General features: G+C 44.5%; 37 protein-coding genes and 1 pseudogene (1 of these 38 running past the window's edge). 14 read left to right on the top strand and 24 right to left on the bottom strand.

Features of this window, described 5'->3' with window-relative positions:
* The 3 genes and pseudogenes from GYX26_RS11460 to GYX26_RS09055 all read right to left on the bottom strand — a co-directional run.
* Positions 1 to 420 (bottom strand): annotated as a pseudogene (locus tag GYX26_RS11460) (hypothetical protein); the annotation flags it as partial.
* Positions 421 to 889: 469 nt separating this feature from the next.
* Entirely contained in the window at positions 890 to 1,354 is a 465-nt protein-coding gene (locus tag GYX26_RS09060; RefSeq protein WP_174828971.1) for a DUF3418 domain-containing protein, read from the bottom strand.
* The gene (locus GYX26_RS09055) at positions 1,321 to 1,569 is read right to left on the bottom strand and encodes a DUF3418 domain-containing protein (RefSeq protein WP_174828970.1); all 249 of its coding nucleotides are present in this window, start codon (positions 1,567 to 1,569) and stop codon (positions 1,321 to 1,323) included. Before GYX26_RS09055 ends, GYX26_RS09060 begins: the two co-directional genes overlap by 34 nt.
* Positions 1,570 to 2,488: 919 nt before the next feature.
* Here GYX26_RS09055 and GYX26_RS09050 point away from each other — a divergent pair.
* Together GYX26_RS09050 and GYX26_RS09045 are read left to right on the top strand one after the other, a co-directional pair.
* On the top strand, positions 2,489 to 3,190 hold the full coding sequence (locus GYX26_RS09050) for a phosphoadenosine phosphosulfate reductase (protein ID WP_100090541.1): 702 nt from the start codon (positions 2,489 to 2,491) through the stop codon (positions 3,188 to 3,190).
* Positions 3,177 to 3,602 (top strand): hypothetical protein, encoded by a 426-nt coding sequence (locus GYX26_RS09045; RefSeq protein WP_174828969.1) that lies wholly within the window; start codon positions 3,177 to 3,179, stop codon positions 3,600 to 3,602. The genes GYX26_RS09050 and GYX26_RS09045 overlap by 14 nt, the downstream gene beginning before the upstream one ends.
* A gap of 77 nt (positions 3,603 to 3,679) precedes the next feature.
* Here GYX26_RS09045 and hrpA read toward each other — a convergent pair whose 3' ends face one another.
* The 9 genes from hrpA to GYX26_RS09000 all read right to left on the bottom strand — a co-directional run bounded on the left by hrpA (position 3,680) and on the right by GYX26_RS09000 (position 16,440).
* Entirely contained in the window at positions 3,680 to 7,702 is a 4,023-nt protein-coding gene (gene hrpA / locus GYX26_RS09040; RefSeq protein ID WP_174828968.1) for an ATP-dependent RNA helicase HrpA, read from the bottom strand.
* 292 nt (positions 7,703 to 7,994) lie between these two features.
* Complete coding sequence (locus tag GYX26_RS09035) at positions 7,995 to 8,234, bottom strand: hypothetical protein (protein ID WP_174828967.1); 240 nt, start codon at positions 8,232 to 8,234, stop codon at positions 7,995 to 7,997.
* An 11-nt stretch (positions 8,235 to 8,245) separates the two neighbouring features.
* Positions 8,246 to 9,004 carry an ABC transporter ATP-binding protein gene (locus GYX26_RS09030; protein ID WP_174828966.1) on the bottom strand — a complete coding sequence of 253 codons (759 nt, stop codon included), beginning with the start codon at positions 9,002 to 9,004 and terminating at the stop codon, positions 8,246 to 8,248.
* Between the two features lie 67 nt (positions 9,005 to 9,071).
* Positions 9,072 to 10,046 (bottom strand): iron chelate uptake ABC transporter family permease subunit, encoded by a 975-nt coding sequence (locus GYX26_RS09025; RefSeq protein WP_238791264.1) that lies wholly within the window; start codon positions 10,044 to 10,046, stop codon positions 9,072 to 9,074.
* Entirely contained in the window at positions 10,036 to 11,004 is a 969-nt protein-coding gene (locus GYX26_RS09020) for an ABC transporter permease (RefSeq protein WP_100090546.1), read from the bottom strand. Before GYX26_RS09020 ends, GYX26_RS09025 begins: the two co-directional genes overlap by 11 nt.
* Before the next feature lie 97 nt (positions 11,005 to 11,101).
* A complete protein-coding gene (locus GYX26_RS09015) occupies positions 11,102 to 12,064 on the bottom strand; it encodes a siderophore ABC transporter substrate-binding protein (RefSeq protein ID WP_202984301.1) in 963 nt (320 codons plus the stop codon).
* Between the two features lie 81 nt (positions 12,065 to 12,145).
* Positions 12,146 to 12,952: a siderophore-interacting protein gene (locus GYX26_RS09010; protein ID WP_174828965.1), complete on the bottom strand. Its 807-nt coding sequence runs from the start codon at positions 12,950 to 12,952 to the stop codon at positions 12,146 to 12,148.
* A gap of 2 nt (positions 12,953 to 12,954) precedes the next feature.
* Complete coding sequence (locus GYX26_RS09005; protein ID WP_174828964.1) at positions 12,955 to 13,896, bottom strand: alpha/beta hydrolase; 942 nt, start codon at positions 13,894 to 13,896, stop codon at positions 12,955 to 12,957.
* Positions 13,897 to 14,214: 318 nt separating this feature from the next.
* Positions 14,215 to 16,440, bottom strand: a complete 2,226-nt coding sequence (locus tag GYX26_RS09000; protein WP_174828963.1) for a FepA family TonB-dependent siderophore receptor — start codon at positions 16,438 to 16,440, stop codon at positions 14,215 to 14,217.
* A 375-nt stretch (positions 16,441 to 16,815) separates the two neighbouring features.
* Between GYX26_RS09000 and GYX26_RS08995 the strand changes: the two genes are divergently transcribed.
* The 4 genes from GYX26_RS08995 (at position 16,816) to GYX26_RS08980 (ending at position 20,691) form a co-directional block, all read left to right on the top strand.
* Complete coding sequence (locus GYX26_RS08995) at positions 16,816 to 17,622, top strand: hypothetical protein (protein WP_174828962.1); 807 nt, start codon at positions 16,816 to 16,818, stop codon at positions 17,620 to 17,622.
* A 369-nt stretch (positions 17,623 to 17,991) separates the two neighbouring features.
* Positions 17,992 to 18,438, top strand: a complete 447-nt coding sequence (locus GYX26_RS08990; RefSeq protein WP_194240720.1) for a pilin — start codon at positions 17,992 to 17,994, stop codon at positions 18,436 to 18,438.
* Between the two features lie 178 nt (positions 18,439 to 18,616).
* The gene (locus GYX26_RS08985; RefSeq protein WP_174828961.1) at positions 18,617 to 19,066 is read left to right on the top strand and encodes a pilin; all 450 of its coding nucleotides are present in this window, start codon (positions 18,617 to 18,619) and stop codon (positions 19,064 to 19,066) included.
* A 197-nt stretch (positions 19,067 to 19,263) separates the two neighbouring features.
* A complete protein-coding gene (locus tag GYX26_RS08980) occupies positions 19,264 to 20,691 on the top strand; it encodes a sulfatase-like hydrolase/transferase (RefSeq protein WP_174828960.1) in 1,428 nt (475 codons plus the stop codon).
* Positions 20,692 to 21,047: 356 nt separating this feature from the next.
* Here the strand turns inward: GYX26_RS08980 and waaA are convergent, their stop codons facing one another.
* The 3 genes from waaA to GYX26_RS08965 all read right to left on the bottom strand — a co-directional run bounded on the left by waaA (position 21,048) and on the right by GYX26_RS08965 (position 26,506).
* Positions 21,048 to 22,343 (bottom strand): lipid IV(A) 3-deoxy-D-manno-octulosonic acid transferase, encoded by a 1,296-nt coding sequence (waaA, locus tag GYX26_RS08975; protein ID WP_174828959.1) that lies wholly within the window; start codon positions 22,341 to 22,343, stop codon positions 21,048 to 21,050.
* 149 nt (positions 22,344 to 22,492) lie between these two features.
* Entirely contained in the window at positions 22,493 to 25,972 is a 3,480-nt protein-coding gene (gene smc / locus GYX26_RS08970; protein ID WP_174828976.1) for a chromosome segregation protein SMC, read from the bottom strand.
* 126 nt (positions 25,973 to 26,098) lie between these two features.
* Entirely contained in the window at positions 26,099 to 26,506 is a 408-nt protein-coding gene (locus tag GYX26_RS08965) for a MerR family DNA-binding protein (protein WP_174828958.1), read from the bottom strand.
* 114 nt (positions 26,507 to 26,620) lie between these two features.
* Between GYX26_RS08965 and GYX26_RS08960 the strand changes: the two genes are divergently transcribed.
* From GYX26_RS08960 to GYX26_RS08950, 3 genes are all read left to right on the top strand, one after another.
* Complete coding sequence (locus GYX26_RS08960) at positions 26,621 to 26,827, top strand: heavy-metal-associated domain-containing protein (RefSeq protein ID WP_174828957.1); 207 nt, start codon at positions 26,621 to 26,623, stop codon at positions 26,825 to 26,827.
* Positions 26,828 to 26,865: 38 nt separating this feature from the next.
* Positions 26,866 to 29,082: a cation-translocating P-type ATPase gene (locus GYX26_RS08955; RefSeq protein ID WP_174828956.1), complete on the top strand. Its 2,217-nt coding sequence runs from the start codon at positions 26,866 to 26,868 to the stop codon at positions 29,080 to 29,082.
* A 297-nt stretch (positions 29,083 to 29,379) separates the two neighbouring features.
* A complete protein-coding gene (locus GYX26_RS08950) occupies positions 29,380 to 30,306 on the top strand; it encodes a hypothetical protein (RefSeq protein WP_174828955.1) in 927 nt (308 codons plus the stop codon).
* Between the two features lie 247 nt (positions 30,307 to 30,553).
* Here GYX26_RS08950 and GYX26_RS08945 read toward each other — a convergent pair whose 3' ends face one another.
* Complete coding sequence (locus GYX26_RS08945; protein WP_174828954.1) at positions 30,554 to 30,730, bottom strand: hypothetical protein; 177 nt, start codon at positions 30,728 to 30,730, stop codon at positions 30,554 to 30,556.
* A gap of 180 nt (positions 30,731 to 30,910) precedes the next feature.
* Between GYX26_RS08945 and GYX26_RS08940 the strand changes: the two genes are divergently transcribed.
* Both GYX26_RS08940 and GYX26_RS08935 read left to right on the top strand, forming a co-directional pair.
* The gene (locus GYX26_RS08940; RefSeq protein WP_174828953.1) at positions 30,911 to 31,282 is read left to right on the top strand and encodes a hypothetical protein; all 372 of its coding nucleotides are present in this window, start codon (positions 30,911 to 30,913) and stop codon (positions 31,280 to 31,282) included.
* Between the two features lie 229 nt (positions 31,283 to 31,511).
* A complete protein-coding gene (locus GYX26_RS08935; RefSeq protein WP_174828952.1) occupies positions 31,512 to 32,774 on the top strand; it encodes an N-6 DNA methylase in 1,263 nt (420 codons plus the stop codon).
* Here GYX26_RS08935 and GYX26_RS08930 read toward each other — a convergent pair.
* The 8 genes from GYX26_RS08930 to GYX26_RS08895 form a co-directional block, all read right to left on the bottom strand.
* Positions 32,758 to 33,414, bottom strand: a complete 657-nt coding sequence (locus GYX26_RS08930; RefSeq protein ID WP_174828951.1) for an MAE_28990/MAE_18760 family HEPN-like nuclease — start codon at positions 33,412 to 33,414, stop codon at positions 32,758 to 32,760. The two genes, GYX26_RS08935 and GYX26_RS08930, sit on opposite strands and share 17 nt — an antisense overlap.
* Positions 33,401 to 34,483 (bottom strand): DUF262 domain-containing protein, encoded by a 1,083-nt coding sequence (locus GYX26_RS08925; RefSeq protein ID WP_174828950.1) that lies wholly within the window; start codon positions 34,481 to 34,483, stop codon positions 33,401 to 33,403. The genes GYX26_RS08930 and GYX26_RS08925 overlap by 14 nt, the downstream gene beginning before the upstream one ends.
* Positions 34,484 to 34,619: 136 nt before the next feature.
* Positions 34,620 to 38,450 carry a DUF3683 domain-containing protein gene (locus GYX26_RS08920; protein ID WP_174828949.1) on the bottom strand — a complete coding sequence of 1,277 codons (3,831 nt, stop codon included), beginning with the start codon at positions 38,448 to 38,450 and terminating at the stop codon, positions 34,620 to 34,622.
* A gap of 271 nt (positions 38,451 to 38,721) precedes the next feature.
* On the bottom strand, positions 38,722 to 39,411 hold the full coding sequence (locus tag GYX26_RS08915; protein WP_174828948.1) for a GNA1162 family protein: 690 nt from the start codon (positions 39,409 to 39,411) through the stop codon (positions 38,722 to 38,724).
* Positions 39,411 to 39,767 (bottom strand): DUF4810 domain-containing protein, encoded by a 357-nt coding sequence (locus tag GYX26_RS08910; RefSeq protein WP_174828947.1) that lies wholly within the window; start codon positions 39,765 to 39,767, stop codon positions 39,411 to 39,413. The genes GYX26_RS08915 and GYX26_RS08910 overlap by 1 nt, the downstream gene beginning before the upstream one ends.
* A gap of 36 nt (positions 39,768 to 39,803) precedes the next feature.
* Positions 39,804 to 40,466: a CsgG/HfaB family protein gene (locus GYX26_RS08905; protein WP_174828946.1), complete on the bottom strand. Its 663-nt coding sequence runs from the start codon at positions 40,464 to 40,466 to the stop codon at positions 39,804 to 39,806.
* Positions 40,467 to 40,588: 122 nt separating this feature from the next.
* A complete protein-coding gene (locus tag GYX26_RS08900) occupies positions 40,589 to 41,335 on the bottom strand; it encodes a pseudouridine synthase (protein ID WP_174828945.1) in 747 nt (248 codons plus the stop codon).
* Entirely contained in the window at positions 41,332 to 42,489 is a 1,158-nt protein-coding gene (locus tag GYX26_RS08895; RefSeq protein WP_174828944.1) for a class I SAM-dependent RNA methyltransferase, read from the bottom strand. The genes GYX26_RS08900 and GYX26_RS08895 overlap by 4 nt, the downstream gene beginning before the upstream one ends.
* 612 nt (positions 42,490 to 43,101) lie before the next feature.
* Between GYX26_RS08895 and GYX26_RS08885 the strand changes: the two genes are divergently transcribed.
* The 3 genes from GYX26_RS08885 to GYX26_RS08875 all read left to right on the top strand — a co-directional run.
* Positions 43,102 to 43,938 carry an NYN domain-containing protein gene (locus GYX26_RS08885; RefSeq protein ID WP_174828943.1) on the top strand — a complete coding sequence of 279 codons (837 nt, stop codon included), beginning with the start codon at positions 43,102 to 43,104 and terminating at the stop codon, positions 43,936 to 43,938.
* A 192-nt stretch (positions 43,939 to 44,130) separates the two neighbouring features.
* Complete coding sequence (locus GYX26_RS08880; RefSeq protein WP_174828942.1) at positions 44,131 to 45,189, top strand: bifunctional transcriptional activator/DNA repair enzyme AdaA; 1,059 nt, start codon at positions 44,131 to 44,133, stop codon at positions 45,187 to 45,189.
* Between the two features lie 473 nt (positions 45,190 to 45,662).
* On the top strand, positions 45,663 to 46,498 hold the beginning of the coding sequence (locus GYX26_RS08875; protein ID WP_174828941.1) for an SEL1-like repeat protein. The gene runs 898 nt beyond the window's last position; the window shows 836 of its 1,734 coding nt (coding positions 1-836); it begins with the start codon at positions 45,663 to 45,665; its stop codon lies off the right edge, out of view.

The following is a 46,498-nucleotide window of genomic DNA, read 5'->3' as shown; positions in this document are numbered from 1 at the left end:
GTCAGGTTTAGAAGGTTCGTCAGGTTTAGAAGGTTCGTCAGGTTTAGAAGGTTCGTCAGGTTTAGAAGGTTCGTCAGGTTTAGAAGGTTCGTCAGGTTTAGAAGGTTCGTCAGGTTTAGAAGGTTCGTCGGGTTTAGAAGGTTCGTCGGGTTTAGAAGGCTCGTCGGGTTTAGAAGGCTCGTCGGGTTTAGAAGGCTCGTCGGGTTTAGAAGGTTCGTCAGGTTTAGAAGGCTTTACTGGCAGAGGTAATTCTGGTTTTGGTGATGGTATAGATGGTGTACCTTCGGCATCACTTCCTCCTAATTTGCCACCCGTGTTTGTAGCATGCACATGTAAATGACCCCTATGTTCATTACAGGCAGTCAATGCTATTGAAACGGCAATAACTAATGATTTAAGCATCAACTTAGAATATTTCATACTAATTATATCCTTGATTTCAAATAATTATTTGAAATTAATAAAAAATCTTTAAATAAAATATCATATTTTAATGAATTGTAACTTTTAAGTTTTTTCTATAATTTTCTTCCTTTTAGGTATTCATATGTTATTAATGTTAACATATATATTCTTTTATTTACAAATTAGGCAAAATTTTATTAATTAATAATAAAAATAATACAAACAGCAATATAAAAAATAAAGTTATAGGATGAAATCGGCATGAAATTACAATTGTGATAATTATGATCAATTTCTGCCCCAGTTAATTAAGCTGATTCGATTCAGGATTAATAGCAGCTTGCTCTTGCGTTAATTGGCGCTACTACCAAGGATATTTGTTTTATCAAGCTATGCGTTTGTTTCATTCTTCACTAAGGTATTTTGCTGAACAGGATAGGGGGTGTTCCTGAGCTGTCAGGAAAATGCGCAGCTTTTCGGGCATTCAGCGAAATTTGGCTATGGTAGTGGGTACAAGCTGGTTTTGTTGCTGATATTGCTGTACTTTTGTCAGCCAGGTGTTGATGCGCGCCTGAATAGCGGCCTCGCGGCAGCATCGCGTACGGAGTTGCTGCCGTATTTGTCCATGCGTTTGAGCATGGCTTTGCAGGTACACGGACAGGTGCGGCCATTGCTGCCACTGAGTGGCGCTGGTATAGCCGGAATAAATCAGGCTGTTGAGATGCTGGCATAAAAGCAGGGTTAATGGATGTTTGTCCAGGTGGCTGTTTACTTCGGCATAGGCCTGTGTAGTTTGCACGGTGTAACGGTGGACGGCTTCTTTTACCGCTGGCCGACGGCTGTATGCTTGCTTGAACTGTTGTGACAGGATATTGAGGTTGTGCCCGCTGGCCAGTTCTGCGCTGCTATCATTAATTACTTGGATGGTGAGATAGCAATATGCTGGCAATTGTTGTGTGCGCTAGTGTTCGATATCTTTCTGGCTGAGCAGATGATGTTGCCAGCTTGGCAGGCAATGGGGTGTACAAGCTGGGACAGCAGTGGGGCATTGATATCGGGCTTGGCGCTGAGAAAAGTGGTGATGAAATTGGGTACAGGTACGCAGATGCGCCGGATTTGTTTGGGCAGGGCTTTGATGAGTAGTTGCAGTTTTTCGCGAGTCATGCCGCACGAGACATCTAAGCCGTGTCGTGCTGATGTAGTTGGCAGGGGACTGCTACGTTAACACCATTAAGCAGATAATAAAGTTCAATGAGATTAGGATTGGCTATGTTAAATCGTTAATTTTTTAAGCTGATATGGTGCTATCGGTTATCAATTCCAGCCTGACTGATTAGGGAAATCAGCGGATTTTTTGATATATGGTTTTTAGAATTGGTACAAAAAAAGAACCCGCCATTAAAATTTATAAGTCTGAATAGGAGAGAAAATCGACATATCCAATGGCGGGGCAGGAAAATAAATAGCTTAGATACTCAATTAATAATATTAACAAATAATTTTATTTTTTTATACAAATATTTTAATAATTTAACCTAAAATGCATCTTCTTTTTAATATATATTTGATTTTTTTAATATTTATACTTGTGTAATCAGAATATAGGGGGTATAACAATAAAATACTGCATACAGATTAGTAACTTCAGATAATTTTTTTTGTCTGTTTCGTAAGTTTAAATTTAGGAGACAGAAACTGATAGGCGTGTAGACATGATGACAGTGATGCTGCTATGAATTAAAAGTGGTGAGCTGAATAAATTGAATAAGGCAGGTGAAGGAATTTACTATCCAGGGCTTAGGCAGTATTTGGAGTATTTTATGTATATATTATGTCTGTGTGCTGCCTGAGCAGTCTTCTTGCTGCAAAGTGACAAGATTGGATAGGTGATGACTGATTTTTACACTCAAAATATTAATGAGTGATTATTAACATAATATGCTGACTATAAATTAAAAGCTAAGTTTTGATGCTATTTCATGGTTTTAACATATGTTAATATTTTAAAACAAATTATGCATTTTAATTTATTTTGGCTATACTAGATAAGTATATTTTATTTTTTGTTTGGAATTGTGATTTTATGGCTATTTTGGCTGGAACGAAGACGATTAAGAAAGTAGCCAGAGAACACAGAAAAAGTATTTTGGCATTCAGTACCGGTAAGAATGCGGTTGCTGCTTATCTGGCCATTAAGGATAGTTTTACCCATGTTTATCCTTATTATTTGTATCTGGTGCCAGAGCTGGAGTTTGTGGAAGAACAGCTTGATTTGTATGAGCGGCAGTTTGGTTTCAGGATTACCCGTTTGCCGCACCCTGCGCTGTATCAGATGCTCAAAGCGCATGTTTTTCAGCCATTATGTAATGTAGCGGTGATTGATGAAGCGAAACTGGTGGATTTTGATTATGCCGATATTCGTAAGGTAATGTGTGGGATGTTTGATTTACCGCTGAATACACCGGTAGCGAATGGCACGAGGGTGGAAAAAAATCCGAAGCAGCGAGTGAGTATGTTGCGGCACGGTTCGATTGTGAAGAGTCAATGTCAATATTATCCGGTATGGGACTGGAAAAAGTCTGATTTGCTACATTGTTTTACGCAGCATAATGTCAGGCTTGGAAGTGATTACAAGGTATTTGGCTGTTCTTTTGATAGCCTGGATTTGCGTTTCCTGTTGCCTATCAGGCAGTTTTATCCGCGTGATTATCAGAAGATTCTGGAGTTTTTTCCACTGTGTGAACTGGAAATTTATCGTTGGGAGTGTGCTCATGGAAAAGGATAAAAGCGTTGTGGAGACTGAAATGTCTGCGCAGCCTGATTTGGACAGCAATGTACGGAATGTTTCTGAACCGGGGTCTTTCTTGGAATGTTCTGCGCGTGCTGGCAGCAGTGCGGATACGGAGGCACTAATGCAGCTTGGGGAACTGAAGCAGGGATTTGAGCGAGCCAGACAGATGCCCAGACAGCTACGTCAGCGGGTAATGGATAGTGAATATTGGTGTACAGTCTGTTTTCAGACACATGAGCAGCTGATGGCTTTTCTTAATGCGGTGGCCATACTTCCTTATGAAAACAAGTATATTGACGGGCAGTTGATGGCGCAGAAACTGGGGATTGAGTTGCCGCCGGCAGAGGTGAGATTTCGATTGTCTAATTATGTGGATAAGGATTTTCAGAAGCTGGTCGATAATTAAGAGGCTGGCCTGTAGTGGCAGACTGAATAAAATGACCGCCCTGTTCTGGTGAACGGGGCGGTTATTTTATGTGGATTTTACAGGGCTGTGCGTTTGTCCCATTCTTTGCTCAGGCGTTTGGCGGAAACGGGATAAGGGGTTTTGAGTTCCTGTGCAAACAGGGAAACGCGCAGCTCTTCGAGCATCCAGCGAAATTCGGCTATGGCAGTGGGTACAGGCTGGTTTTGTTGCTGATATTGCTGTACTTTTGTTTGCCATGTGTCGGTGAGTACCTGAATATCAGCCTCGCGGGCTGCATCACGTGCGGGGTTGCTGCCGTATTTGTCCATACGTTTGAGCATGGCTTGCAGGTACACGGGTAGGCGTGGCCATTGCTGCCAAGGGATGGCACTGGCAAAGCCGGGATAAATCAGGCTGTTGAGGTGTTGGCGCAAAAGCTGGGTTAATGGGTGTTTCCCTAGATGACTGTTGACTTCGGCATAGGCCTGTGCGGTTTGCAGGGCATATTGGTTGACGGCTTCTTTTACCGCTGGCAGACGGCTGCGCGCTCGCTTGAGCTGCTCCTTAAAGGATTTTTCGTCACGTGGCAGTTCATCTTCGCCTATCAGGGCACGGTCAAGAACAGCATGAGTAAGGTCTTCACGCAGGTTGTCAGTGCCAAGGTGTTTGAGCAGCATGGCGATTTGGGTGAAATCTGGCAGGCCTTTGTTGAGGTCTTTAACCTGTTCTTTCAGGTGCAGGCTCATGAGGGCGAGTACGCCGCTGCGATGTGCCTGTTCGGCGGCAGCCGCGGTATCAAACAGGCGTAAGGCGATGCTGCCGTTTTTTTGCTGTTGCAGGCCAAGATAGCCGGTGAGTTGTTGCTCGGCGCGGGCAAATTTGATGCTTTCTGGCAGTTTGCCGATATCCCAGCTGGTGATGTTGTCGCGTTCAAATTCGTTGCTGTTGTCGCGGAAGGTTACCGCAGCCGCTTGTCCGAGCTGTTGTTGCAGTACATTGAGGTCGCGCCCGCTGGCCAGCTCTGCGCCGCTGTCATCTATTACTTGAATGTTGAAATAACAATGCGCTGGTAATTGTTGTGTGCGCCAGTATTCGATGTCTATCTGGCTGAGCAGGCGCATGTCGCCAGCTTGTCGGGCAATGGCGTGTGCTAACTGGGGCAGCAGCGGGGCATTGATGTCGGGATTGCTGCTGAGAAAGGCGGTGATGAAGTCGGGTACGGGTACGCAGATGCGCCGGATTTGTTTGGGCAGGGCTTTGATGAGTAATTGCAGTTTTTCGCGAATCATGCCGGGCACGAGCCACTCAAGCCGAGCGGCACTGATACGGTTGAGCAGAGGCAAAGGGACAGCTACGGTAACGCCATCCAGCGGGTGATGGGGTTCGAAACGGTAGCTGAGGGCACAGCGGCCGTCTTTGGTGTCGAGGTATTCGGGAAACTGACTTTCGGTGACGTTGCTGGCTGCATGTTGCATCAGGTCGTCACGGCTCAGATACAGCAGCTTGGGATTTTCGGCTTCAGCCTGTTTGCGCCATGTTTCAAAGGTACGGATATCGGCCAGTGGCAGGTGGCGATCTTTGCTTTCTACACTGGCTGGCAGACGCTGGTCGTAGAAGCTGAACAGGGCTTCTTCGTCTACCAGTACATCCTGCCGGCGAGATTTGTGTTCCAGCTCGGTGATTTCTTCTATCAGTTTCTGGTTATGCTGGAAAAAAGCTGCTTTGAGGCTGCATTCCTGTGCTACCAGTGCGCCGCGGATGAAGATTTCACGGGCTTCTTTTGGGTTGATGTGCCCATAGGTGACTGGTCGGCGGGGCATAACAGTGAGGCCGTACAGGGTAATGCGTTCGCTGGCCACAACTTCGCCGCGTTTCTGTTCCCAGTGTGGTTCGAAGTAGTGATGGCGCAAAAGATGAGGGACTTCGCTTTCAATCCATTCCGGTTCGATTTTGCCAACATCGCGCGCATACAGTCGGGTAGTTTCGGTAAGCTCGGCAGCAATCACCCATTTAGGCTTGCTTTTAAACAATGCAGAGGCGGGAAACAGATGAAAATGGATGCCACGTGCTCCGGTGTAGTCGTGTCCTTCGGGGCTTTTCAGGCCAACATTGGTTATCAGTCCGGTGAGCAGAGCGCGGTGAATCTGTTCGTAGCTGGCTTCTTTGGCCTGTTGCCGGTTCTGGCGCTGCTGGCGGCGGGCAATTTGCTGCTGTTTGAGTCTGGCGGATAAATCCTGATCGTCGCTATTGCTGCCTGCTGGCTGGGTGGTGGTGTTGTCGGGAATTTGCCGGTAGGCGCTGGCTTTATCGGTAAGCCCCATATCGATGGCAATCTGTGCCAGTTGGTGATGCAGTTCACGCCACTCGCGCATGCGCAGGTGAGAGAGGAAGTATTGATGACACCACTGTATCATCTGCCGGTTGGATAAACCTTTATCGCGTTCACGCTGATAAGAATCCCAGATGTTGAGGTAGGCAAGAAAGTCAGATTGCTTGTCGTTGAAGCGTTCGTGCGCTTTGGCTGCAGCCTCGCGCACTTCCAGTGGTCGTTCGCGCGGATCCTGAATCGACAGGGCTGCTACGATTACCAGCATTTCGGCAACGCATTGCAGGCGTTTGCCGGCCAGCAGCATGCGGCTGATGCGTGGATCCAGCGGCAGGCGCGCCATTTGTTCGCCCAGTTTGCTGAGCTGGTTGTGCTCGTCTACCGCACCAAGTTCGAGCAGAATTTGATAGCCATCGTTGATGTAGCGCTGTTCGGGAGCCTGTAGAAAGGGAAAGGCGTTCACATCGCCCAGTTTGAGGCTAATCATGCGCAGGATAACGGCGGCAAGATTGCTGCGGATGATTTCCGGGTCGGTAAAGGCAGGGCGCTGGTTGAAATCCTGTTCGCTATACAGGCGGATACAGATACCAGCGGCAACACGGCCGCAACGGCCGGCACGCTGGCGTGCAGCGGCTTGGCTGATGGGCTCGATATGCAATTGCTCTACTTTGGCGCGGGCAGAATAGCGTTTTACCCGAGCCAGACCGGTATCGATAACATAGCGGATGCCGGGTACGGTAAGGGAGGTTTCAGCAACGTTGGTGGCCAGTACGATGCGCCGCTGGTGGCCACTCGGATGAAAGATTTTATGCTGTTCGGCAGCAGACAGGCGCGCGAACAGGGGCAGGATTTCGTCGTTACGGCGCAGCGGTGATTGCTGTAATGCATGTGCAGCTTCGCGGATTTCACGTTCGCCGGGCAGGAAAATCAGGATGTCACCATTGCCTTCACGTGCCAGTTCGTCGGCAGCATCGACGATGGCGTCGTTGATTTCTATTTCGGCTTCGTCTGCGTCGGTGCTGTGCAGGGGGCGATAACGAATTGCTACCGGATAGGTGCGGCCGGATACTTCGATGACAGGAGCGGGTATGCCGTGCAGGGTGAAGTGCTGGCTGAAGCGTTCGGCATCGATGGTGGCAGAGGTAATGATGACTTTCAGGTCGGGACGCCGTGGTAAAAGCTGTTTGAGATAACCCAGCAAAAAGTCGATGTTCAGGCTGCGTTCATGCGCTTCGTCGATGATGATGGTGTCGTAGGCGCTGAGAAAGCGATCGGTCTGGCTTTCGGCCAGCAGGATACCGTCGGTCATCAGCTTGATATAGCTTTCGGGTGCGGTTTTGTCGTTAAAGCGTACTTTATAGCCTACGTTCTGGCCAATCTGGCTATGCAGTTCTTCGGCGATACGTTCGGCTACAGAGCGTGCTGCCAGCCGTCGTGGCTGGGTGTGGCCAATCAGTCCGGCCACGCCGCGCCCAAGTTCGAGGCAGATTTTCGGCAACTGGGTGGTTTTACCTGATCCGGTTTCGCCGCAGACGATAACTATCTGATGCTGGCTGATGGCCTGTTTGATTTCTGCGCGTTTTTCATGTACGGGCAGGGTATTGTCGTATTCGGGTATGGGTAGTTTGGCCAGTCGTTGCAGATAGGCCTGATGGGAGCGCTGGTAACGGCTGTTTACTTTTTCTTCACCGCCGTAACGGGCAGGATTTTTACAGGCTCGTTGCAGGTAAAAGCGGTCTTTGCTCAGGATTTGATTAAGTTCGTATGCAGGCATGGCACAGATATTGCCGAAAAATGATTGGATATGCTTATTATAACAAATCTGCTTAAAATGCTTTTTGATGGCATTTTATGGCGGGTTTTTGTGTCTAATCAGGCAATTTGGGATACAAACTGGCGGATAAGTAACTGCGCAGTTTTCTGTTTTATAGGCACAATAGCTGCTGTAGCAAAGAAAATAGCTTGATGCTCTGTTAGCTAATGATATTGTGCTGCGGTGTTCTGGTGTATTAGAACACCTCTGTGTGAATTTTTGGGTTGTACTGTGCTGGAAACAGGCGGAATTTTCAGTTATGCGGGTGTTGCTGGCGCCAGATTTTCAGGCCAATCATGATGAATACACCAAACAGAAATGTGCATACGAGCCCTAGAAAAATCAACATTATACGTGCCATAGACATGCGTACTGCGGCATCGTCTCCCATAAACAGCCAGATAAACCATGAGGCCAGTATGACAAACAGAACAACGATGGCGGTAATCAGTGAGGTCTGTTTACGTGGGAGGGAAGGATTATTGTTCTGCATGATATGACCTGCTAGAGATGGTGGATAACGAGTGGTTTACTTTTGTGGCTGACAACTTCAGTATCCAGATTAAATATGGTTTGGATATTGTCTATGGTAATTATGTCGTCTGGTGTGCCTTGCATGACAATCTGCCCGTTTTTGAGGGCAACAATATGGTCGGCATAGGCTGCGGCCATGTTGATATCATGGACAACCATGATGGTCGTCAATCCCTGTTCGGTGGTAAGCTGGCGCAGCAGGCGCATCAGCTCGCGGGCATGATACATGTCCAGATTGTTGAGCGGTTCGTCTAGAATAACATGTTTGGTTTGCTGGCAGAAAGTCATGGCTACGAGTGCGCGCTGGCGCTGGCCGCCGGATAGTGCACTCAGATAACGCTGTTGCAGCGGTTCCAGTTCAAAACGCTGCAATGCCTGATCAACAATTTGCTGGTCTTCGGAAGTAACCCGCCCCTGATTGTGTGGATAGCGGCCAAACAGCAATAAATCGCGTACGGTAATTCTACTCTGTATGTTGTTCTCTTGCGATAATATCGCCAGTTTTTTGGCGATGGCGGTAGATTTGCTGTGGCTGACATCAAGTTCGTCAATATGGATGCTGCCCTGTTGCAGCGGCAGCAGACGCGCAATCAGGGAAAACAGAGTGGATTTACCTGCGCCATTGGGGCCAATCAGTGCGGTAATGCTTTTATCAGGTATGTCGAGATTGATATCGCGCAGGATTGCTGTGCCGTTGATGTTGTGGTTAACATTTTTTATGGTAATCATATTGCTGTCAGGTTCAATCAGTAGGCAGAAAAACAGTTAATATAAATAAGCATGTGTCTGAAACAGTTTAGCGTTTACGCTTTAATACCAGCCACAGAAAGACGATGCCGCCGCAAAATTCAATGACGACACTCAGTACTCCCTGCATGCCGAGTAAATGTTCAAATAATAGCTGGCCACTAATCAGTACCAGTGCGGCTACCAGAAATGCGGCTGGAATTCGCAGCTGATGCTTCATATTGGGTACACAGGCATTCACCAGTGCACATATCAGTAAACCAAAAAAGCTCACGGGCCCCACCAGTGCGGTGGAAACCGAAACCAGCAGGGCAATCCACAGCAGGATGCTGCGGCTCAGACGTGCATAGTTTATACCCAGTGCAATGGAGGCATTGCGCCCGAGCATAAGGACATCTAGCTGATAGCGCATTCGCCAGATCCAGACAGTGCTGACCAGCATTACGCTGATGCCGATTATCAGCATGCTGATGTTTACGGAGGTAAATTGGGCAAAATAGCGGGTCTGCGCAACGGCAAATTGGGTGGGGTCAATCAGGCGTTGTAACAGGCTGTTGAAGCTGCGAAACATGACGCCAAAAATCATGCCGGTGAGTATCAGTCGTGCCAAGTCGCCGTTGCTGTTTTTGGTTAGTGTACGAAACAATAGTAAGGACGCCATCATCATTAATGGCGCTTCGATAACAAATTTACTCAGTGCGCCGATGCTGGTGTAGCCCACTGCGCCAAATACAAACAGGGTAACGGTTTGCAGTAGCAGATAAAGTGAATCGTAGCCAAGTAATCCCGGGGTGAGAATGGGATTATGGCTCAGGGTCTGGAAAAGCAGAGTGGATACGCCAACCGCATAGGCGACAGTAAGCAGCATGAGCAGTTTTTTGCCGCGCAGTTGCAGAACAAAATCCCAGCCGCCCTTGACTCCGTAGGTCATAAACAGGATGCTGGTAATGATTAACAGAATACTGAGCACGCCGAGAAAACGTGTACCGGCATGGTGTGAAGGCATGGTTGGGTTAAGCTGCATGTACGGAAGGCTTTCTAAACAGCAGGTACAGGAAAATCATGGTTCCGAGAATACCGAAAATCAGGGATACCGGTATTTCATAGGGCGGGTCAATGGTGCGACCGATAATGTCACATACCAGCAAGGCATTGGCACCCAAGAGTGCAACTGCGGGCAGATTTTGCCGTAAACGGTCACCTGCCAGTCGGGAAACAATATTGGGTACCACCAGCCCGATAAATGGAATCTGGCCAACAGTTACCACCACAATGGCGGTAATTGTGGCCACCGTAATCAGGGAAATCCACATCATTCGGGCGTAGTTGATACCCAGACTGGTGCTGATATTCTGTCCCAGTCCGGCAATGGTGAGCCGGTCGGCGAGAAAATAGATAAGCAGTGACATTAAACCGGTGAGCCACAACAATTCATAGCGCCCTGCCAGCACGGCAGAGAAATCACCGGCAAACCACACAGCCAATAATTGTAAGGTGTTGGTTTCCACACCAATGAAATTCACCATTGCTTCAATGATGCTGCCGTAAATAATGCCGATTAACGGAATCATCATTTGCCGGTGAGGGGGCAGTCGGCGAAACAGAAGTAAAAACAGGGTCATGCCCAGTAATGCGGCAATACTGGCACAGCTCATTTTGGCTAGCTGGCTAGCCTGTGGCAACCAGATAGATACCAGTAATACGCCAAGTGCTGCACTTTGGGTGGCACCGACCATATTGGGTTCGAGGAAACGGTTACGCAATACAATCTGTAAAACCATGCCGGCTACTGCCAATGTGGCACCGGTGAGGATAATGGCCAGAGAGCGGGGCAGGCGGCTATACAGCAGCAGGGAGCGTGTATCGCTGCTACTAAATAAATCACCCCAATGAAAAGTGGCTGCGCCAATGCTAATACTGATAATCAGTAACAATGGCAGCAGCAACAGATTGATTGTATTAATCTGGAAAGAACGAAACATAAGGCACAAAAGGATACAGACAGCAGGTTTGCGCTATTGCCGCGAATTTTTGCGCGACAAAGCGAAACCTGATGGCTGTGGATGGATAATGCGCAGCTTAGTGAGCGAAAGCAGCCTTGATATTGGTTAGGTCAGTTTTCATTTGTTGCACACCGCCGGCAGCCAGATAGGAAGCACTGCTCAGATAAATAACATGGTTTTCTTTCCATGCTTTGGACTGGCGTACCAAATCGTTGTTAAGTACTGCCTGAGCCGTTTTACCTTCTTCACCAATGGCTGCTGTGCGGTCGATAACGAATAACCAGTCTGGATTGATTTTCTGTACATATTCAAAAGATACAGACTGGCCGTGCGGTGCTTCCGGAATACTGGTATCTGCTGCCGGTACGCCTACCTGAGTATGTATCCAGCCAAAGCGTGAAGAAGATCCAAAGGCAGAAAGTTTACCAGCGTTTACCATCAGAATCAGGCCAGTCCCTTTTCCTTTGACAGCCTGCTGTGTTTCAGTCAGCAGGTTCTGGATATCATCATGCAGTTTTTTGGCTTCTGTTTCTTTCTTGAATAGCTTGCCATAGCTATCAAGCATTTTCAGTCCATCACCAATCAAATCCTGCCCGCTGTCAGACATATCCATGGTAGGAGCCAGCGCAGCCAGCTCATCATATTTAGGTGCAGTACGGCCTGAGATGATAATCAACTGCGGTTTCAGGGCATGGAGGGCTTCCATGTCCGGTTCAAACAGCGTGCCGACGTTATTGACCGTTTCCAGAGTCTGCTGCAAATACGGTACCAGTACTTTTTTCGGTGCGCCTGCAACAGGCACTTTTAATGCCTGTAAATCGTCCAGCGTAGCCATATCAAATACCACGACTTTGGATGGGTTTTCCGGCACTGCCATTTCACCACGGGCGGTATTTACGCTAACCGTTGCGCCACTGACAGCAGCAGAAGCAGCAGTGCTACTGGCAGTGCTATTTTCATTACTTTTTTGACCGCAGGCGGAAAGTAAAGACAGTGCCAGTACGTACAGAGCAAGAGGTTTCCAGCAAGATTTAATCATTTTTAGAATTTCCTATCATTATCGTTTGCAATTATTATACTGCCTGAGCAGAAGTAAGGTCACTTTTCTGGCGCACAGCGCTTATTTTTCGATAAATTTGTGCCGTGCCTCATGATAGCTTTCTTCATTTTCTCCCTGACGCCAGTAGGGAACAGCATAGTGGCGCTGGGATGGTAATTGCCATTGTGTGCGCAGTAATTCACGTAGTGGTTTAACCAGTGCTGCTTCGCCCGCAACCCAGGCAAAATCATCACAGGCAAGAGGGGTAAAAGTACTTACAAGTTTCACCAGTGCCGGAATCTGGCTTAAATCACCGTAAAAGGTATGCAGACGTATTCCGGCGGGCAGGGAAAGGGTAGCCGGTAAATCCTCTGCTTGGGGCAGCAACAGCACAACATCGCCACTTGCATACGGCTGTATACCGGCAAGCAGTGATTCAATGGCTGGCAGGGCAGTGATGTCGCCGGCAAACAAATAACGGGCAGCCGTTTTCAGCATCGGATTCGGGCCGCCGGGGGAGGAAATACCGAGTACATCGCCCAGCTGAGCCTGTTCGGCAAATGCGGAAGCGGGGCCACTGTCGCCATGTTTTACAAAATCAATACTAATTGTGCATGCCTTAGCATCATAATCACGGATAGTATAGGTGCGCACAATCGGTTTGTTATCCGGTTCGGCCCAGTTAAAGCCATGGCCTGAAAATTGGGGCAGTTGTGGTGTTGTCTGCCCGGGGGGCGCCAGAAAAATTTTGATGTGAGCACCGTTAAACTGGTGTGGATACTCGGCCAGTTCTGCACTGTGCAAAACCAGCCGGCGCAGATTAGGGCTTAAATCGATAATCTTGTGTACGCGTACCAGATAAGCGTGATGTGGTGAACGTTTATTCATTATTATTGCCGGTTTATGGGGTAAAAAAGTGTCAGTTGCAGGCTTTTTCCAAACATACTGCCATGATTTTCATAAGGGAAATGGTCATGTCTGATGCTTAAATCAGTGTATTGCTGTAATTCGTTAATCAGTTTTTCAGTCATGCTGCCCTGTCTGGCAGTGAGCTCATTGCGTATTTTGATACGCGCTGCTATCTGAGGATTTTTAGGCATTTTATCTACCTTAAGCTTACTGTTTAAAATCCACAAACTGCTGGTAGACAAGGCAACCTTGCGCTTGAGCATGTCTGCTGCTTCCTGTTGAAGCAAATCTCCGTGTAACCATACAGACGGATCAGCAGCGATATAGTGCTGAAAAAGATTAGGCCGGGTAAGCAGGGTATGCAACACCATCAGCCCACCATATGAATGTCCCCATAGTGTTTGTGCATTTATATCAACCGGCGCTATCTGCTGTACTGCCGGCATAATTTGATTCTGGATTAAATCGAGAAATATATCAGCACCACCATTTATTCTGCTTGAATCCAGCGGGTCGGTATTGTCATCATCTGGTGCTATGGTGTAATCATAGGCGCGAGCCTGTGCGTCAAAGCGTTTATCGGTAGAATAGCCAAGCAGTACCAGTATCGGAGGCTGAGCCTGTGTGGCCAATGTTTGCATGTTCGCCGGAGTAAGGGAGTCCAGCACAGCATTGCCATCCAGTGCGTAAAAAACAGGAAAACCACTGGCAGGTGCTTTCTGGTCTGGAATGGCTATATAAACACGATAATGGCGCTGCCCGTCTGCCGAGGTAAGCGGCAGGGTAGTAAAGTGATAACCACTGTGCTGCTGTTGTAGTACAGCAAGATTGGCTGTTTGATGCAGATTGGGCTGTGCTTTGGCTGTGTTGTGCAAGATTAAGGCCGTAAAAAACATTAATAGGAAAATAATAATCTGGCGCATTTTTAATCTTTCCGTCAGTTGACTGGTTCTACAGAACATATGGAGACAACAGGATGACAGTGAAGTAAGATTTTGTTGCTGCATTGCAAAAAATGATGAAATAGGTGTTAAAAAATGGCCAGATCAGATTGTTTCGTTAAAGCATATTGCTAATTAATAAATCATGTTTAACCTATTTGATATGGTTGTTTGGGATTTTAGGTAAATAATAATCATTACTGTTTATTACTATAACTGATTTTCGTTTTCAAGTCATGATAAAACATCATTTTCATTACCCAACAGCTTGCCTGAATGGCAAGCTGTTGGAACAAAATATCAGAAAGAAACTTTCATATTGCCCCAGACTGCACGACCACGTTCATTATAAGTATAGGCTGTACCACGCAGAGTAGAAGCGTAGATGCGTTTATTGAAAATATTCGACATTCCGGCGCGGAGATTAATATTTTTATTAACGGCATAACCGGTGGAAATACCCCAGATACCATAACTGCCGATTTCTTCTCCACTCAGACCAACAGTACCCTGTCCGCCATTACCATGTCCGGCTTCAACCGGATTGACCGGGACAGTGCGGGGTTTCTGACGACCATAATAAGTATAGGTCAGTAAAGTGTCCCATTTTTCAGTTGGAGCCCATGCAAGAGATGAGTTTATTGTATATTTAGGAATAATGGATAGAGGATTACCGGTTTCCTTATTTTGGGAATTAAACATATAAGTGAAATTATTTACCCATTTCCATTGTTTGGAGAACGGCAGCGTCAGATTACCTTCCAGTCCTTCCACCAGTGCCTTGCGGGTATTTGTCCATTCAAAATAGTCGTAGCCACCCGCGCGTGCAGTCACATCAGTACTACCGGTAAAAATAATCTGCCGGCCAGCCTCAATCTTGTTTTTATAATCATTGCGGAAATAAGCCAGAGAAGCCAGATAGCCATCTTTATTAAATTCGAAGCCCAGCTCCTTATTAATACTGGTTTCCGGTTTTAGCTTACTGTTACCAATCAGATAACAGCCACGACCACTGCCTGAAGAAGTGGCACAGCCATTACCTTTGCTGTACAGCATATAACTTTCCGTACTCTGATACAGATTCGGAACCTTGTATGCGCGCGCAATACCACCCTTAATCAGCCAGTTTGGATGGAGTTGCCAGGCCATGTTTACACCGGGGCTAACATTTCCGCCAGTTTTATTACTATGGTCGTAGCGCAGCATCGGCACCAGCTTTAACTGCTCGGTGAGGCTGATATTGTCTTCTACATAGCCAGCCCAGCTGCTTAGCGCAGGCGTATGATTGGCTGCTGCCGGATAAATCGCATTGGGTAAAGGAATGCGGCGCAGGCCATCCGGGTCATCCAGCCTATCGTGCTGATATTCTGCACCCATAGTCAGTACATGCGGCACACCCACAGTAAAAGGAAAGTTTACCTCACCGGCCAGACGTTTAGTGGTCAGGATACTGTCGGCATAAGTAATATCCTGACCGCCCAAATCCTGACAAAGGCCTTCCGGCCCGCCAGACAATGCTTCTGAGCAATGACTATTGGTGGCTTTATCGTATTGTGCTACCAGCTTGCTGTCGCCCCAGTCCCAAACCCCCTCATGCGTCAGCGCAAGACTCTGGCGGTATAATCGGCGCGTTTCCTGACCATATAAGCTTTGAGTGTAATCAGTTTGCACATTGTTCGGGCCATCACCGTTGTAGCGATTGCCCTGCCGGCTATAAGTAGCATCCAGAGTTAATGTCTGCGCAGGTGACAGGCGCCATGCCAAACGTCCGCCCACGTCTTTATTAATCAAACCCTCTTGTCCGGCAGCTACGGATTTACTGCCTTTATCATTTAAACCCTGATTAATATATGGCGAATCGGCATCGGTACGGTTCAGATTCCCATATACCCGAAATCCCAGAACATCTTTAATGATTGGTCCGCTTAAATCAAAGCCTATACGCTGAGTGTCACCTTCCTCTTTGTCTGCCGCTAAATTCATAAAGGCATTAATCGCACCGTGAAACTCATTGCTGACTTTTTTTGTCACTACATTAACTACACCGCCAGCTGCACCGGAACCATAGCGTGCTGCGGCTGGCCCGCGAATCACCTCAATCGACTGGATTTCTGCTGCCGGTACCCAGTTACTGTCACCAATAGTGTCCCGCTCACCGCGCCAGCTCATGCGCGCACTGTTGCGTGCAGTAACAGGCCGTCCATCAATCATAATCAGCGTGTTTTCCGGCCCCATCCCGCGAATATCAATCTGGCGTTTATTGCCATGCTGCCCAGAAGCAGTATTGCCGGTAAGATTCACCCCCGGCATCGTGCGCACCAGCTCGGAAATATCATTTACCGGCACTTTACGTTCAATATCCTTACTATCGAGTTTGGATACACCAAGTGACTGTTTAACCTGCTGCTCGGCTGTTACATAAACATCTTCCAGCCTTGCCGTACCATGCTGTGCATACGCAGTGCTGCCAGCAAAAAACAACGAAAATAAAGCCAGTTTAAAAGAGGGAGATGGGTGTTGAGACATACAAATCAGAATACAAAAGAAAGTTTGTTAACAATATTAATGATAATTATTATTGTTACTATTTTCAATTATAGCTATATATAACTAACTAAAAAATACAAATACATACTTATTCAGTATAATAATTTCCTATGGTTACATAATTAAGTTTAATGTGACAAAAATTGACAGCTTTAACAAAAGCTTCAGCTTGTCCAAAAATTAACAACAGCTTACCTATAAAATAAACTATTTATTCACAAAGAAATTCTGCTGATCAGCCTTTTTCCTGCACATGCAGCTTAGTACTGGCTAAGGTAAAGAGAGAAAAACTGGCAATCCATCGTAGCATGCAGGAGAATAGATAAAATTCAATTAAAACAGATAATAATCATTATGAAGAAAAAAATAACGGTCTATCTCTATCCATGCATTGCCATGTTGTTATTATTTGTAAGCTCACTACCTATCTATGCTGAAATTTTAGCTTCAGATATTCCTGTTTCTGATAACCCGGTAATGGTGTTACCGGTTACTCAAATCTGTGCAGGCGCACCATGGCCAAATATTGTATGGATACACGTACATGATAATGAAGAAACCGCGCGCCAGACCGCCTTGCATGCGCTAAGGCAAATCCAGCAAGGCTGTTTACTGGATTTTCGCCATGGGGGTAACCGAGAAGTCAGCATACAAAATAGTCAGGTAAGCTATCAATTTGATCCAAATAGAATTTTTACTCCAAAGGGACGCCAGGGTGCACTGAAATGTCGTCAGGGCAACTGCACTCTGGCTCAAGAGCAGCTAAGTCAGATTGCCAACAATTTTCTAAACCAGTATCTGATCCATACCCATTTTATCGTTGCAGTACATAACAATCATTTGAATGGCCTGTCGGTGCGTAACTACATGCCTGGTGCTTCAATGGCACAGGCGATGAGTCAGATTGCCATCAACCCAAACAGCGACGCGCACGATTTTTTCTATGTGACCACCCAGCAAGCGTTTAATTTTCTGGCCAGCCGTAACTTCAATGTGGTTTTGCAGAACAATCAATTCGTTCACGACGATGGTTCTTTGTCTGTGTGGGCGGCACAGCAACAGATTGATTACATTAATGTCGAAGCAGGGCGGGGACACATAGCTACCCAGCTGGCCATGCTGGCCGCAGTATGGGCGTATATGCAGCAGTATTATTTGTAATAAAGGTTTCTGATGACAGAGATAAACGATTACTTATTGGTATCATTAAATATATGGATGGAAAATCAGTTTAATCATTGGCAAAACTGTAGGTTATCAATTGGAATTGATAATTTATTATATAAACAGCTAACTAGAATCTTGCTGAAGCCTATGAAGTAAAATAATGCTATTGCAGGATATGGAATAATAAAATAGGGAAATACTCTTTAAATTCAAATATATTTATATAACTCTTCAAATATTCATCATAAATTTAAATGTAATAAAAAATAAACAGATATATAATCTGGATTTATAGTATGTCGATTGCTTATTTTTATGATTATCAGCTGTAACGCTCAGTATGCACATAGGAGTATAAATACTTTGCAAAAAGGGTTTACCTTGCTTGAATTGATGCTTGTTATTGCCATTATCAGTATATTAGCCGGTTTTGGGGTAGCAACATACGCTGAATTTGTCGCCCGCTCTCAGGTTGCTGAAGTGTCTACTCTGGCCGAAAATATGAAAATACAGATTTTTGACAATCTGCAAAGCAATAGCTGTGTTTCTGCTAATACTTTAAACAGCAGTGCTGATGTACAAAACGGTAGATATGGAGTAGCGATAATTGGCGGTGCGCCAGTACACAATTCAGGCACATCGGTTTATTCAGAGACGGGTTGTATGATTACGTATCAGGTTAATAATACTCATGTGTCTCCGTTTATCGCCAATACCAAAATTGTTTTAGAAGTACTGAAAAATGGTTCATTACGTAAAAATCCCACTTCTGACATCCCTGATAGGTATATACCGGAAGCGTTTATGTAAAGCTTTATGTTAATTAGAGGGGTTATCCCTAATTGCGTCTAATCATTAAACCCATATTTATTAAATAAATATAAATATGGTTAATTTTTGTTTGTTTAATGGAAGAATAAATTTTGGCACGCTAATTGCTGCATACATTCTGTAACTCTTGCACAGTTTTTTAAACAAGGAGATTGAAATGAAAGCATTGCAAAAAGGTTTTACATTAATTGAATTGATGATCGTTATTGCGATTATTGGTATTCTGGCTGCTATTGCAGTACCTGCATACTCTGACTACATTGCACGTTCCCAAGCTGCTGAGGCATCTAGCCTTGCAGCTGGCCTGAAAACACAGATTGTTGATAATATGCAAAATAGCGTGTGTAAAACAGGTAATGCCGGTATTGATGAGCAAGTAGGGAAGTATGGTACAGCTAAAATTGGGGGCAACACTGTAACAATGACATCTACTACTTCTGCTATGGGTGAAACAGGTTGTACAATTGAGTATACAGTAAAAAATAGTGGCGTTTCTGCTGCTATTAAAGATAAAAAACTGATATTAGCTGTCTTGAAAAATGGTTCATTAAAGAAAACTACTGGTACTACTATGGATGATAAATACATCCCTAAAGCATATCTGTAATTCTTAATTTGATTTTAATAAAAAGCCACCTTGGGGTGGCTTTTCTATATTAAGAAAAAGTGAATGATACATTGATTGCTCATGTCTGGAGATTGAGAAGCAAAGTTGATGTACTGAATCCCGTTGCTTTTGAACGTGCTGGCTATTAAATTCAACTGAATTAATAGAATTAGAATTTGATCTAGAGTGTTTTAAATATGAATCTTGTAGCACACTTTCCAATATTTACTCGAATCGTAAAATTAATAAAACAGTATCTGCCACTGCGTTTATGGCTTTTGCTTGCATTGTATCTGTTATTAAATAATGGCTTTTTCTGGCTAGCAAATATGCAGGTTCACTCGCAGCGCTATATAATTGTGTTGGAATATGTATGGATTCTGCCATTATTATGCTTGCGCAGACGCTGGTCATTGATATTATTCACCATTGCTTATACAGGTATTTATATTTTTGATATTCTGTATTGGGTTAAGCAGTTTTATCACTATGATAATCTGGCTGAATTTGTTGAATTACTCTATTTTATACCGGAGGCTCCGAAATTATACTGGCAGTTTATTGCGCTATTCGTCTGTAATCTGATTCTAAGTTTATTTTTAATCCTGAAATTTGTTGTACGTCTGGCATCGGTAAAGATGATTGTGCCAATGGCATTGTTGTATTTGGTGTTTTCAGCGTTCTTTTATGATTATCGTGGGGTCGATCTTTCTGATCGTTATCAGACTGTAGGTTGGTGGGGGAGTTATTATGAGGTCATTCAAAATCGCAGATTTAACATGGAATTTTTCTGGCTAGGAACAGTAAAGCCGGACTTTTATGATTGGCCGCATGGTGGTGTACTGCAAAAGCAGATTGATATGCAGCATCCACCGAAAAAAATATTATTTGTTTTAAATGAATCATGGGGGGTATTCACTCCTGATCATGGTTCGATAAATGTTTCTGTAGTGGCACCTCTGTTGGATGTTGCAAATGTACAATTAGTTGCTCAAGGCGAAAATCCAGCTTTGCATAGTACAATTATGGGTGAAATCCGTGAATTATGTGATTTAAAAGCCAAAAGCTCCAATTTTTCACTTGGGCCATGGGATAAATTTAAGCAGTGCGTACCAAATAAATTGCAACAACAAGGCTATAATATACAGTCTTTCCATGCTTCATTTGCAAAGATGTATAATCGTAAAGACTGGTATCCTTACATGGGCTTGAACCATACACATTTTTATCCAAAACTCAGTAATATTCAGCGTTGCTTCTCTTTTGCTGGAGCCTGTGATTTTAATGTGGTACATGATGTTTCTGCAGCGAATAAATCTGCAACAGATAAATCATTTGTTTACTGGTTAACTTTAAATTCTCATCATCCGTATGATAAGCGGGATATTCTCAGTTATGCTTACGATTGTAAGCAACCACTGTTTGAAGGTAGACAGGAAGCGTGTCGCAATCTGAATTTACAACACCAGTTCTTTAGAGCTTTAGCTGATGAAATCAAGGCCGGAGGTTTTAAAGATACGGAAATTGTGATTGTGGGGGATCATAGTCCACCGATTATGCTGGATAAATATAAAGATAGTTTTAAACCAGATTCTGTCCCATTTATTCATGTACGCGTGCATTAATTAAATCGATTGTAAACAAGAATAGAAAAAGCCGAATAAATTTATTTATTCGGCTTTTTAGCTTGAATAAGAATCATTAAATAGCTTGTACTTTCTGGAAATTCTTATATTTTTAATATGATAGTGTATTGATAATCTTAAAGGCTTATTTTTACTGTAATACGGAAAAATAATGATCAATTGATTTTATGTATATTGTTTATTTAAAGAATATTGCGTGATTATACCCAGTTATTGTGGTATAAAATTACTTCAAACGCTTAAAGATAAAGCTGTTTACTCTTAATTAATATTTTGGCAATATTTTGCTTATACTAATGGCTATTTTGATTAATAATAAAGCTATACATTATCAATTAGTTGTCTATTAAAGTATTTTTAAGTTTACTATTATTCAATTTTTTATATATTGCCTGTGCCATTCGTTGGCTTGCTCCCTGATGTTGCTGAATAAAAATTTCTGCACTATCCGACATGCGTTGCCTTTGTTGCGGATTGGCAAGTAAAGCCAGGGTTGTGGTTGCCCACTCATCGGCTGACTGAATTTGCTGTGCAGCACCGGCTGCAACTGCTTTGGGGGCGGCATCGGCAAAGTTATAGGTAGATGGGCCAAACAGGGTAGGGAGTTTGCAGGCAATGGGTTCAACAATGTTATGGCAGCCACTATCAACCAGACTGCCGCCTACAAAAGCAATATCGGCACACAGGTAGTAGGCAAAGAGTTCGCCGATACTGTCGCCAATCCATATTTGCGTTTTTTCTGCAATATCCTGATTATCACTGCGTTTCTGGGTAATAAAATTCAATTTTTCGGCATATTCGCAAGCTGGCTGAAAACGTTCTGTGTGGCGGGGGATGATTACCAGCAAAGTATTGCCAAACTTTTGTTTCGCCCATGCGTCCAGCAGTAATTGTACTTCGTCTGTACCGTGGTAAAAACGAGTGCTGGCGCAAACTACTACTGGCCGGTTGCCAATGCGCTGTTTAAATGTCTGTGCCAATGCATACATGTCTGCTGGCGGCGATATATCGTATTTGGTATTGCCGCAGACCTGTATATTGGCGGCACCAATTTTATTTAACCGCCGGGCATCGGCATCGGTTTGTGCATAGCAACCGGTCAGCGTAGCCAGTGGTGGTGCAACCAGTGAGCGCACTTTCAGATAACCGTGCAGAGATTTTTCTGATAAACGTGCATTGGCCATAAACAGGGGGATATGATTCCGGGCACAGACACTGATCAGATTAGGCCAGATTTCTGTTTCCATTAAAACACCGAATAAAGGCTGGTGTTCGCGGAGAAACTGGCTGACCCATGATTTTTTATCGTAGGGCAGATAGCGGCATTGTGCTTCAGGGAAAAAATGTTGTGCGGTAGCCCGGCCGGTAGGCGTAGTTTGGGTCATTAACAGCGGCGTATCTGGAAAAAAACCTTGCAGGGCGCGGATAAATTGTAACGAAGCGCGGGTTTCACCCACAGAAACCACGTGAATCCAGATTGCACGTTTTACCGGGTTTGGATAGGGCTTGCCAAAACGTTCAGGCCAGTTGAGTGCATAAGCTGGTGCCAGCTTGGCTCGCCGGCGCAGATATCTGCGTAAAAAAGGTGGGGCGAGCAGCCATAAAAATTGATATAAAAGGTTCAGGAACATATGCATTAACTGTAGAAGCCTGTTTCACGGCGATTATAAATTAAAAATTCGGCTTGATTAGTGGTAATCATTGTCGGGAAGTATAACCAGCAGCGTAGATATATTGGTGAGTGGGCTGCTTATCAAGATGCTGGCTTGTCTGTTTGTGTTTACGCTTCTGCCATATCCAGTGCCTGACGGATATTCACTTCAACAATGCGCGACACCCCTTTTTCCTGCATGGTTACGCCTACCAGTTGCTCAGCCATTTCCATGGTTAGGCGGTTATGCGAAATATAGACAAACTGGGTTTGTGCCGACATTTGTTGTACCAGGCTACAGAAGCGGCTGGTATTGGCATCATCCAGCGGTGCATCTACCTCATCCAGCAGACAGAATGGTGCCGGATTAAGGCTGAACAGGGCAAACACCAGACTCATGGCGGTTAGAGCTTTCTCACCACCGGAAAGCAGATGAATGGTGCTGTTTTTCTTGCCGGGCGGGCGTGCCATGATGGATACGCCAGCGCTGAGTAAATCATCGCCCACCATATCCAGCCGCGCTTCACCACCGCCAAACAGGGTAGGGAAATAGCTTTGTACTTTTTCGTTTACTGCATCAAAAGTGGTTTTAAAGCGGGTTTTGGTTTCTTCATCAATGGTACTGATGGCCTCTTCCAGCAGGGCAATGGCTGCCTGTACATCAGTTGTTTGTTTCTGATAATACTCGGCGCGCTCGTGCGCTTCTTCCAGTTCCTGTAATGCAGCCAGATTAACTGCACCCAGTGCGTTGATTTTCTGTGCCAGTGCGGCGATTTGTTGGCTTAGCTCCGGTGCTGCCTGAGCTGACTGGGTAAACTGCTCAGCCAATGCATCCAGATTGGCATTATTCTGCTGGAGAGTTTCATGAAAGCGTCTGGCATTGAGCAAGGCTTCCTGTTGCTGTAATAGGGCTGTCTGGGTATCAGCCTGTAACTGCGGTAAGCGGCTATTGAGGGTATGCTGTTGCTGCTGCGCCTGTTGTAGTTGCTGTTGAAGCTGCTGTAGCTGTTGCTGTGCGGCTGCACACAGCTCACTGGCCACATCAATCTGCGCATTCAGCTCTTCGGTTTGCAGGGTCTGCTCATCGTCCATTTCCTGCTCAGCAATACCCAGAGCCAGCTCACTCTGGCGTTCCTGCCAGCGTTCGGTGTCGCGGGCAATGCGCTGGCGTTCCTGAGTGGAATTCTGGATGCACTGTTGCAGACGCACAATGGCCATTTCCACCAGCCCCTGTTGCCGTCGTGCTTCCAGTAAGGCCAGCTGGCTTTGTTTTAATGTCTGCTGCTGATTTTGCTGGCTGGCAGTGTGATCCTGTAACTGCGGGCGCAACTGCTCAATAGCCAGAGTCAGATTTTCTGCATCGGCTTGAGTCTGTTGCTGCACCTGCTGCTGTTGGGTCATTTCGCTGCTTATCTGCGCGCTTTCCTGCTGAATATGCTCACGCCGTAACTGCCCCTGACTGGTGCGTGCCAATAATTCAGTGGCTTGAGCTGAGGCGGTTTGCCAGTGCTGTTGCTGCTGTTTCAGCTGCTGCTGGCATTGATTTAGCTGGGCTTCAGTATTTTCCAGATTACGCTGTGCCAGTTGCATCGCTTCTGCTGCCTGTTGTAATGGTTTTTCCAGCGCAGCCAGTGCCTGCTGCTGCTCACACAGTTGCTGCTGCTGTTGCAGCAGGCTGATGCCATTATCTTCGGTATATAAAGTGACACTAACCGCATCAACACAGTGACCTTCCGGTGTGATAATTAGCTGATGTGGCTGTAAGTCAGTTTGCAGGAGCAGGGCAGCTTCGAGTGTTTCAGCACACCATACCTGCCCAAGCCAATAATGTATGGCCTGAGTAAAAGGTGCCTGTACTTCTATATGCTGCAACAGGGCATTAGGAGCAAGGGGCTGTTTTTCTGCATCATCAGCCTGATTCACCCATACTGTTGTCTGTTCGGGCTGGATATCGGCCAGCATTAACTGTTCTGTATACTGTGCCTGTAGTTTATAGCCGAGAACCACGCTGGTGGCGTGCTGCCATGCTGGTGCAACCTGCATATGCTGCCATAGCAATGGGATATCCGTATCAGTAACGCCTGCTACGCTGCTGCGCTCAGCCTGCGGGAGCATAGCAGTCAATGTTTCTACCTGTGCGCTTAGTGTGAGCTGCTGTTTGTCCAGTTGCCGGTGCTGCTGCTGTGCCAGAATAAGTGCTTGCTGTGCGCTTTCACGCTGCTGTTCATATTGCAGCAGGTTTTCTTCTAGTGTGGACACGACCTGCTCCAGCTCCGCCACAGTTTCCTGCGCATGTTGCAGTTCTTCGTTTTGCGGTAAGGCTAGTTGTGCCAGTTCTTCTTCCAGACGCTGCTGGCGTTGCTGCAACTGGGTGATGCTGCCAGCTGCATGCTGTTGCTGCTGTTGCTTAATCGCCAGCTCACGCTCCAGCCGCGCCAGCTCATTTTGTTGATTCTGGCGGGTGCGTTCACCTAGATGTGCCAGTTCTTCCAGCTCAGGCATACGCGCTTCATGCTCCGCTGCCTGTAGTGCCCATTCTTCGCGCTGTAGCTGCTGTTCTTCCAGTTGCATAGTAGCTGTTTCGAGCTGTTCCTGCTGCTGCTGGTCTTCATTATACAGTCGTTGCAGTTCGGCTTGAGCCTGTGCCTGCTCACGTGCAATGCGCTGCTGCCAGTCACGCCGGTGGCGAATTTGTTCTTCCAGTCGTGCCCATTGTTCACGCAGACTGGCGCGCTGCATTTCTGCTTCGCGTACCTGCTGCTGTTGTTGCTGCTCCTGCTGGCGTAATTGTTGCAGCGTTTCTTCCAGTGCCTCTAATTGCTGCTGGAGCGTTTCCTGTGCATTGCCATGCTGCTGATACAGAAGCGTAGCACTGTCGGCCTGATGTAGTGCCTGTTGCCACTGGCTGTAATCAAATAAATCCTGTTTATCAGCTATCTGGGCTTTCAGCTCCTGATAGCGCCGGGCAGTATTAGCCTGCCGCTGTAATTTTTCTACCTGACGATCCAGCTCACTTTGTAAATCGGCCAGTCGTTGTAAATGTTCGCGCGTATCGGCCAGCCGGTTTTCAGTTTCACGCCGGCGTTCCTTGTATTTGGATACACCGGCGGCTTCTTCAATATGAGCGCGCAGTTCTTCCGGCCGTGCTTCAATAATGCGCGAAATCATGCCCTGCTCAATCACCGCATAGCCACGGGCGCCTACACCAGTACCAAGAAACAGGTCGGTAATATCGCGACGGCGCACGACCTGATTATTAATGTAGTAAGTGGAATCACCCTGACGAGTAAGCTGGCGTTTTATCGCCACTTCGGCATATTGTCCCCATGCGCCCTGAAGCTGGCCGTCACTGTTATCAAACACCAGTTCCACACTGGCGCGCGGAGCCGGGCGGCGGGTATTGGCGCCATTGAAAATCACATCCTGCATACTTTCACCGCGCAGTTGTCTGGCCGAAGCTTCACCCAGCACCCAGCGTACCGCATCTATCACATTGCTTTTACCACAGCCATTCGGCCCGATGACAGCAACCAGCCTGCCCGGTACTGCAATCGTAGTGGGGTCAACAAATGATTTAAAGCCGGAAAGCTTGATGTGGGTGAGACGCATAGCAACAATAAACGCAGGCAAAAGTGCCAAAAAGCGACTATTTTAGCCGGTTTTAAACAAAAAGACAGTTTTAGTTACAAGGTATAACAGCTTATCACACTTCAATACGGCTAATAACGAGCGGCCTTAATCACTGCTGCGGGCACAGCCGTGTTTATTCAGCCCGTCAATAATGGCACAGTGAGGTGAGGCATTGCCACCGCAGCAGTTATACCAGTTTTCCAGCGTATCCTTCATACTGCTCAAATCAGTGATTTTCTGGTTCAGGCGCTGGATATGCTCGCCAACCAGTACCTTGACATCCGCACTGGCACGTTGGGGATTATTGCGTAACGCCAGTAGCTCGGCAATTTGTGCCAGTGAAAAATCCACTTCACGCGCATGTTTAATAAAACACAAAGTAGCAATATCTGCTTCGCTGTAACTGCGGTAACCATTGCGCTGACGCAGCGGCCGGACTAAACCGGCGGCCTCATAATCCCGGATTGTTTTACTGGATAAACCGGATAATTTTTCTGCTGTACTAATATTCATAGCGCATTAAGAAAATACTGTAAATCCGAATTAAAATTTGACTTTATCACAGCGTTAAGGTTTAAGCTTTATTTTGTAGATTTTTGATTCAATCCAAACCATAAGGAGGCAAAAATGCAAATGGTTCAGTTCAAAATTGACGGCATGAGCTGCGAAGGCTGTGCTAAAAGTGTCACAGCAGCACTACAGGGCAGCCCGGGCGTAGAAACAGTGGCGGTTAATTTTGCCACCAGCATTGCCGATATTGGCTTTGATGACAGCCTTACCAATGTAGAGACCCTTAAAGCCGCTGTAGAAGCAGCCGGCTTTGATGTAGTTTAGCCATCAGGCAAGTACGGTGCACAGGCCAAGGACAGACAATGAACGAAAATCAGCATACAACCGCTAACACAACCGCTAACACAACCGCAACAGCGCGCTTTGCCATTGAAGGCATGGACTGTCAGGCCTGTGCTAACCGCATTGAAAAAGTATTGCGCCGGCAACAGGGCATTATTGCCGCCGATGTTAATTTCGCCAGCGATGAATTACAAACCCGTTTTGACAGCAAACTTCTAAATGCAAACGATATCGTGCAGATGGTGGCTAAAACCGGTTTTAAGGCTACACCAGCCAGCAGTACCAATATCGAAGCACTGGCCGATGCCCGGTCTGGTGAGCATGCCGGCATATCATGGCGGTTAGTAATAATCTGGCTAATTGCTATTCCATTTATCATTGGCATGCTGGGCATGTTACTGGGGCAGCAGTGGATGCTGCCACCATTATGGCAGTTTATACTGGCATCCATTATCCAGCTTGGCTTCGCATGGCCATTTTACAATAGCGCCATCAAATCCCTACAGGGCGGCGTAGCCAATATGGACGTACTTGTGTCTCTGGGCACAATAGCCATCTGGCTTTACTCCAGCGTAATGCTGTTTAACCAGCATAATCATGCACACCAGTATATTTATTTTGAAGCCAGCGTAATGGTAATTGCCTTTGTGTCGCTGGGTAAATATCTCGAACAGCGCACCAAAAAACAAAGTCTCAACAGCATGAGCATGCTGCTGCAACTTACCCCAAAAATGGTACGCAAACAAACGGCTAATGGCTGGCAGCAAGTACCACTGAGCCAGATACAGGCGGGCGATATCCTGCAAACCAACACCGGCAATCGCATTGCAGCCGATGGCATCGTATCCAGTGGCCAAGCGTGGTGTGACGAAAGCTATCTCACCGGCGAATCCAAACCATTATTAAAACAGACTGGTGATAAAGTTCTGGCCGGCGCGCTGCTTAGTAACGGCAGCATTACCTATCAGGCACAAACCCTCGGCAGCCAAACCCTGCTGGGCGATATGATGCAGGCACTGGCACAGGCGCAGGGCAGCAAAGCACCAATAGCGCGGCTGGCCGACAAAGTATCCATGGTATTTGTGCCCACAGTGGTTGCCATCGCCGTATTAACCTTTATCCTCAACTACTGGCTTAGCAGCGATTTTAACCAAGCAATAACCCGTGGCGTAGCCGTACTGGTTATTGCCTGTCCATGTGCATTGGGGCTGGCCACACCCGCAGCCATGATGGTGGGCATGGGACGCTCAGCACGTTATGGCGTATGGTTTAAAGATGCCGCTTCACTTGAGCGCAGCAGTCAGGTAACTACCGTTGTACTGGATAAAACCGGCACCCTTACCAATGGCAAACCACAAATTATTGCACAATGGCGTGCTCCCGACAGTAACTTGAATAGCCAGAAAATTCTGCAACTGGCCGCTGCCGTAGAACAGCTTACTACCCACCCACTGGCACAGGCCATCATACAGGCAGCGCAACAGCAGCAACTGCCTGCATTAACCGCCAGTAACAGCCATAGCGATATCGGGCAGGGAACACAGGCACAGATAGCTGGTTACGGCAATATCAAAGTGGGCAATCCGGCCTATTGCGGTTTCAGCATCCCGCAGGAGCTGATGGAACAGGAAGTCTGGCAGATTGCCAGCATCGTAGTCGTGGCCATCAATGAAAAAATAGCCGGTGCATTTGCCATAGCTGATGCACTAAAAGAAGATAGCGTCAGCGCTATTCAGCGTCTACAGCGACAGCATATCGACATCCAAATCATGAGTGGTGACCAGCACAGCGTAGTCGAACACATCGCCAAACAACTGGGCATCAGCCATTATCAGGCACAAATGAATCCGCGCGCTAAAGCAGAAGCAGTACACCTGCTGATGCAGCAAGGCAAAGTAGTTGCCATGGTTGGCGATGGCATTAACGACGCGCCAGCACTGGCCGCAGCCGATGTTAGCTTTGCCATGTATGGCGGCGCAGATGTCGCCACCAATACCGCTTCTGCCACCCTGATGCGCCATTCCGTAACCCAAGTAGCCGATGCCCTTGCCTTAGCCCATGCCACCGTACGCGTGGTTAAACAAAACCTGTTTTTTGCTTTTTTCTACAATATTCTTGGTATCCCGCTGGCCGCCATTGGCTGGCTTAGCCCGGTTATCGCCGGCGCAGCTATGGCGATGAGCTCCATCTCAGTATTACTCAATGCTTTGCGATTGCGTAAAAGCAGATTGATTTGACCATACACATTTCTTTCTGGCTGCTGGCAGACAGGCATATAGTCTGCCAGCAGCCAGTTATCTATAAAATCGCCAAAGCGCTATCTATAAAACAAGCCAGATTTTAACCAGATAAATTTTTACTAGTATGTCCGATACAAAGATTTAGCCAAAAAAGTAAATTCTAATAAATGTTTTTATGTGTAAGAAAATATAATATAATTTATATTAAATTAGCGTTAAATTTATAGAAGCTATATTAAATCAACCTGACATATTGATGGCCAAAGTGAACGTTTAATTTAGAAGAGGAAAGACATGAGTACATACGGGCTTAAACTTACAACACGTATCGGATTGTTTCTTACAGCTTATACACCGATGTTTCTATGCCTTTCAATCTGGCAATTTTGCGAATATAGCAACTATCTGAGCTGGACTAGCTGGAATGCAGACTATATCACTCATACTTATCTGCACTATTTTGGCTTAGCTACCATTCTGCTATTTCTTGCGGTGATTGGTAGCCTTAATACTTATTCTTATCTGAAAAAACTAAGCTATAAAAAAGAGTATTTCCAGAATAAAGTAACAATTTTGCAGATAAAAAAAACAATCATGGTTGATCCCTCAATATTAATCGTTATTTTTGGTTTTTATTGTGAAATTTTTAACAATACAAAATCAAAGCTACCATTTGTTCTTTTTTTTGCATTGCTATTGATACTTATATTTTATTACTGGCCATTGCTCAAAAAAGCCAAGAAAGATATCCAAACAGATGCAGAAGTTAAATTAGATAGAAAGCATACACCGTGGATAATTCGGATATGGCAAAAAAAACCGGATAAAGAAAATGAAAAAAAATCAGAATTTGAGCAAAAAATGGACAGTTGGGGGTTTGTATATCTAATATCATATGCTGTATTTACACTACTATTTGAATCGTCTTTAAATGCAAAATACATGTTTATGTATGTAATTGGTATGCTGGGATTGATGCTGGTTTATTGTCATAGCAAAATGCTGTTAATCAATCCTGTACTTTTTTTTAAATATAATCTTTTTCAGATCAAATATATAGATAGTAGGACTAGTATAGAAGGCACTCGTTTACTAATAACTACTAAAACTAATCTGAAAGAAAAAGACATTGCATATATAGAAGATATCAGTAGTGAAATAGCCTATATTCCGTCGGGTAGCGGATTTGATAACTGGCATGATTCAGATATGCATAAATAAATAGTAGATTTCTTAATGATAAATTGCTGCATAACCTTTTACGCATAAGAAGCATACAATTGAAAACAAATTAATACGAATCCATTAGCTGTATAAATCACCAGTATTCAGTATGGTAGCATTGTCAGCTTATTGACACATCCATAATTAAACCGCAAAATATCTTTGCGGCGTTCAATAGCGCGGCCAGTTTTGACAGACTGTTTTAGTATGACGGACAACACCGCCAATATTTTATTGCGCGGCTTTATTGTCTGATTCCTGCTCCATTGGTACGTCTTCTATGGTGGACAATGGTGGGGAGGTCTTGTACCTGCTGGTTCATACTAGCCAGTCTGTCAACCCTGCCATTTGTCTGCCCCTTACCATGTTTGACAGCATGAACGTGGGCTTTTTTAGACTTAGTATGAAAGGCTACCAACATGAAAGCAATCCAGCAGCTTGTCCAATGCTGTAAACTTCCGCATCTATCACTACTATCCCAATTACAACCAATTGCAAGTAAAACCAAAAATAAAGCAAGTCAATGCTTGGCTGCTAGCCAAACCATACAACAGCAAATATCATCATTGTGCCAAATAGCAAACCAATGCCGAGGTGCACAATGAATCAGCAACAATTTATTGCCGCCAGCCTAAGCAACAGCCCCGCCTTGCTGCTCGAACAGGCCAGAGAACTGGCCATTATTCAGGACAAAAAACACAGCCCCTCAGAAAAAGCTCAAATGCTCAAACAGCATGAGCTTAACACCATCATCGAATATTGTGAGAGTACCAGCTACAATATTGATTTTCTCACCAGCACATTAGGCAAACTCCTGCTCGAACGCCTGCATATCCCCAGCCAAACCTTGCTGCTGGAGAATCAGGATATGCTCCAATTTGCCGGCATACTCAATACACTGCTTTCCAGCCTGAAAACCAGTATTAGCACTATTGAAAGCAGCAGCAAGATTATTGTTGGCTGTTATCGCTGAAAAAGCGGTAGTCGGCATAAAACGCCTATGGCTGTTAGAGCTATAGGTGTTTTTTGTACCTAGTAGAGTTTAATAGTAATAAAAGCTTTTATTTTGTATTTTCTTTTAATAATTTAAATAAATCATAAATTTATAAAATGCTAAATAAATTTTTTTATTAAAGGAGTGTTACTGATTTATTTTTATCCTTTATGATATAATTTCAAATTAAATTAAGCAGTAGTCTGAAATGAATAAATTTGCTGAATATAATCAATATTTAAAAAAATTGATAGAGGCAATGCTTATTAATCAGAATATGCATGACGCGGTTAATCTGGATATCAGTGATGGACTACTTAGAAACTATCTGAGTAAAGAAGAAATTTATTCTGCGGGAGCTTTTTTTACTGGACAGAACTTAGCAACTTTAGTCGTTGATTCTTTAAAGCAACCTATAACATCCTCTTCTGTAGTGCTTGATCCAACTTGTGGTATTGGTAATCTTCTAATTGAATGTTCACGAAAATTAGATATTGAAAAACAATTATCAGAAACTTTGAAAAAATGGGGACGTGTTTTATGGGGGTTTGACATTCACAAAACATTTGTAGAGTCGTGTAAGTTGCGTCTTATCATAGAAGCACTATTACGTGGATGCAAATTAGACTGCAGCGTTGTAGAAGCATTGGATTATCTAAAAAATATAAAGCTTAAAGACGTTATGAATGTTCAGCCTGATGAACTTGAATCAGTAACCCATTTAATTATGAACCCGCCTTTTAACTTATGGCCTTCACCTGAAACAGGTATATGGAAAAAAGGTAAAGTTAATGCTGCTGGTATAGTCTTTGAACACTTCATTAATTTGGTAAATTTAGACTGTTGTATTAGTGCTGTTTTACCAGACGTTTTACGTTCAGGTAGCAGGTATGAGAATTTTCGTTCAAGCATTGCAGAAAAAATTTCGGGAATATGTGAAGTATGGGGGCGTTTTAATAAGCAGGCTGATGTTGATGTTTTTGTATTATCTGGTTTTAAAGTTGAAAATAAAGGCAATATTAAATGGCATCAGAAAATATCTGCTGCAGTAATATTGGCCGATGAGTTTAATGTTTGTATTGGTCCATTGGTTCATTATCGAGACCCTGAAATTGGATGTGAATATCCCTATTTGCATGCTAAAAACGTAATTAATTGGAGTGAAATTAATAATATTGACGAAAAACGTCGTTTTAGAGGGCGTGTTATTGCCCCCCCTTTTGTCGTTGTTAAAAGAACATCAAGTCCTTCTGATTTATATAGAGCAGCAGCGGCAATAATCAACGTTGAAGACAAAGCAGTTGCTGTTGAAAATCATTTAATTGTTCTTAAACCAAAATCAGGTAAATTACAAGATTGTATAAAAGTAATGGAATTATTAGCTTCAGATTTTGTTAATAAATATTTAAATGAAAGAATCAGATTAAGACATTTAACAGTAAATGTAATTAAATCTATTCCTCTGTTTTAATTTTTAAATATCTCTTTTCTTCTGCTGCGGTAAGTATTTGCGAATGAAATTCATTTAATAACTCTACGATTACATCTTTTATGTCACTTACTACTGAACAGATATCTGAATTAGGCCTTGTTTCACCATGAGCTATAGCATTTCTATATTGTAAAAGTTTTTCATCGATTATTTGAAATTTCAATTCAAACCTATGTTTAGGAATACCAAGTTGTTCTAAAATTAATTTAAAATTTTCAGATTTTAAATTACTATTAGTATTAATAGTTTTATCAGTACAAACTTTAAATTTACAAGTTAATGAATTATTAAATTCTGTTAGTATCTTACCTCTATGAGAAAAGTTTTTGTAATTTAATTCTTCTCGAAAAACACCACCTAAATGTAATATTAAAAAGTTTTCTTGCATATCCTTGCATAAAAGTTTTTGGTTATTTAAGAATTCTAAATAATTTTTTGCGGCATTTTTAATAAAGCCCTCCCAATGAGCATAAATCAATAAAATAGCAGATTTATGCATGATGATATTTTGGGGAGCAATTTCACACTGAATTTTTAAATCGCTTATTTCTTTTTTACGCCATGCAAAGTCTCTATCTAGAGCATCTTGTAAATGAGCAAGAGAATTAATTTTGGCCATTATTTAATAATTTTTTTGCTATATTCAAGGTTTTATCCATTTTTGAGATAGGGCGTGTAGTACTTGGAATTGCATTAACTTCATTAGATGCCTTTTTTGAAAAATCCATAACATTATCCGGGGTAACTGTTTCACCTGATCTGATTTTATTGGCTATGATAATAGTTAAAACTTCAAACATTGGGGTAGAAACTGGCCCTTTGTATTTTTCTTCTTTACTGTGAAATTTTTTAAATGCATCTTCACCAAGTGATTGATTTATAATTTGGAATGTCTGTTCAAATAGTTTTTGTTCATCTTCATATTGAAATTCTGTATTAAATAAACGAACAACTTCTTCATCGAAATATGGCCCAATATTATCATGTGATTTTCGTAAAGATATATCTGGATGCAACTGGATAAAATAGCGAACAACATATTCTTCGTAAAGCGCTTCTTCACTTTGTTTATCGGAAATAGGCATAGTTGCAAGAAAATCAGAATTTCTGGATAGTCCTTTAATATAGTTAAAAGCTTTTTTATTAACCATAATCAATAAGCAGTTCCGAATTTCTTGGTCTGTAAGTCCAGAACCACCAGTATTTAATCTTTGAAATAGTTCGAATTTAGCATTTGGCTCGCTTTCACGTTTAATAATTTTAATATCGACTTTTTCTCGTTTAAAGATTCTTTGTAATTCTGGTTCAAGTTCTCTCCATGTTTTACCTCCTAGGCTAGGTAAATATTTGGTTTTTTCAGCTCTAAAAAAATTTTTTTCTGAATCTATGTTGTCTTTTAATTTACCCATAAATGCTAAAATTGTAGCAATTCGTTGTAAACCATCCACCACATCCCATATGCCATCATCGCGTTGTGAAACAAAAATAGAGGGTAATGGAATACCTAAAAAGATAGACTCAATTAAACGGGATTTTTGAGTACTATTCCAACGATATAATCGTTGGAATTCTGGATTGATATCTAGTTCATTGTCATCATATAAATTTGCCAATTCCCCAATCGACATTGGATAGGAATCTGTGTGAATTTTTAAACGTGCACTTTCAATTTCTTTATTTAATGACATATATATCTTTCAATAAAACGCAATTGTGGTTAGGCTTTTTCTGAGTCTAAATACCAGATTGTTATCATATATTTATATCTTAAATACATCAAATTAAAACCTATAGATTAATTGTTTCAACATCTATCTAGGTTTTTTACAACAACACTTTTTCAATCCCCCCATTACTGGCTTTTTGCACAAACTCTTCCTGCCAGTTTTCACCCAGTATATGCTTGGCCATTTCAATCACCACATAATCTGCTTTGATATTGGTGTCATCGCTGTAGCGGCTGAGGCCTTGCAGGCAGGCGGGGCAGCTGGTGAGGATTTTTACCGGTTCGCCCTGCGGCAGTTTGGTTTTGCCTTTTTCGATTTCTTTCTGTTTACGGAAGCGTACTTGTGTGGCGATATCGGGGCGGTTGACGGCAAACATGCCGGATTCGCCGCAGCAGCGGTCGGACAGGGGCACGTTTTGTCCCATCAGCTCGTTAACTACTTTGATTGGCTGGTTGGTTTTGATTGGTGTGTGGCAGGGGTCGTGGTACAGGTATTGCTGGCCTTTGATGCCGTCCAGTTTCAGGCCTTTTTCCAGCAGGTATTCGTGGATGTCGAGTATACGGCAGCCGGGGAAAATTTTATCGAAATGGTAATCTGTAAGCTGGTCGTAGCAGGTGCCGCAGCTTACAACTACGGTTTTGATGTCCAGATAGTTAAGGGTATTGGCTACGCGGTGGAACAGGACGCGGTTATCCATGGTGATTTGGTCACCTTTGTCTTTGTTGCCGCCGGCGGTTTGCGGGTAGCCGCAGCAGAGGTAGCCCGGTGGTAGTACGGTTTGTACGCCTACATGCCACAGCATGGCTTGTGTGGCCAGACCAATCTGGCTAAACAGGCGTTCGGAGCCACAGCCGGGGAAGTAGAAGACGGCTTCGGCTTCTTCGCTTACCTGCGGATTGCGGATAATCGGTACGGTGGTGTTGTCTTCGATATTCAGCAATGCGCGGGCGGTTTTAATTGGTATGTGGCGCGGTAACGGGCGGTTGATGAAGTGGACAACTTGCTCGCGGATTTCTGGTTTGCCGGTGGTGGCACGCGGGGCAGTTTTCTGGCGTTTGAGCCAGCCAAGGCTGAAGTGTTTGCCCATTTCATAGCCCCAGTTTTGCAATCTGAAGCCGATTTTGATTACACTCTGACGCAGGGCTTTGATGGTTCTTGGGTCGGTGGCGTTGAGGAAAGCCATGCCCATGTAGACGGTGGGGTTGAATTTCTTTTTACCGGCCTTGCGCAGGTAGTTGCGCATGGCTACGGTTACGTCGCCGAAATCAATTTTTACTGGACAGGGCTTGATGCAGCGGTGGCATACGGTGCAGTGGTCGGCCACGCTGTTGAGTTCGTCGAAGTGTTTCAGGGACACGCCGCGGCGGGTCTGTTCTTCGTACAGGAAGGCTTCGGTAAGCAGGCCTACGCCGAGGATTTTGTTGCGTGGGGAGTAGAGCAGGTTGGCGCGCGGTACGTGGGTGCTGCATACGGGTTTGCATTTGCCGCAGCGCAGGCAGTCTTTGATGGCATGGGCGATTTTGCCTAGTTCGGATTGCTCCATAATCAGGGATTCTACGCCCAGCAGCTCAAAGGATGGGGTGTAGGCTTTGTCGAGGTTGGCACCGGGCATCAGTTTGCCGCGGTTGAAATGGCCGTGCGGGTCTACCTGTTGTTTGTAGTCCCAGTAGGGCTGCATTTCGGCTGCGGTGAGGTAGTTGATTTTGGTAATGCCGATGCCGTGTTCGCCGGAAATAACGCCGTTCAGGCTGCGTGCCAGTGCCATGATGCGGTCTACGGCGTGGTGGGCGGTTTGCAGCATGTCGTAGTCGTCGGAGTTTACCGGTATGTTGGTGTGGACGTTGCCATCACCGGCATGCATGTGCAGGGCGACGAAGACGCGGCCGCGGATGATGTGGCGGTGGATTTGGTCGAGTTTTTCCAGAATCAGGGTATCGGTTTTGCCACTGAAAATTTCTGCCAGCGGCTGCATGATGTCGCGTTTTACGGATACACGCAGGTGGAAGTCGCGCATGGCGATAAAGCAGCTTTGGTCGCCTGCCGGTTCGTTGTCTTCAAGTTTTTGCGGGAACTGTTTGAGGTAGTCGGCCAGCGGGGCATCAAGGTGGTTGAGCAGCCATGTCCAGCGGGTTTGGATGCCGGTAACGTGATTCAGTGCATGCTGTTTGCGTGAGCCGAGTAATTCGGTGCTGGGCAGGTCGGTGCCGAGCTTGTCTACCGGCAGTTTGGTTTGCAGGTAGTCGATGATGGCGGCACACAAGGCCAGTTTGTTCTGGATGGACAGTTCGATGTTGATGCGTTCGATGCCATCGGAGTAGCTGCCAAGCTGTTCCAGCGGGATAACGACGTCTTCGTTGATTTTAAAGGCGTTGGTATGGCGGGCAATGGCGGCGGTACGGGAACGGTCGAGCCAGAAAGTTTTGCGTGCTTCGGGGGTAACGGCGATAAAGCCTTCTCCACAGCGGGCATTGGCCAGCCGTACGATATGGGCAGCGGCGGCCTGTACTTCGTTTTCGTCGTCGGCAACGATGTCGGCAAGTAAAACCATTTTCGGGCGGCCTTTGCCGGCGGCCTTGGTGGCGTAGCCGACGGCGCGTACATAACGCCAGTCCAGATGCTCCAGCCCCGCCAGTTTGACGCTTGGGTGGTTGAGCATGTAGTTGCGTACTTCGACAATGGACGGGGTGGCGTTGGCTACGGTGCCAAAAAATTCCATACATATGGTACGGGTGTATTTGGGCATGCGGTGCAGTACGAAGGCGGCAGAAGTTATGATGCCGTCGGTACCTTCTTTTTGCACACCGGGTACGCCGGCAAGGAATTTGTCGGTAACGTCTTTGCCCAGGCCTACTTTCCGGAATCGCTGGCCGGGTACTTCGAGGCGCTCGGTTTTGATAATGGAATAGCCGTCGTCATCTAGTGTGTGTATGTCGAAGATGGCGGTGGTTTCGTCGTGAATTTTGCCAAAGTTGTGACGTACGCGCTCGATTTTCAGCCACTGACCCTGTGGGTTGACCATTTTCCACCATGCCAGATTGTCGAGGGTTGTGCCCCATAGTACGGCTTTTTTACCACCGGCATTCATGGCTATGTTGCCGCCGATACAGCAGGCATCGGCGGAGGTGGGATCGACGGCAAATACCCAGCCGGCTGCGGTAGCGGCTTCTTCTACGCGGCGGGTAACGACGCCGGCACCACAGGTAATAATGGGGTGGGTGCCTTCCAGTCCGGGCAGTTGCTGTAAGGCTACCGGGCTGTACTGGTCGAGTTTTTCGGTGTTGATTACGGCACTCATGGCATCCATGGGTATGGCGCCGCCTGTATAGCCGGTGCCACCGCCACGCGGGATGATGGTGAGTTCGAGTTCAATCAGGGCGCGTACCAGTGGGGCAATTTCTTTTTCGTGGTCTGGATTGATAACCACAAATGGATATTCGATACGCCAGTCGGTGGCATCGGTAACATGGGTAACGCGTGCCAGCCCGTCAAACATGATGTTGTCTTTGTGGGTGATTTTGCGCAGACGGTTGAATACCTGTTCGCGTTTGTTGCGGGTTTTGCCGAAGCTGCTGTCAAAATCGTTGATGGCCTGTTCGGTACTTTCCATCAGTTGGGCAACTTGCTGGTTGTTGTCGCGCCGTTTCTGGATTTCGTGCAGGCGGTGGCGCATTTCTTTAACCAGTGCCTGCTGGCGTTGTTGGTGTTCGAGCAGGTCGTCGATGAGATAGGGGTTGCGGATGACTGCCCAGATGTCGCCCAGTATTTCAAACAGCATGCGCGCTGAGCGGCCGGTACGTCTTTGTCCGCGCAGTTGTTGCAGTAAATCCCATGAATGGCTGCCGAGTAGGCGGATGACTATTTCCCGGTCGGAATAGGAGGTGTAGTTGTAGGGGATTTCGCGTATACGCTGACTGGCTTGTGTGCTCATTGATGTGTTCCGTTCCGCTCTGCTGGCGTTAAATTGGTAGGGCTATGAGTGGGGTATTTTAACTGATTAACTTTACTTTTCGCAGTTTTGTCTTGTGACAATTTAGGTGAAAACGGCAGTGGTGGCAATGGAAAAATCTGCTGGTTTGATGGTATTTTGTTTCATATACGCAGTTGTCAAAGGGATAACTGTTGTGAGGCCTATAGATATGTTTTTGCTGGTGAGCATGAAGTAATTAGCCCTTTAGTTTTTTGCTAAAGGGCTTAAAAGGTTAGTTTGCAGGCTCTATGATGGTGATTGGTTTTTTGTATTTGGGGCTGTAAGGGCCGTACAGAATCCCATCGCGTTCCTGAGCCGATAATAAGTCGGTATCTACAACACCAGCAATTTTATAAGCCCGGTCTGATACTTTATCGGAAATCTGGGTAATCACTGCGTTGACCATGAGTGAGAAAAGGCCATTGTTGTTACTGTTATTGCTGGAGTCTACGGTGATGTTTTTCCGCCCCGTCCAGATAACTGATCCGTCTTTGGCGTCTACCAGTTTGGCATTGACTGTGACGGTGGTTACGCTGCTGATTACTTTGTATTTGGTGCCATAGTCTTCTACGTTTAAATACAAAATGGCATCAGGGTTGTATACCTGCCTGATTTTTTTGAGGTCTGCTGCCTGTATTTCGGCACCATCATTCAGGCCGTTGTCTTTAAATGTTTCATGAACCAGTGCTACTGGAAAAACGTAATAACCGGACTCGGCCAGTGGCTGGGTGGTTTGTGCCATAACGGCGTAGGGTGCTTTTACATCTACTGATGAATTGGTTGGTAGCATTACCAGAATGGAATGTGGATTACTTTGCTGGAATTTGCTGTAATCACGCGGTTGGACGCGGTGATGATTGCTGGCACAGGCTGACAGCAGGGCGATGATGGATAATGGCAGTAATAGCTGGCGTAAACGCATTACGATTTGCCTCCATCAATATTTTTTAACAGGAAATTCATATAGGTTGCTGATTCTGGAAAGGCCTCTTTTTCCATTTTAAATTGGGCTTTGGCGCCGGCACGATTACCTACTTTGGCATACAGCATCCCCAGATGGGCATGGGCACCTGGCGCTGGCTTGCTATGATGATTGCTGGTATCGATGAAGTATTTTTCCATGCTGGCAATCTGTTCTTCTGGTGTAGTTTTGCCATCCAGTGCCTGATATTGCAGTTTGTGGTAGTCGCCCCAGTAATACAGGGTAGGTGTCTGTTGTCTCTGGGCACATGCTGCCAGTAACACGACAGCCAAGGCTGTTGTTAGTATTTTATTCATATCGGGTTTGATGTGTGTTGGTAAGTTTTTATTGCTTTAGGGCTGTGGATTCCAATTTCCTTGTTCAATACCCTTGACCAGATTGTTGACGGCTTCACGAATGGCTAAATCAAGTACTTTACCATTGAGGGTACCATCGTAGCTGGCATGGCCACCTGTGCCGAGTATTTCGCGTGTGGACAGTTTAAATTCGCCGGCACCCTGACTTGTGTAGACGATTTCAGATGTCTCTACATCAATAATATTCAGGGTGACTTTGGCGTAGGCAACTTGAGTTTTGCCCTGACCAAGTATGCCGAATAATTGTTCATCACCTACATTTTTACGCCCGAATTCAGAAATGTCGCCAGTTACAACATAGCGTGCACCTTTTAGCTTTTGTGGTATGCCTTTGATAGAGGCTTCGGTACGGATTTCGTCCATATTGGTGCGATCCAGAACAATAAAGCGTCCGGTTTGCTGCAAATCGGTCATCAGGAGGGTTTTGGCCTGACTGGTAAGCTGGTTGTTGCTATTACTGAAAATACCGCCTCCCAGATTACCACGGCTATCAAACTTGCCTACAGCCAGTGGTGCTTTTACGCCTTTATAGGCTTGCTGATAGGTTTCTACTTTGAGAACGTTCAGAACCTGAGAGCTTTCGGTTGCACATGCAGATAATAGAACTGCACTTACTATGGTTAAATAAAGTTTATTCATGATGTTTTAGGTTAATTATGTTGGGCGGAGTATATTGAAGCTGTTGTTTTATGTCAAAAATATATTAGGTAAAAAGGTAAAAACTTTAACTATGCCGGCTTTATTCTGAAGGCTGATGGGTATCAGAATTGTTCCTGCGCACTTAAATAGCGCCATTGCCCCGGTGGCAGGGCACCCAGTTTGATTTTGCCCATGCGTACCCGTTTCAGGCCGGTAACGCGCAGACCTACCAGTTCACACATGCGCCGGATTTGGCGTTTTTTACCCTGTTTGAGTATAAAGCGCAGTTGATCCTGATTTTGCCAGCTAACTTTGGCCGGCCGCAGTTTTTCGCCATCCAGACTCAAGCCATGATTGAGCAGTGCCAGACCATTGTCGCTAAGCTTACCGCTGACGCGTACCAGATATTCTTTTTCAATGCCGCTGTTTTCACCGATAAGCTGTTTGGCGATGCGCCCGTCCTGTGTAAGCACCAGTAAGCCTACTGAATCTATGTCCAGCCGGCCAGCCGGTGCCAGATGGCGGGTATGGGCTGTCTGAAACTGGATACGGCTTTTGTCTTCCTGCCAGTGATTGGCTTCGGTAATCAGTTCGACGGCGGCACGGTAGCCTTTTTCTGGCTGCGCGCTGACATAGCCTACTGGTTTGTTTAACAGAATGGTAACGCGTTCGGCCTGCTGACGATGTGCCTGCCGGTCGAGGTCGATGCGGTCGGAATCCACCACTTTCTGCCCCAGTACCGCGGTAACGCCATTCACTTTTACCCAGCCCTGCTCGATGTAGCCATCGGCTTCGCGGCGCGAGCATAAGCCCAGTTGTGCCATGCGCTTGGACAGGCGTTGTGGTTCATTTTGGTCTGTTGTTGTCATGCTTTATGCTCTTTCTGTCGATTTGAACCGGCTACCATGTCCAGCAGAAACAGGCGGCAATCCAGATTACCATTGAAGAGGGGAATTTTGCGCTTGGGTGACAGGCGCATCAGTTTGGGCATATCGCGGTCGGCACTGAACATGCCAATCAGCCAGCCGGCAAAATGCTGTTTCAGCCAGCTACCAAGCTGCGGATATAAAGCGTGTAATAGCTGGATTTCTGAAAGACGTACGCCATAAGGCGGATTGCTTATCATGATGCCATTGGTACCATTCGGGCGAGTATCCAATACATCGGTTACCTGCCATTGAATATGCTGGTCTACTTCGGCGTAGCGGGCATTGTTTTGTGCCAGTTTGATGAGTTTGCCATCAATGTCTGCACCGAAAATCGGAGCCTGAGGCTGGCTTTTGGCGGCTAAAGCGGCACAGCGCAGTTGTTGCCATAAGGCATCATTGTAATTGCGCAGGTTTTCAAAGCCAAAAGCACGCTCCAGGCCGGGTGCTGTATTGGTGGCAATCAGTGCTGCTTCGATGGCGAGGGTGCCACTACCGCAGAATGGATCCATAAATGGCTGGTTGCCATTATAGCCAGCCAGTAATAACAGGCCGGCCGCCAGATTTTCGCGTAATGGTGCTTCGCCGGTATCGCTGCGATAGCCGCGTTTGAATAAGGCTTCGCCACTACTATCCAGATAGATAGATAGTTCGTTTTTTTCGATGAAGACATGAATGCGTACATCCGGGCGAAATTTCTCTACGCTGGGGCGGCTGCCGGTTTTGTCGCGAAATACATCGCAAAGTGCATCTTTTACTTTGAGTGCGGCAAAGTTCAGGCTGTTAATTTGTGCCTGTTTGCCTTCTATGTGAATTTTGAAGTTTTTGTTAACGTCAAACCATTCTGGCCAGTTAATTTTTCTGGCCTGCTGATAAATGTCGTTTTCGTTGCGAAAGTGGCCGGTACTCAGGCGAATGAGCACACGGCTGGCTACGCGGCTGTACAGATTAATCCGGTAAACGCTGGCTAAATCACCATCAACAGCAACGCCACCATCGCGATTGTGAATCTGTTCGCAGCCCAGTGTAACCAGCTCCTGATTTAATATGGTTTCAAGCCCACGCGGACAGCTTACGAAAAGAGGATATGAATTCATGCAATACTTTAATTAAGAGGGAAAGGACATGCTAAACTTGTTTATGCATGTTTGAATAGTGTGATTGTAATATTGAAGTTTGGATGTTGACTATTGTTTGTGCTTTCCGGTGCGCAAATTTGGGTGATTAAGTGTGAAGCTGCACTTTTGGAAAAAGCAAGTTTTGTGTCTGCATATTGCTAATAATTAGCACAGGGAATGCTATGTTTGTTTTTAAGTTAACCTATCTGCAATCGATAGAAGAGGTGGAGAAATATTTACCTGCTTATCTGGCCTATTTGTTTGTAGGAACACTATGATACTGGCCATTTTATTGCTTCCGGCTAGCAAGTACCACGTGTTGGTAGAGTAATTCTGTGTCGTGCCAGCAGTAAAGATGCAGCTGAGGCTATGTTGCAGGAAGACCCGTTTTATATCCACCAGATTGCTGAATATGAAGTGATTGAGTTTGTACCAAGTAAATATGTGAATGGTTTTGAAGTATTTATTTGATTTTATTGCTGGGTAAGCAGATTAGTTTACTGAAACTGGTTTCGGTTTTTGCTGGCAATTTTATTTGGTGTTTGGGATACCTTTTTCTAATGAATTTTATTTTTAGGATATACAAACTTTATGAATCAACCTAAGAAACTAGCTGTTCTCATCAATGCTGATAATGTGTGTGCAAATACTATAGAATCTATACTAAATAAAATTGCAACCTTTGGGCGAATTAGTATCAAACGTGTTTATGGTGACTGGGGTTCTTCTCGATTAACAACATGGCGTCAAAAAATATTACCAAATGCATTGACACCTATACAACAACTTGCTTATATCAAAGGAAAAAATGTAACTGATGTTGCTATAATTATTGACGCAATGGATTTATTACATAGTAAAGTATTTGACGGGTTTTGTATCGTCTCTAGTGATAATGATTTTACTAGTCTTGCTACACGTATTCGTGCAGGTGGCTTATTAGTATATGGATTCGGCGATACTAAAACTCCAGAAATTTACCGTAATATTTGTGATCAATTTATTTGTATGGATGAATTAAACTCATCAACAAATAAAAATTCAGTATCTATAACTGCTAAGCAATCTAAAAAAACTGAGCAAAAACAGGTTGTACAGACAAAAACAGAAAATAATATAAGGTTGAAAAAACAACTAATCACTTTAATAGCCTCGATTATTGAATCGCAAAAAAATAAAGAAGGCTGGTGTAATTTAGGATGTGTTAAACAACGTATCATTGTAGAAAAACCAGATTTTAATTTTAAGAGTTATGGCTACAGTAAATTTTCTAGTTTAATTGCCAGTATTTATCTATTTGAACTAAAAAAAGGGAGTTCTTGCCTTGTCAGAATACGCCCAGAATTATCGAATAGTAAATTAATTCTATCAAATATGCCTTGTGCTAAGACAAAAAACAAAGAAAAAGAAAAAACAAACACGCTTTAAATTAAAATTATCATTAGTAAACAAGCTTGGAGAAAATTTATAAACAATAATTTACATAGCAATAATCATACATTGATTAAATAGATAAAATTACAAGGGTATGATGTAAAACGAACGAATCAGAATAACCAGATATAAAATGGTTTGCTAGATTTATTGTAATTATAAGAAATAAAGAGGGAATGCATAACAATGCCAGTTACAGATATAATCGAAATCCAAAAATACTATCAAGCTTTACTTGCAAAAGACCCAAGCTATGTTGGTATCTTTTACGTTGGTGTTAAGACTACCTCAATATTTTGTATAGCTACATGCAGAGCGAAAAAGCCAAAATTTGAAAATACGGAATTTTTTCGCACGGTTAAAGATGCTCTTAATGCAGGCTACAGACCCTGTAAAATCTGCCGGCCGACAGAGAATGCTAATGAAGCACCCAAACAGGTGATTGATGCGATAAAAATCAGTACTGAAAATCCAAAGATAAGAATATCTGATGCGCTGTTAAGAGAGCAGCAAATCAGCCCGGAAACTGTTCGCCGCTGGTTTAAAAAAAATTATGGTATTACCTTTCAGGCTTATCAAAGAATGTACCGAATTAATCAGGCTTATCAGGAATTGAAAACGGGTAAAAAGATAATGGATACAGCTTTTGACAATGGATATGAGTCATTGAGTGGTTTTGGTTATACCTACAAAAAGATTGTCAAAAAAGCACCTTCCAACTATTCAAATGACAATCTTATCCTTATCAATCGTTTAACCACGCCCATTGGTCCTATGTTCATTTGTGCTACACAACAGGGTATTTGTCTGTTGGAGTTCGTTGACCGACGTATGCTTGAAACAGAGTTCAAGCAGCTACAAAATTTACTTAAGGGGACAATTATCTTTGGTGAAAATAATCACATTCTACAGGCCAGACTTGAAATGGATGAATACTTTCAGGGTAAAAGGAAAAACTTTACTGTTCAATTGCATACACCCGGAACGCATTTTCAGCAAGCTGTCTGGGATTGTTTGAGAACAATACCTTATGGGGAATTAACTACTTATAAGCAACAGGCAGAAAAGCTAAATAATCCTAAAGCAGTCAGAGCTGTTGCTAGCGCCAACGGCTTTAATCGTGTAGCCATCATTATTCCTTGCCACAGAGTAATCGGCTCTAACGGCCAATTAACTGGCTATGGTGGTGGATTGGAACGCAAACAATGGCTTATTAATCATGAAAAAAATAATCATCAATCATAAATTTCTGGTACAAACGGGTAGTTTGCTTGGATTTAGTCACCGCGTAAATACACAGTGTTGTTTGTATTTAACCATATTGCATAACATTGGCTTAGCTTAACGTGGTTTTAATGGGCTGGTTTCAGTGATTAAGCTGAAACAGGGCAAACTTGTGCCTGATAGGCAATAAAAATTTACCAGCGGTGAAGCCTTAATTTAATTGATTCTGCAATAGTCATTGCTGGTTGGAATTTTTTCTAAATGGAATATTCAGCGCAGTATAACTGTCTTTATTTGTTTCATTATTATTTGTTCTTAAATGATGAAACTGGTAAAGTCATTCCGTTTTTTGTCTGTAATTATAATGTATTTGAAAAGACTTTAGCTTTGGCAATTGCGTCGATTAATTCTAATATTAATTGAACTAATTATCATGGTTAACTATATATTGATATGATTTTTAACCTAATTTATTTGTAATAAAAGGGTAATAGATGAAAGAAAAGTTAATTCTATTTGTGTTGACCTTGTCAAAATATATTCCTTTTTTGCAGCTTTCAAATGTAAAACGCACAGCAAAACAAAGTATTTCTGAAACTAGGGTGGGAGATGTTTCAGAAGAAAAAGAAAATAATTTTAATGAGTTAGAATATGTTGAAATGCAAGCGCAGCGGGGTGATGCAGATTCTCAATTTCATTTGGGTATATTTTATTATGCAGGTGAAGAAGTATCTCAGGATTGTGAGAAAGCTGCCAGATATTTCAGCATGGCAGCTAGGCAGGGAAACGTTAATGCACAATTTGCTCTGGGCGTTATGTATCAAAATGGCGACGGTGTACAGCAGGACTATGTTAAGGCTAAAGAATTTTTTATTCAGGCTGCTAAACAGGGCAATGCTTCAGCTCAATGTAGTCTTGGATTGCTGTATAAGAATGGCAATGGGGTAAAACAGGATTATTTTGAAGCGATAAAATATTTTCAGCTAGCGGTTGCCCAGAATGAAGCTAAAGCCCAATCTTCTTTAGGATTGATGTATTACTTGGGTGAAGGTGTAAAACAAGACTACATAAAAGCTTTTAATTTTTTTCAGCTGGCAGCTGAGCAGAGTGAAGTTACTTCTCAATATATTTTAGGGATAATGTACTATCATGGTGAAGGAGTAGAAAAAAGTTATGATAAAGCAATGCATTATTATTACCTTGCTGCTGAACAGGGAAATGCTGATGCACAATATAAACTAGGACTGATTTACCATAATGGTACAGGCACAGCACAGGATTTTGTTCAGGCATTAAAATATTATCAGCTAGCAGCTAATCAGGGGTGTAG

The organism is Snodgrassella sp. ESL0253 (genome assembly GCF_013344965.1).
Taxonomy (GTDB): domain Bacteria; phylum Pseudomonadota; class Gammaproteobacteria; order Burkholderiales; family Neisseriaceae; genus Snodgrassella; species Snodgrassella alvi_B.
This window is presented reverse-complemented; position numbering and strand designations above follow the sequence as displayed.

Excerpts from the sequence above, each read along its gene's own strand:
- GYX26_RS08940 (WP_174828953.1), top strand. The coding sequence starts at position 30,911 with ATGAATCAGCAACAATTTATTGCCGCCAGCCTAAGCAACAGCCCCGCC.
- GYX26_RS08985 (WP_174828961.1), top strand. The coding sequence starts at position 18,617 with ATGAAAGCATTGCAAAAAGGTTTTACATTAATTGAATTGATGATCGTT.
- GYX26_RS08945 (WP_174828954.1), bottom strand. The coding sequence starts at position 30,730 with ATGTTGGTAGCCTTTCATACTAAGTCTAAAAAAGCCCACGTTCATGCT.
- GYX26_RS09055 (WP_174828970.1), bottom strand. The coding sequence starts at position 1,569 with ATGACTCGCGAAAAACTGCAACTACTCATCAAAGCCCTGCCCAAACAA.
- GYX26_RS08935 (WP_174828952.1), top strand. The coding sequence starts at position 31,512 with ATGAATAAATTTGCTGAATATAATCAATATTTAAAAAAATTGATAGAG.
- GYX26_RS09020 (WP_100090546.1), bottom strand. The coding sequence starts at position 11,004 with ATGTTTCGTTCTTTCCAGATTAATACAATCAATCTGTTGCTGCTGCCA.
- GYX26_RS08955 (WP_174828956.1), top strand. The coding sequence starts at position 26,866 with ATGAACGAAAATCAGCATACAACCGCTAACACAACCGCTAACACAACC.
- GYX26_RS08900 (WP_174828945.1), bottom strand. The coding sequence starts at position 41,335 with ATGACAACAACAGACCAAAATGAACCACAACGCCTGTCCAAGCGCATG.
- GYX26_RS08880 (WP_174828942.1), top strand. The coding sequence starts at position 44,131 with ATGCCAGTTACAGATATAATCGAAATCCAAAAATACTATCAAGCTTTA.
- GYX26_RS08980 (WP_174828960.1), top strand. The coding sequence starts at position 19,264 with ATGAATCTTGTAGCACACTTTCCAATATTTACTCGAATCGTAAAATTA.
- GYX26_RS08920 (WP_174828949.1), bottom strand. The coding sequence starts at position 38,450 with ATGAGCACACAAGCCAGTCAGCGTATACGCGAAATCCCCTACAACTAC.
- GYX26_RS08950 (WP_174828955.1), top strand. The coding sequence starts at position 29,380 with ATGAGTACATACGGGCTTAAACTTACAACACGTATCGGATTGTTTCTT.
- waaA (WP_174828959.1), bottom strand. The coding sequence starts at position 22,343 with ATGTTCCTGAACCTTTTATATCAATTTTTATGGCTGCTCGCCCCACCT.
- hrpA (WP_174828968.1), bottom strand. The coding sequence starts at position 7,702 with ATGCCTGCATACGAACTTAATCAAATCCTGAGCAAAGACCGCTTTTAC.
- GYX26_RS08925 (WP_174828950.1), bottom strand. The coding sequence starts at position 34,483 with ATGTCATTAAATAAAGAAATTGAAAGTGCACGTTTAAAAATTCACACA.
- GYX26_RS09035 (WP_174828967.1), bottom strand. The coding sequence starts at position 8,234 with ATGCAGAACAATAATCCTTCCCTCCCACGTAAACAGACCTCACTGATT.
- GYX26_RS08885 (WP_174828943.1), top strand. The coding sequence starts at position 43,102 with ATGAATCAACCTAAGAAACTAGCTGTTCTCATCAATGCTGATAATGTG.
- GYX26_RS08895 (WP_174828944.1), bottom strand. The coding sequence starts at position 42,489 with ATGAATTCATATCCTCTTTTCGTAAGCTGTCCGCGTGGGCTTGAAACC.
- GYX26_RS09030 (WP_174828966.1), bottom strand. The coding sequence starts at position 9,004 with ATGATTACCATAAAAAATGTTAACCACAACATCAACGGCACAGCAATC.
- GYX26_RS08965 (WP_174828958.1), bottom strand. The coding sequence starts at position 26,506 with ATGAATATTAGTACAGCAGAAAAATTATCCGGTTTATCCAGTAAAACA.
- GYX26_RS08995 (WP_174828962.1), top strand. The coding sequence starts at position 16,816 with ATGAAGAAAAAAATAACGGTCTATCTCTATCCATGCATTGCCATGTTG.
- GYX26_RS09045 (WP_174828969.1), top strand. The coding sequence starts at position 3,177 with ATGGAAAAGGATAAAAGCGTTGTGGAGACTGAAATGTCTGCGCAGCCT.
- GYX26_RS08910 (WP_174828947.1), bottom strand. The coding sequence starts at position 39,767 with ATGAATAAAATACTAACAACAGCCTTGGCTGTCGTGTTACTGGCAGCA.
- GYX26_RS09000 (WP_174828963.1), bottom strand. The coding sequence starts at position 16,440 with ATGTCTCAACACCCATCTCCCTCTTTTAAACTGGCTTTATTTTCGTTG.
- GYX26_RS09015 (WP_202984301.1), bottom strand. The coding sequence starts at position 12,064 with ATGATTAAATCTTGCTGGAAACCTCTTGCTCTGTACGTACTGGCACTG.
- GYX26_RS08960 (WP_174828957.1), top strand. The coding sequence starts at position 26,621 with ATGCAAATGGTTCAGTTCAAAATTGACGGCATGAGCTGCGAAGGCTGT.
- GYX26_RS09010 (WP_174828965.1), bottom strand. The coding sequence starts at position 12,952 with ATGAATAAACGTTCACCACATCACGCTTATCTGGTACGCGTACACAAG.
- GYX26_RS09025 (WP_238791264.1), bottom strand. The coding sequence starts at position 10,046 with ATGCAGCTTAACCCAACCATGCCTTCACACCATGCCGGTACACGTTTT.
- GYX26_RS08915 (WP_174828948.1), bottom strand. The coding sequence starts at position 39,411 with ATGCGTTTACGCCAGCTATTACTGCCATTATCCATCATCGCCCTGCTG.
- smc (WP_174828976.1), bottom strand. The coding sequence starts at position 25,972 with ATGCGTCTCACCCACATCAAGCTTTCCGGCTTTAAATCATTTGTTGAC.
- GYX26_RS09050 (WP_100090541.1), top strand. The coding sequence starts at position 2,489 with ATGGCTATTTTGGCTGGAACGAAGACGATTAAGAAAGTAGCCAGAGAA.
- GYX26_RS08905 (WP_174828946.1), bottom strand. The coding sequence starts at position 40,466 with ATGAATAAACTTTATTTAACCATAGTAAGTGCAGTTCTATTATCTGCA.
- GYX26_RS09005 (WP_174828964.1), bottom strand. The coding sequence starts at position 13,896 with ATGCGCCAGATTATTATTTTCCTATTAATGTTTTTTACGGCCTTAATC.
- GYX26_RS08930 (WP_174828951.1), bottom strand. The coding sequence starts at position 33,414 with ATGGCCAAAATTAATTCTCTTGCTCATTTACAAGATGCTCTAGATAGA.